At 58.0% G+C, this 56,764-nt stretch carries 58 protein-coding genes, 1 tRNA gene and 1 pseudogene (1 of these 60 cut by a window edge); 52 read left to right on the top strand and 8 right to left on the bottom strand.

Going from position 1 to position 56,764, the window contains the following annotated elements; genetic code table 11:
- The 7 genes from pepP to WCL58_RS23270 form a co-directional block, all read left to right on the top strand.
- Positions 1–337, top strand: partial view of a Xaa-Pro aminopeptidase gene (pepP, locus tag WCL58_RS23300; RefSeq protein WP_070913826.1) — the 3' portion only. It extends 977 nt beyond the left edge of the window; 337 of the gene's 1,314 nt are visible here — the last part of the coding sequence; the start codon falls outside the window, past its left edge; its stop codon occupies positions 335–337.
- A gap of 4 nt (positions 338–341) precedes the next feature.
- Positions 342–1,520 (top strand): 2-octaprenyl-6-methoxyphenyl hydroxylase, encoded by a 1,179-nt coding sequence (gene ubiH, locus WCL58_RS23295; RefSeq protein WP_336851657.1) that lies wholly within the window; start codon positions 342–344, stop codon positions 1,518–1,520.
- Between the two features lie 80 nt (positions 1,521–1,600).
- Complete coding sequence (ubiI, locus tag WCL58_RS23290) at positions 1,601–2,803, top strand: FAD-dependent 2-octaprenylphenol hydroxylase (RefSeq protein ID WP_060441304.1); 1,203 nt, start codon at positions 1,601–1,603, stop codon at positions 2,801–2,803.
- 506 nt (positions 2,804–3,309) lie between these two features.
- Positions 3,310–4,407, top strand: a complete 1,098-nt coding sequence (gene gcvT / locus WCL58_RS23285) for a glycine cleavage system aminomethyltransferase GcvT (RefSeq protein ID WP_004931631.1) — start codon at positions 3,310–3,312, stop codon at positions 4,405–4,407.
- A gap of 46 nt (positions 4,408–4,453) precedes the next feature.
- Complete coding sequence (gcvH, locus tag WCL58_RS23280; RefSeq protein ID WP_336851656.1) at positions 4,454–4,840, top strand: glycine cleavage system protein GcvH; 387 nt, start codon at positions 4,454–4,456, stop codon at positions 4,838–4,840.
- Between the two features lie 92 nt (positions 4,841–4,932).
- The gene (gene gcvP, locus WCL58_RS23275) at positions 4,933–7,812 is read left to right on the top strand and encodes an aminomethyl-transferring glycine dehydrogenase (RefSeq protein WP_336851655.1); all 2,880 of its coding nucleotides are present in this window, start codon (positions 4,933–4,935) and stop codon (positions 7,810–7,812) included.
- Positions 7,813–7,920: 108 nt separating this feature from the next.
- Positions 7,921–8,886, top strand: coding sequence for a quinone oxidoreductase family protein (locus WCL58_RS23270; RefSeq protein ID WP_049199252.1), 966 nt, complete (start codon positions 7,921–7,923; stop codon positions 8,884–8,886).
- Between the two features lie 10 nt (positions 8,887–8,896).
- On the opposite strand, the gene WCL58_RS23265 is transcribed toward WCL58_RS23270, so the two are convergent.
- The 3 genes from WCL58_RS23265 to WCL58_RS23255 are packed head-to-tail and all read right to left on the bottom strand — an operon-like array spanning position 8,897 to position 11,506.
- Positions 8,897–9,427: a GNAT family N-acetyltransferase gene (locus WCL58_RS23265; protein WP_060422828.1), complete on the bottom strand. Its 531-nt coding sequence runs from the start codon at positions 9,425–9,427 to the stop codon at positions 8,897–8,899.
- A gap of 5 nt (positions 9,428–9,432) precedes the next feature.
- Entirely contained in the window at positions 9,433–10,842 is a 1,410-nt protein-coding gene (locus tag WCL58_RS23260; RefSeq protein ID WP_049199249.1) for an ATP-binding protein, read from the bottom strand.
- A 4-nt stretch (positions 10,843–10,846) separates the two neighbouring features.
- Positions 10,847–11,506 carry a response regulator gene (locus WCL58_RS23255; RefSeq protein ID WP_019455640.1) on the bottom strand — a complete coding sequence of 220 codons (660 nt, stop codon included), beginning with the start codon at positions 11,504–11,506 and terminating at the stop codon, positions 10,847–10,849.
- A gap of 189 nt (positions 11,507–11,695) precedes the next feature.
- On the opposite strand from WCL58_RS23255, the gene WCL58_RS23250 reads away from it, so the two are divergent.
- Both WCL58_RS23250 and WCL58_RS23245 read left to right on the top strand, forming a co-directional pair.
- Positions 11,696–11,929 carry a hypothetical protein gene (locus tag WCL58_RS23250; protein WP_060422831.1) on the top strand — a complete coding sequence of 78 codons (234 nt, stop codon included), beginning with the start codon at positions 11,696–11,698 and terminating at the stop codon, positions 11,927–11,929.
- A 95-nt stretch (positions 11,930–12,024) separates the two neighbouring features.
- A complete protein-coding gene (locus WCL58_RS23245) occupies positions 12,025–12,771 on the top strand; it encodes an SDR family oxidoreductase (protein ID WP_336851654.1) in 747 nt (248 codons plus the stop codon).
- A gap of 7 nt (positions 12,772–12,778) precedes the next feature.
- Here the strand turns inward: WCL58_RS23245 and WCL58_RS23240 are convergent, their stop codons facing one another.
- Positions 12,779–13,423, bottom strand: coding sequence for a GntR family transcriptional regulator (locus tag WCL58_RS23240; protein WP_336851668.1), 645 nt, complete (start codon positions 13,421–13,423; stop codon positions 12,779–12,781).
- Between the two features lie 162 nt (positions 13,424–13,585).
- On the opposite strand from WCL58_RS23240, the gene WCL58_RS23235 reads away from it, so the two are divergent.
- From WCL58_RS23235 to rbsK, 12 genes are all read left to right on the top strand, one after another.
- Positions 13,586–14,299: a DUF2848 domain-containing protein gene (locus WCL58_RS23235; protein WP_336851653.1), complete on the top strand. Its 714-nt coding sequence runs from the start codon at positions 13,586–13,588 to the stop codon at positions 14,297–14,299.
- Positions 14,299–15,645 (top strand): amidase, encoded by a 1,347-nt coding sequence (locus WCL58_RS23230; RefSeq protein ID WP_336851652.1) that lies wholly within the window; start codon positions 14,299–14,301, stop codon positions 15,643–15,645. Before WCL58_RS23235 ends, WCL58_RS23230 begins: the two co-directional genes overlap by 1 nt.
- A gap of 49 nt (positions 15,646–15,694) precedes the next feature.
- A complete protein-coding gene (locus WCL58_RS23225; protein WP_336851651.1) occupies positions 15,695–16,348 on the top strand; it encodes a hypothetical protein in 654 nt (217 codons plus the stop codon).
- The gene (locus WCL58_RS23220) at positions 16,345–17,670 is read left to right on the top strand and encodes an MFS transporter (RefSeq protein ID WP_336851650.1); all 1,326 of its coding nucleotides are present in this window, start codon (positions 16,345–16,347) and stop codon (positions 17,668–17,670) included. Before WCL58_RS23225 ends, WCL58_RS23220 begins: the two co-directional genes overlap by 4 nt.
- A 311-nt stretch (positions 17,671–17,981) precedes the next feature.
- Entirely contained in the window at positions 17,982–18,800 is an 819-nt protein-coding gene (locus WCL58_RS23215; RefSeq protein WP_336851649.1) for a DeoR/GlpR family DNA-binding transcription regulator, read from the top strand.
- 48 nt (positions 18,801–18,848) lie between these two features.
- Positions 18,849–19,832 (top strand): substrate-binding domain-containing protein, encoded by a 984-nt coding sequence (locus tag WCL58_RS23210; protein WP_060422843.1) that lies wholly within the window; start codon positions 18,849–18,851, stop codon positions 19,830–19,832.
- A 2-nt stretch (positions 19,833–19,834) separates the two neighbouring features.
- Entirely contained in the window at positions 19,835–21,352 is a 1,518-nt protein-coding gene (locus WCL58_RS23205) for a sugar ABC transporter ATP-binding protein (RefSeq protein WP_060441311.1), read from the top strand.
- Complete coding sequence (locus tag WCL58_RS23200; RefSeq protein WP_141960184.1) at positions 21,345–22,331, top strand: ABC transporter permease; 987 nt, start codon at positions 21,345–21,347, stop codon at positions 22,329–22,331. Before WCL58_RS23205 ends, WCL58_RS23200 begins: the two co-directional genes overlap by 8 nt.
- Positions 22,332–22,341: 10 nt before the next feature.
- On the top strand, positions 22,342–23,376 hold the full coding sequence (locus WCL58_RS23195) for an ABC transporter permease (protein ID WP_038871213.1): 1,035 nt from the start codon (positions 22,342–22,344) through the stop codon (positions 23,374–23,376).
- A gap of 30 nt (positions 23,377–23,406) precedes the next feature.
- Positions 23,407–24,078, top strand: coding sequence for a D-allulose 6-phosphate 3-epimerase (gene alsE, locus WCL58_RS23190; RefSeq protein ID WP_336851648.1), 672 nt, complete (start codon positions 23,407–23,409; stop codon positions 24,076–24,078).
- 10 nt (positions 24,079–24,088) lie between these two features.
- The gene (alsK, locus tag WCL58_RS23185) at positions 24,089–24,997 is read left to right on the top strand and encodes an allose kinase (protein ID WP_336851647.1); all 909 of its coding nucleotides are present in this window, start codon (positions 24,089–24,091) and stop codon (positions 24,995–24,997) included.
- Entirely contained in the window at positions 24,994–25,920 is a 927-nt protein-coding gene (rbsK, locus tag WCL58_RS23180) for a ribokinase (RefSeq protein WP_038871218.1), read from the top strand. The genes alsK and rbsK overlap by 4 nt, the downstream gene beginning before the upstream one ends.
- A 40-nt stretch (positions 25,921–25,960) precedes the next feature.
- Here the strand turns inward: rbsK and WCL58_RS23175 are convergent, their stop codons facing one another.
- Complete coding sequence (locus WCL58_RS23175) at positions 25,961–26,569, bottom strand: HD domain-containing protein (protein ID WP_336851646.1); 609 nt, start codon at positions 26,567–26,569, stop codon at positions 25,961–25,963.
- Between the two features lie 183 nt (positions 26,570–26,752).
- Between WCL58_RS23175 and trhA the strand changes: the two genes are divergently transcribed.
- Positions 26,753–27,427: a PAQR family membrane homeostasis protein TrhA gene (gene trhA, locus WCL58_RS23170; protein WP_038871224.1), complete on the top strand. Its 675-nt coding sequence runs from the start codon at positions 26,753–26,755 to the stop codon at positions 27,425–27,427.
- Positions 27,428–27,577: 150 nt separating this feature from the next.
- Positions 27,578–28,075, top strand: a complete 498-nt coding sequence (locus tag WCL58_RS23165; protein ID WP_336851645.1) for a DUF2165 family protein — start codon at positions 27,578–27,580, stop codon at positions 28,073–28,075.
- A 38-nt stretch (positions 28,076–28,113) separates the two neighbouring features.
- On the opposite strand, the gene ygfZ is transcribed toward WCL58_RS23165, so the two are convergent.
- Positions 28,114–29,106 (bottom strand): tRNA-modifying protein YgfZ, encoded by a 993-nt coding sequence (gene ygfZ, locus WCL58_RS23160; protein ID WP_049199219.1) that lies wholly within the window; start codon positions 29,104–29,106, stop codon positions 28,114–28,116.
- 320 nt (positions 29,107–29,426) lie between these two features.
- On the opposite strand from ygfZ, the gene sdhE reads away from it, so the two are divergent.
- From sdhE to creD, 5 genes are all read left to right on the top strand, one after another.
- Positions 29,427–29,693, top strand: coding sequence for an FAD assembly factor SdhE (sdhE, locus tag WCL58_RS23155; protein ID WP_019455657.1), 267 nt, complete (start codon positions 29,427–29,429; stop codon positions 29,691–29,693).
- The gene (locus WCL58_RS23150) at positions 29,674–30,096 is read left to right on the top strand and encodes a protein YgfX (RefSeq protein WP_060422869.1); all 423 of its coding nucleotides are present in this window, start codon (positions 29,674–29,676) and stop codon (positions 30,094–30,096) included. The genes sdhE and WCL58_RS23150 overlap by 20 nt, the downstream gene beginning before the upstream one ends.
- The gene (gene creB / locus WCL58_RS23145) at positions 30,096–30,791 is read left to right on the top strand and encodes a two-component system response regulator CreB (RefSeq protein WP_197813889.1); all 696 of its coding nucleotides are present in this window, start codon (positions 30,096–30,098) and stop codon (positions 30,789–30,791) included. The genes WCL58_RS23150 and creB overlap by 1 nt, the downstream gene beginning before the upstream one ends.
- A complete protein-coding gene (gene creC / locus WCL58_RS23140) occupies positions 30,788–32,206 on the top strand; it encodes a two-component system sensor histidine kinase CreC (RefSeq protein ID WP_336851644.1) in 1,419 nt (472 codons plus the stop codon). Before creB ends, creC begins: the two co-directional genes overlap by 4 nt.
- An 80-nt stretch (positions 32,207–32,286) precedes the next feature.
- A complete protein-coding gene (gene creD / locus WCL58_RS23135) occupies positions 32,287–33,651 on the top strand; it encodes a cell envelope integrity protein CreD (RefSeq protein WP_070913821.1) in 1,365 nt (454 codons plus the stop codon).
- 36 nt (positions 33,652–33,687) lie between these two features.
- On the opposite strand, the gene fldB is transcribed toward creD, so the two are convergent.
- Positions 33,688–34,206: a flavodoxin FldB gene (gene fldB, locus WCL58_RS23130; protein WP_048324740.1), complete on the bottom strand. Its 519-nt coding sequence runs from the start codon at positions 34,204–34,206 to the stop codon at positions 33,688–33,690.
- Between the two features lie 106 nt (positions 34,207–34,312).
- On the opposite strand from fldB, the gene xerD reads away from it, so the two are divergent.
- The 22 genes from xerD (at position 34,313) to WCL58_RS23025 (ending at position 52,427) form a co-directional block, all read left to right on the top strand.
- Positions 34,313–35,212 carry a site-specific tyrosine recombinase XerD gene (gene xerD / locus WCL58_RS23125; RefSeq protein ID WP_060441367.1) on the top strand — a complete coding sequence of 300 codons (900 nt, stop codon included), beginning with the start codon at positions 34,313–34,315 and terminating at the stop codon, positions 35,210–35,212.
- Positions 35,213–35,238: 26 nt separating this feature from the next.
- Positions 35,239–35,955 (top strand): bifunctional protein-disulfide isomerase/oxidoreductase DsbC, encoded by a 717-nt coding sequence (dsbC, locus tag WCL58_RS23120; protein ID WP_038871236.1) that lies wholly within the window; start codon positions 35,239–35,241, stop codon positions 35,953–35,955.
- Positions 35,956–35,961: 6 nt separating this feature from the next.
- Positions 35,962–37,695 (top strand): single-stranded-DNA-specific exonuclease RecJ, encoded by a 1,734-nt coding sequence (gene recJ, locus WCL58_RS23115; RefSeq protein ID WP_336851643.1) that lies wholly within the window; start codon positions 35,962–35,964, stop codon positions 37,693–37,695.
- 166 nt (positions 37,696–37,861) lie between these two features.
- Positions 37,862–38,960 (top strand): peptide chain release factor 2 gene (prfB, locus tag WCL58_RS23110; RefSeq protein WP_096242572.1). Its coding sequence is split into 2 segments (ribosomal slippage): positions 37,862–37,936 and positions 37,938–38,960, totalling 1,098 coding nucleotides; the frame shifts between segments, so codons are not numbered across the junction.
- Between the two features lie 9 nt (positions 38,961–38,969).
- Entirely contained in the window at positions 38,970–40,487 is a 1,518-nt protein-coding gene (lysS, locus tag WCL58_RS23105; RefSeq protein ID WP_033649459.1) for a lysine--tRNA ligase, read from the top strand.
- A gap of 147 nt (positions 40,488–40,634) precedes the next feature.
- Positions 40,635–40,708, top strand: a tRNA-Gly gene (locus WCL58_RS23100).
- 164 nt (positions 40,709–40,872) lie between these two features.
- Complete coding sequence (locus tag WCL58_RS23095; RefSeq protein WP_130015853.1) at positions 40,873–42,087, top strand: tyrosine-type recombinase/integrase; 1,215 nt, start codon at positions 40,873–40,875, stop codon at positions 42,085–42,087.
- 146 nt (positions 42,088–42,233) lie between these two features.
- The gene (locus tag WCL58_RS23090) at positions 42,234–43,178 is read left to right on the top strand and encodes a hypothetical protein (RefSeq protein WP_336851642.1); all 945 of its coding nucleotides are present in this window, start codon (positions 42,234–42,236) and stop codon (positions 43,176–43,178) included.
- A gap of 125 nt (positions 43,179–43,303) precedes the next feature.
- Positions 43,304–43,501, top strand: a complete 198-nt coding sequence (locus tag WCL58_RS23085) for a helix-turn-helix transcriptional regulator (protein ID WP_130016928.1) — start codon at positions 43,304–43,306, stop codon at positions 43,499–43,501.
- A 93-nt stretch (positions 43,502–43,594) separates the two neighbouring features.
- Positions 43,595–44,404, top strand: a complete 810-nt coding sequence (locus WCL58_RS23080; RefSeq protein WP_130016929.1) for an antA/AntB antirepressor family protein — start codon at positions 43,595–43,597, stop codon at positions 44,402–44,404.
- Entirely contained in the window at positions 44,397–45,131 is a 735-nt protein-coding gene (locus WCL58_RS23075; protein ID WP_336851641.1) for a host cell division inhibitor Icd-like protein, read from the top strand. The genes WCL58_RS23080 and WCL58_RS23075 overlap by 8 nt, the downstream gene beginning before the upstream one ends.
- Positions 45,124–45,303 carry a DUF4222 domain-containing protein gene (locus tag WCL58_RS23070; RefSeq protein WP_130016931.1) on the top strand — a complete coding sequence of 60 codons (180 nt, stop codon included), beginning with the start codon at positions 45,124–45,126 and terminating at the stop codon, positions 45,301–45,303. The genes WCL58_RS23075 and WCL58_RS23070 overlap by 8 nt, the downstream gene beginning before the upstream one ends.
- Positions 45,296–45,520, top strand: a complete 225-nt coding sequence (locus tag WCL58_RS23065; RefSeq protein WP_130016932.1) for a hypothetical protein — start codon at positions 45,296–45,298, stop codon at positions 45,518–45,520. The genes WCL58_RS23070 and WCL58_RS23065 overlap by 8 nt, the downstream gene beginning before the upstream one ends.
- A complete protein-coding gene (locus tag WCL58_RS23060) occupies positions 45,517–46,113 on the top strand; it encodes a hypothetical protein (RefSeq protein ID WP_336851640.1) in 597 nt (198 codons plus the stop codon). Before WCL58_RS23065 ends, WCL58_RS23060 begins: the two co-directional genes overlap by 4 nt.
- Positions 46,097–46,453, top strand: a complete 357-nt coding sequence (locus tag WCL58_RS23055; protein ID WP_130016934.1) for a hypothetical protein — start codon at positions 46,097–46,099, stop codon at positions 46,451–46,453. The genes WCL58_RS23060 and WCL58_RS23055 overlap by 17 nt, the downstream gene beginning before the upstream one ends.
- Positions 46,446–49,232 carry a TOPRIM and DUF927 domain-containing protein gene (locus WCL58_RS23050; RefSeq protein WP_130016983.1) on the top strand — a complete coding sequence of 929 codons (2,787 nt, stop codon included), beginning with the start codon at positions 46,446–46,448 and terminating at the stop codon, positions 49,230–49,232. The genes WCL58_RS23055 and WCL58_RS23050 overlap by 8 nt, the downstream gene beginning before the upstream one ends.
- A 238-nt stretch (positions 49,233–49,470) precedes the next feature.
- Positions 49,471–49,716 (top strand): excisionase Xis, encoded by a 246-nt coding sequence (gene xis, locus WCL58_RS25375; protein WP_130016935.1) that lies wholly within the window; start codon positions 49,471–49,473, stop codon positions 49,714–49,716.
- A 300-nt stretch (positions 49,717–50,016) separates the two neighbouring features.
- Entirely contained in the window at positions 50,017–50,181 is a 165-nt protein-coding gene (locus WCL58_RS23045) for a hypothetical protein (RefSeq protein WP_242506316.1), read from the top strand.
- 87 nt (positions 50,182–50,268) lie between these two features.
- Entirely contained in the window at positions 50,269–50,610 is a 342-nt protein-coding gene (locus WCL58_RS23040; RefSeq protein ID WP_012146583.1) for a DUF3024 domain-containing protein, read from the top strand.
- Between the two features lie 133 nt (positions 50,611–50,743).
- Complete coding sequence (locus WCL58_RS23035) at positions 50,744–51,151, top strand: hypothetical protein (RefSeq protein ID WP_130016936.1); 408 nt, start codon at positions 50,744–50,746, stop codon at positions 51,149–51,151.
- Between the two features lie 181 nt (positions 51,152–51,332).
- Positions 51,333–51,428 carry a YoaK family small membrane protein gene (locus tag WCL58_RS23030; RefSeq protein WP_156779302.1) on the top strand — a complete coding sequence of 32 codons (96 nt, stop codon included), beginning with the start codon at positions 51,333–51,335 and terminating at the stop codon, positions 51,426–51,428.
- A 90-nt stretch (positions 51,429–51,518) separates the two neighbouring features.
- Complete coding sequence (locus WCL58_RS23025) at positions 51,519–52,427, top strand: hypothetical protein (RefSeq protein ID WP_012146581.1); 909 nt, start codon at positions 51,519–51,521, stop codon at positions 52,425–52,427.
- A 343-nt stretch (positions 52,428–52,770) separates the two neighbouring features.
- Here WCL58_RS23025 and WCL58_RS23020 read toward each other — a convergent pair whose 3' ends face one another.
- Positions 52,771–53,103: a hypothetical protein gene (locus tag WCL58_RS23020; RefSeq protein WP_165366302.1), complete on the bottom strand. Its 333-nt coding sequence runs from the start codon at positions 53,101–53,103 to the stop codon at positions 52,771–52,773.
- Between WCL58_RS23020 and WCL58_RS23015 the strand changes: the two genes are divergently transcribed.
- Positions 53,102–55,798, top strand: a complete 2,697-nt coding sequence (locus WCL58_RS23015) for a transglycosylase SLT domain-containing protein (RefSeq protein ID WP_336851639.1) — start codon at positions 53,102–53,104, stop codon at positions 55,796–55,798. The genes WCL58_RS23020 and WCL58_RS23015 overlap by 2 nt on opposite strands.
- Positions 55,795–56,764: pseudogene (locus WCL58_RS23010) on the top strand (hypothetical protein); the annotation flags it as partial. The gene WCL58_RS23015 and the pseudogene WCL58_RS23010, both read left to right, overlap by 4 nt.

Below are 56,764 nucleotides of genomic sequence, written 5' to 3'. Positions count from 1 at the left end.
GGGCGTCTTGAAAGGTGAAGTCGACCAGCTGCTCGCCGAGCAGGCGCACCGGCAGTTCTTCATGCACGGGCTGAGCCACTGGCTGGGCCTCGACGTGCACGACGTCGGCCACTACGGCACGCCGAGCCGCGATCGGCTGCTGGAGCCGGGCATGGTGCTGACCGTGGAACCGGGGCTGTACATTGCGCCGGATGCGGACGTGCCGGCGGAATACCGCGGCATCGGCATCCGCATCGAGGACGACATCGTGATCACCGCCGACGGCAACGAAAACCTGACCGCCACCGTGGTGAAAGACGCCGATGCCATCGAGGCTTTGATGGCGGCGGCAAGGTAACGGAATGAGCGTAATTATCGTTGGTGGCGGTATGGCGGGCGCGACGCTGGCGCTGGCTATCTCGTCGCTTACTCAGGGAAGAATGGTCGTGGATCTGGTCGAGGCGACTCGGCCGGATGACCGCAGCCATCCGGGCTTTGACGCCCGCGCCATCGCATTGGCGCAGGGCACCTGCCAACAGCTGGCGCGCATCGGTGTTTGGCCGGCGCTGCGCGACTGCGCCACGCCGATCACTCAGGTGCACGTCAGCGATCGCGGCCATGCCGGTTTCGTGAATCTGCGGGCGCAGGATTATCAGGTCGATGCGCTTGGCCAGGTGATCGAACTGCACGACGCCGGGCAGCGGCTGTTCGCGCTGCTGGCGAAGGCGCCGGGTGTTACGCTGCATTGCCCCGCGCGGGTGGTGGACGTGATTCGCACCGCAGAGCGGGCGGAAGTGCAACTGGATACCGGTCTGCGGCTGTGCGGGCAGCTGCTGGTGGCGGCCGACGGTTCGCGTTCGGCGCTGGCGCAGGCCTGCAACGTGCAGTGGCGGCAGGAGGAGTATCCGCAGTTCGCCACCATCGCCAACGTCACCACGGCGGAAGATCCGCAGGGGCGCGCCTTCGAGCGTTTTACCCGCTACGGGCCGCTGGCGCTGCTGCCGATGTCGCAGGGGCGCAGTTCGCTGGTGTGGTGCCACGCGCGCGAAGATCGCGCCCGGGTGGATGCCTGGGACGACGAGCGTTTTATCGCCGAGCTGCAACGGGCCTTCGGCTGGCGGCTGGGGCGTATCCTCAAGGCCGGTAAACGGCACAGTTATCCGCTCAGCCTGCTGACCGCCGATCGTCATGTCAGCCATCGTCTGGCGCTGGTGGGCAACGCGGCGCAGACGCTGCATCCGATCGCCGGGCAGGGGTTTAACCTCGGCCTGCGCGACGTGATGTCGCTGGCGGAAACGCTGGCGGAAGCGGTAGACAGCGGCGAAGACGCCGGCGGTTATGCGCTGCTGAGCCGCTATCAGCAGCGGCGGCAAAACGATCAGCAGGCGACGATCGGCGTGACCGACGGATTGATCCGCCTGTTCGCCAACCGTTATGCCCCGCTGGTGGTCGGCCGTAATCTGGGGCTGATGGCGATGGAGCGTTTGCCGGCGGTGCGCGACGCCTTCGCCAAGCGCACGCTGGGCTGGGTGGAACGTTAGACACAGAATCGGGCGCCCTGTGGCGCGCCCAAAACGCGGCGCGGCAAGGCGTCGCGCGTTATTTAAGGAAATCGAGCAGCATGCAATCATTTGACGTGATTATCGCCGGTGGCGGTATGGTGGGGCTGGCGTTGGCTTGCGGCCTGCAGGGCAGCGGGCTGCGCGTGGCGGTGCTGGAACAGCGCCAGCCGGACATGGCGCCGCCGTCGGAGCAGCCTACGCTGCGCGTCTCCGCCATCAATGCCGCCAGCGAGCGTTTGCTGCAGCACATCGGCGTGTGGGACGACATTCTCCAGCAGCGCGCCAGCGCTTACAACGCGATGGAAGTGTGGGAGCGCGACAGCTTCGGCAAAATCGCCTTCCGCGGCGACGAGTGCGGCTTCAGCCATCTCGGCCACATTATCGAAAACTCGGTGATCCAGCAGGCGCTGTGGAAACGCGCCGAAAGCCTGTCGGACATCACGCTGATTACCCCGGCCGCGCTCAAGCAGGTGGCGTGGGGCGAGAACGATGCCTTCGTTACGCTGGAGGACGGGCGCATGCTGACCGCCCGTCTGGTGATCGGCGCCGACGGCGCCCAGTCGTGGCTGCGCCAGCACGCCGACATCCCGCTCACCTTCTGGGATTACCGCCACCATGCGCTGGTGGCCACCATTCGCACCGAAGAGCCGCATCAGGCGACGGCGCGGCAAATTTTCCACGGCGACGGCATTCTGGCGTTCCTGCCGTTCAGCGATCCGCATTTGAGTTCCATCGTCTGGTCGGTGACGCCGGAAGACGCCGAGCGGCTTAAACAGCTTGAGCCGGAGCAGTTCAACCGCGAACTGGCGATGGCCTTCGATATGCGCTTGGGCGCCTGCAGCCTGGAAAGCGAACGGTTGGCGTTCCCGCTGACCGGCCGCTATGCGCGCAGCTTCGCCGCGCACCGCCTGGCGCTGGTGGGCGATGCGGCGCATACCGTGCATCCGCTGGCCGGACAGGGCGTGAACCTGGGCTTTATGGACGCCGCCGAGCTGATTGCCGAACTGCGCCGCCTGCAGCGGCAGGGCAAGGATATCGGCCAGCACCTCTATCTGCGCCGCTATGAGCGCCGCCGCAAACATGGCGCGGCGGTGATGCTGGCCAGCATGCAGGGTTTCCGCGAACTGTTCGACGGCAACCACCCGGCCAAAAAGCTGCTGCGCGACGTGGGACTGCGGCTGGCGGACAGCCTGCCGGGCGTCAAGCCAAAGCTGGTGCGTCAGGCGATGGGCCTGAACGATCTGCCCGAGTGGCTTGCCTGATACCTGCCTTCTGCGAGCCCCCAGCGGGCTCGCGCTTCTCGCCTTATGCCATCGTCTTTCCTTATATAACCCTTCATTTGAAATAATCTAATTTCAGCCTCTTTTTATCATTACTTTTTCTAATTCCATGTTCGGTTATCAAAAGTCGGAATCTCATGCGCGCCCGTCGGTTTGTTATATAACTTCGGAGTTTTGCCGCTTTAATTGTTAATTTTGTGCCTTAAAGCGCATTTTTCCAGTGAAAAACTCTGCACACTAGCCCGGCATTTTACCGCCCTGGAACGGCGATGAGCCTATTTTAACTTATGGTTAATGTGGTCGTTCGGTGATAAGTTCGAGGGAAAGGTATCGTTTGCGTCACGGCGGTTGCACGCAGTTTCCGCCCGTCCCGGCGCAGCATTTGTGTTGAGCAGTCAGTGCGCCATGGCGATCGGGCCGCGAGCCAGGCTCCGCCGCATTGCGTGGCAGCACCCTAACTTCTAGCGACGAGTGGAAAGAGGGAAAAGATGGCAAAGCAAACCCCACTGTACGACCAGCACGTGGCGTGCGGTGCGCGCATGGTAGACTTTCACGGCTGGATGATGCCGCTGCACTACGGCTCGCAGCTCGATGAGCACCACGCGGTGCGTCAGGATGCCGGCATGTTCGACGTGTCTCACATGACCATCGTGGATCTGCACGGCGCCCGCACCCGAGAGTTCCTGCGCTACCTGCTGGCGAACGACGTCGCCAAACTGACCCAACCCGGCAAGGCGCTGTACACCGGCATGCTGAATGCCTCCGGCGGCGTGATCGACGACCTGATCGTTTATTTCCTCACTGAAGACTATTTCCGCCTGGTGGTGAACTCCGCCACGCGCGACAAAGACCTGGCCTGGATTGAAGAGCACGCCGCGCCGTATGGCGTTGCGCTGACGGTGCGCGACGATCTGGCGCTGATCGCGGTACAGGGCCCGCAGGCCAAAGAGCGTGCCGGCACGCTGTTCACCCCGGAACAAAAAAGTGCGGTCGAAGGCATGAAGCCGTTCTTCGGCGTGCAGGCCGGCGAGCTGTTCATCGCCACCACCGGTTACACCGGCGAGGCCGGCTATGAGATCGCGCTGCCGAAAGAGCAGGCGGCGGATTTCTGGCAAAAATTGCTGGCCGCGGGCGTCAAGCCGGCCGGTCTGGGCGCGCGCGACACGCTGCGTCTGGAAGCGGGCATGAACCTCTACGGGCAAGAGATGGACGAAGGCGTTTCACCGCTGGCCGCCAACATGGGCTGGACCATCGCCTGGCAGCCGGAAGATCGTCGTTTCATCGGCCGCGAAGCGCTGGAACAACAGCGCGAGCAGGGCACCGAGCAACTGGTCGGCTTGATCATGACGGAAAAAGGCGTATTACGTAATGAGCTGCCGGTGCGTTTCACCGACGCGGCGGGGCAAACCCACGAAGGCGTAATCACCAGCGGTTCGTTCTCTCCGACGCTGGGCTTCAGCATCGCGCTGGCGCGCGTGCCGGCAGGTATCGGCGAGCAGGCCATCGTGCAGATCCGCAACCGTGAAATGCCGGTCAAAGTGACCAAGCCCGGTTTCGTTCGCGCCGGCAAGCCGCTGACAAATTGATTTTTTATTGATTGATTCTTTTATTTCTTCGAAGGAGTAACCGGCGATGAGCAATGTGCCAACAGAATTGAAATACGCATCCTCCCACGAGTGGGTTCGTTCAGAAGGTAACGGCGTTTACACCGTAGGCATCACCGAACACGCGCAGGAACTGCTGGGCGATATGGTGTTTGTCGATCTGCCGGAAGTGGGCCGCAAAGTCGACGCCGGTGAAGATTGCGCCGTGGCGGAGTCCGTCAAGGCGGCGTCGGACATTTACGCGCCGATCAGCGGCGAAATCGTGGCGGTGAACGGCGAGCTGGAAAGCTCCCCGGAGCTGGTGAACAGCGAGCCTTACGGTGACGGCTTCCTGTTCCAGATTAAAGCCGCCGACGAAGGCGAGCTGGCGAACCTGCTGGACGCCGCGGCTTATCAGGCCTCGATCGACGAGTAATCGTGACCACGCCCCAGGCCTTTTGGCCGGGGCGTTTTAGTTACCGCTCAAGCTATATCCCGTATCACGCAAGCATTCAGGAATTTGTAGCAATGACTCAGACACTCAGCCAACTCGAACACAGCGAAGCGTTCATTGAACGCCACATCGGCTCTTCTGCGGAACAACGCCAGGAGTTGCTGGCAGCGGTGGGCGCTCGCTCGCTCAGCGCGCTGATCCAACAGATCGTGCCGGCGGACATTCAGCTGCCGGGGCCGCCGCCGGTCGGCGACGCGGCGACCGAACACCAGGCGCTGGCTGAGCTGAAGGCGATCGCCTCGCAAAATCAGCGCTACAAATCCTATATCGGCATGGGCTACAGCGCCGTGCTGACGCCGCCGGTGATCCTGCGCAACATGCTGGAAAATCCGGGTTGGTACACCGCTTATACCCCTTATCAGCCGGAAGTGTCGCAGGGCCGCCTGGAAGCGCTACTGAACTTCCAGACCGTGACCCTCGATCTGACCGGCCTGGATCTGGCTTCCGCTTCGCTGCTGGATGAAGCCACCGCCGCCGCCGAAGCGATGGCCTTGGCCAAACGCGCCAGCAAGCTGAAAGACGCCAACCGCTTCTTCGTGGCTGACGACGTGCATCCACAGACGCTGGACGTGGTGCGCACCCGCGCCGAAACCTTCGGCTTCGACGTCATCGTCGATAAAGCGGAAAAAGTGCTGGAGCTGGACGGCGTGTTCGGCGTGCTGCTGCAACAGGTGGGCACCACCGGCGAGCTGCACGACTACAGCGCGCTGCTGGCTGAATTGAAATCGCGCAAAATCATCACCAGCGTGGCCGCCGACATCATGGCCCTGGTGCTGCTGACCGCGCCGGGCAAGCAGGGCGCCGACGTGGTGTTCGGCTCCGCGCAGCGCTTCGGCGTGCCGATGGGCTACGGCGGCCCGCACGCCGCCTTCTTCGCCTGCCGCGACGAGTTCAAGCGCTCGATGCCGGGCCGCATCATCGGCGTTTCCCGTGATGCCGCCGGCAACACCGCGCTGCGCATGGCGATGCAGACCCGCGAGCAGCATATCCGCCGCGAGAAGGCCAACTCGAATATCTGTACCTCGCAGGTGCTGCTGGCCAATATCGCCAGCCTGTACGCGGTGTACCACGGCCCACAGGGGCTGCAGCGCATCGCCGGGCGTATCCATCGCCTGACCGACATTCTGGCCGCCGGGCTGCAGAAGGCCGGCCTGACGCTGCGTCACAACACCTGGTTCGACACCCTGACCGTTGAAGTGAAAGACAAAGCGGCGGTGCTGGAACGCGCGCTGAGCTTCGGCATCAACCTGCGTACCGATATCCACGGCGCCGTAGGCATCACGCTGGACGAAGCCACCTCGCGTGAAGACGTGCAGACGCTGTTCGCACTGCTGGCCGGCGACAACCACGGCCTGGACATCGACGCGCTGGACGCGGCGGTGAGCAAGAGCAGCCAATCGATCCCGGCCGCCATGCTGCGTCAGGATCCGATCCTGACCCATCCGGTATTCAATCGCTATCACAGCGAAACCGAGATGATGCGTTACATGCACCGTTTGGAACGTAAGGATCTGGCGCTGAACCAGGCGATGATCCCGCTGGGTTCTTGCACCATGAAATTGAACGCCGCGGCGGAGATGATCCCGATCACCTGGCCTGAATTCTCCGAGCTGCATCCGTTCTGCCCGCCGGAGCAGGCTGCCGGCTACCAGCAGATGATCGGCCAACTGTCTCAGTGGCTGGTACAGCTGACCGGTTATGACGCGGTGTGCATGCAGCCGAACTCCGGCGCGCAGGGCGAATACGCCGGCCTGCTGGCGATCCGTCGCTACCACGAAAGCCGTAACGAAGGGGGCCGCCACGTCTGCCTGATCCCGAGCTCGGCACACGGCACCAACCCGGCCTCTGCCCAAATGGCGGGCATGAGCGTGGTGGTGGTCGCCTGCGACAAGAACGGCAACATCGATCTGCACGATCTGCGCGTCAAGGCAGAGCAGGCGGGCGAAGAACTCTCTTGCATCATGGTGACCTACCCGTCGACCCACGGCGTGTATGAAGAAACCATCCGCGAAGTGTGCCAGATCGTGCATCAGTTCGGCGGTCAGGTGTATCTGGACGGCGCTAACATGAACGCCCAGGTGGGCATCACCACGCCAGGCTACATCGGCGCGGACGTTTCGCACCTCAACCTGCATAAAACCTTCTGCATCCCGCACGGCGGCGGCGGCCCGGGCATGGGCCCGATCGGCGTGAAAGCGCACCTGGCGCCGTTCGTGCCGGGCCACAGCGTCGTGCAGATCGACGGCGTAACCACCCAGCAGGGCGCAGTTTCCGCAGCGCCGTTCGGCAGCGCCTCCATCCTGCCTATCAGCTGGATGTACATCCGCATGATGGGCGCGGAAGGCCTGAAGCAGGCCAGCCAGATGGCGATCCTGAACGCCAACTACATCGCTACCCGCCTGAAAGGCGCATACCCGATTCTGTATACCGGCCGCGATCACCGCGTGGCGCACGAATGTATCCTCGATATTCGTCCGCTGAAGGAAGAGACCGGCATCAGCGAAATGGACATCGCCAAGCGCCTGATCGACTTCGGCTTCCACGCTCCGACCATGTCGTTCCCGGTCGCGGGCACGCTGATGGTTGAGCCGACCGAGTCGGAAAGCAAGGTGGAACTGGATCGCTTTATCGATGCGATGCTGGCGATCCGCAGCGAGATCGATCGCGTCGCCAAAGGCGAATGGCCGCTGGAAGATAACCCGCTGGTGAATGCGCCGCACGTGCAGGCGGAGCTGGTCAGCGACTGGCAGCACCCGTACAGCCGCGAGCTGGCGGTGTTCCCGGTGGCCGGCGTGCGCGAGAACAAGTACTGGCCGAGCGTTAAGCGCCTGGACGACGTGTACGGCGACCGTAACCTGTTCTGTTCTTGCGTGCCGATGAGCGATTACGAATAACACGTTCGGCAAAGTTTGTGTTCGGGGGACACCGCATCATGCGGTGTCCCTTTTTATTTTATTGCGGCCTATTCTTTCCTGTACGTTCCCACGATTTGAGGAGTCACCATGCAAGCGGCAATCGTAACAGCGCTGGGGCAAGCCCCGGTTTTCGGCACCTTTGAGGAGCCCCTGGCGCAGGCGAATGAAGTGCCGATCGAGGTTCTGGCGGCCGGCATCAAACAGCTGGATCGCGCTACCGTCGCCGGCACCCATTACTCCAGCCCCAAGCAGTTGCCGATCGTGCCCGGCACCGACGGCGTGGGCCGGACGGCCGACGGGCAACGGGTCTATTTCGCCTCCTTCCGCCGCCCTTACGGCGCGATGGCTGAGCGCAGCGTCGCGTCATGGACGGTGCCGGTGCCGGAGGCGGTAGACGACGCCACGGCGGCGGCGCTGATCAATCCGGCCTTCGCCGCCTGGCTACCGCTGCGCTGGCGAGCGGATCTGCAGCCCGGTGAAACGGTGCTGATCATCGGCGCTACCGGCACCTCGGGCAAACTGGCGGTTGCGGCGGCGCGTCAGGCGGGAGCCGGGCGCATCGTTGCCGCCGGCCGTCGGCTGAGCGTGTTGGAGGCGTTGGGCGTGGATGCCACGGTGGATCTGAGCCTGCAGGGCGAGGCGCTGACGCAGGCCTTCGCGGCGGCGGCGGGGCCGGGCGGTTATCAGGTGATCGTCGATTATATCTGGGGCCCGGCGACCGAAGCGCTGCTCGCGACGCTCAATAATCACGATCTCTCGTCTTACGCCGGCGGGCGCGGCATTCGCCTGGTCAACGTCGGCTCGATGGCCGCGCCGGACATCCGGCTGCCGGCGGCGGTATTGCGCAGCAATCAGCTGCAGATCCTTGGCAGCGGCACCGGCAACTTCCCGCCGATCCCGGAGATGCAGCGCTACGCGACCGAAATTCTGGCGCTGGCGGCGACGGGCGCGCTCACTATCGAGACGCAGGAGCACGCGTTGGCGGAGATCGCCGAGGTGTGGGATCTGAACAAGAAAAGCGACGTGCGTTCGGTGATACGCATCGCCCGTTAGGCCCTTGCCGTTAACGGCAAGGGCAGACCAGGTGAATATCCTCCGGCTCGCGGGCGAACAGCTCGGCATCCGGGCGCTCGATGAGCCGGCAGCCTTGCGCCAGATAGAAGTCTACGGTGCTTTTGTTAGGGATGGAGGAGACGTATAGCCCGGCGGCGCCTTCCTGCGCCGCCTGACGCAGGCAGAGTTGAAACAGCTGCTTGCCCAGCCCCAGGCCGCGTTGGTGCGCGCTGACGTAAAAGAACAGCAGCTGGCGCAGATCCCGCTGCGGGCCGCGCGGCTCGGTGTCCAGCGCCGCCGCCGCGACGATCTCCTCGCCTTCGAACCGCGCGAAGAACGCGCCGCCGCGATCGAAGCAGGCTTCGTGGATTGGCGTATAGGTTTCCTGGTCGTGCGGATCCCAACCGCGCACGTCGTAGTAGTCCGGGTAGGCTTGCAGCTTGCCGTCCTGCAGGCGATACAGGGTGTCGATGACTTCACTGCGGTCGATATCCCATAGGCGGTCGAGTTGCTGCCGTTGCAGCAGAACAGGGGCGCTCATGATCGTTATTCACTCTCAGTCTGTGGCCGGTAACTTTCCGGCAAATCGATAATAAAACCGATGCCGCGATCGTCGAGGCCTTCGGTGACGCGCAGCTGCGCGCCGATTTTGTCGGCCAGGTTCCGGGCGATGGCCAATCCCAGCCCGCTGCCGGTTTGCTGCGTGCCGGGCACGCGGTAAAAGCGTTCAAACAGGCGCGGAAGGTGCTCTTCGCTCACTCCGGGGCCGTTGTCGCGCAACGTAATATAGCAGCCGAGCGGTGCCAGCGAACGGATATTGGCTTCGATGCGGCTACCGGGCGGCGCGTACTTGAGCGCGTTGTCCAGCAGATTGGTGAAGATGGCGATCAGCGCATGGCGATCGGTGTTTATCACCACGTCCTCGCTGCCGTCGAGTGAAAGTTCCACATCCTTTTCCAGCGCATAGGGGACGTGCTGCGCGATGCATTTGCCAATGTCGGCGTAGATGTCCACCGCCTCGATTTTCAGCGGAAAATCCTCCGCCTCCAGCTTGGCCAGGTTGATCAGCTGGCGCGACAGCGACGCCGCGCGATCCAGCCCCTGCTGCATGTCGCCGATGATCTCCCGGCGCTCCTGTTGCTCCGAGACCTGGGTCAGCAGATGCAGCTGCGCCAGCACGGCGGCGATCGGCGTGCGCAGTTCGTGCGCCGCATCGGCCATAAAGCGTTTTTCGCGCTGGTTGGCGGCGTCGATGCGCGCCATCAGCTTGTTGACCTCCACCACCACCGGCCGGATTTCCTGATACTGCTCGCTGACGTTGATCGGCGACAGGTTACCCGGCTGGCGATCGGAGATGGTGCGGGCGATCTGGCGCAGCGGTCGCAGGCTGAAGTAGGCGGTAAACAGCAGGGTGATGATGATCGCCGCCAGAATGCCCAGCAGCGGCATGGCGGTGCTTTCCGCCGGGTTACCGAACAGCGTGGTGCGATCGTTGAACGACTCGCCGACGATCACCCGATATTGGCGCTTTTCGCTCCAGCTGCCGGCAAGATGCCAGTTGGCGCCGGCGTACTTAACGGAGCCGGACAGCACCGAAGGCGGCAGGCGCAGCGGTTCTCCCTGCGTTTGCGAACTGTAAAGCACCCGGTTGTCCCGATCGTAAACCACGAACAGCGGGTGATAATCGATTTGATCCTGCATGCCGTTATTGATGGAATCAATGTACATGCCTTCAATGGTCTTGATGATGCCGCGGTAATCGATATTGTCGGTGCCGGTTTCATCGAGAATATTGGCGATACCCACGGCGACAATGCGTTGCTGGTTATCGAAATATTTTTCCATGTCGGGGTAATACCAATATTTCACCCAGGCGACGAGGATCCCCCACAATAATAAAATGGCCAGGACCTGGAAAATAATGGTGCGCATAAAGAAGGATTTGAAACCGATCATCCTGCTACTCTTTCTTCAGCAAATAACCAATGCCGCGTACGGTAATAATTCTTTCTTTACCGATCTTGCGCCGTAAATTATGCATGTGCACTTCCAGCGAGTTGCTTTCCACGCTGTCGCCGTGGCCGAACAGCCGCTGTTCCAACACCGCTTTGCGCACCACGGTGCCGGCACAGCGCATCAGCTCGTGCAGCAGGTGATACTCTTTTTTCGACAGCATCAGCAGTTCGTTATCCAGCGTCACCTGATGGTTTACCGGGTCGAGATACAGCGTGCCGAGGCTCCAGGTTTGCGAAGCGAAGCCCGCCATGCGTCGGTTGACCGCCTTGACGCGTGAGATGAGCTCGGGCAGCGCAAAGGGTTTGGCCAGAAAGTCGTCCGCGCCGGAATCCAGGCTGTTCACCAGGCTTTCGATGCGGTCGCGGGCGGTCAGGATGATGATGGGGATATTTTGCCCGGCGGCGCGCCAGGCGATTAGCTTTTGCAAACCGTCGCCGTCCGGCAGCGTAAGATCCAACAGCATCAGATCGAACCCGCCGGGTGAAAGTTTATTTTCCGCGTCCGCGAGCAGGCGCACCCAGCACAAATTAAAGCCGGTGAGCTCCAATGCGCGGCACAGCGCCTTGCCTAATTGCAGGTCGTCTTCCACCAACAGTATGTTCACGTTTGTTCCGCTGAGATCTTCAAGTCGCGATTATCTAACTATAACCCTGCCGGGAAGACAACGGGGAAACTCGCTTTGCCTGCGCGTTCTTAAGCAAACCTTAATCTGGCTTTAATCTCGCGTTAAGGGAACGCGGTGGAATTTCAGTTATTTTGCTGCCATTCGATACCACAACAGAAGGAGCGAAACATGCAGACTGACGGTTCCCCGCTCGCGGGCACCTCGCGGCGGCTGATATATGCAGGCGTGGCGGCCGTGCTCGTTCTGTTGATGCTGTCTTTTCGCGGCGACGCCCAGAGCCATGGCCATAGCGGCCTGCATGCTGCCGGCTTACAACGGGGGCATCAGGTGACGACGCCGGACGCCTACGGCTGCGTCAAAGCGCGCATTAAAAAGCAGCTGCGCCGCCTGGCTCAGCTTTAAAGCGTTTTTTAGCGCGCGGCTCTATACTCTGACGGGCAAACGGGGCGCCTGCGCGCAGGCCGCTGTGTTGATATCGCCAAGCAGAGAAAAACAATATGACGAAAGTGGCATTGGTCACAGGCGCGAGCCGGGGAATTGGTCGTGCGACCGCTTTGCTGCTGGCCCGGCAGGGCTATGCGGTGGGGGTGAATTACCTGCGCGACGAAAGCGCGGCGCGGCAGGTGGTGGCGGAGATTGAGGCGCAGGGCGGCAAGGCGCTGGCGCTGCAGGCCGACGTGGCCGATGAAGCACAGGTGATGGCGATGTTCGCTGCGCTGGACGCCGGGCTGGGCACGCTCAGCGCGCTGGTCAACAATGCCGGGATTCTGTTCCAGCAGGCGAACATTGAACAATTAACCGCCGAGCGCATCAATCAGGTGCTCGGCACCAACGTGACCGGTTACTTCCTGTGTTGCCGCGAGGCGGTGAAGCGCATGGCGCTGCGCCATGGCGGGCAGGGAGGCGCTATCGTCAACGTTTCCTCCGCGGCGTCCCGGTTGGGGGCTGCCGGAGAATACGTCGATTACGCCGCCTCGAAAGGCGCCGTCGATACCCTGACCATCGGGTTATCACGCGAGGTGGCGGCGCAGGGCATCCGCGTCAACGGCGTGCGGCCCGGATTCATCTATACCGAGATGCACGCCAGCGGCGGCGAGCCCGGCCGGGTGGATCGCGTGAAGGACAGTTTACCGATGCAGCGCGGCGGGCAGCCGCAGGAAGTGGCGGAGGCGATCGCCTGGCTGCTGTCTGACGTTGCGTCTTACGTGACCGGCACTTTTATCGAGGCCGCCGGCGGGCGCTGAACGAAGCCTAACCCTCGTGCAGCAGCGCGCTGCGGAACGACAGGATATGCGCCTGCGCGGCCTCGGCGGCGGCGGCGCTGTCCTGAGCGGCCAGCGCGGCGATAATTGCCCGGTGTTCGTCGATCACTTCGCGCATATGCCCTTCCCGCGACAGGGTGCTGGCCCAAAAACGCTGCGCCCTGGCGTGCAGCACGCTCAGGATATCCGCCAACATGTTATTGCCGGCGATCTGCGCCAGTTCCTGGTGAAATTCATGATCGAGTGTCATCATGCGCACCCTATCTCGCACCTGGCTCGCGGCTTCGATTTGCCGATTGAGTTCGGTCAGCGTCGCTATCTGCCTCTCGGTAATCTTCTGGCTTGCCAGCCGCATACACAGCATCTCGTTAGCGAGCCTCACTTCGATCAATTCCAAGGCATCGTCCATCGACAACGGTGAAACCATCACGCCCTTGCGCGGGATGACCTGCAATAACCCCTCGTTGGCCAAGCGGTGGATTGCCTGATTGATCGGCGTTCTGCCCATATCCAGGTCGTTCATCACCTGCGCGGTATTGAGATATTCGCCCGGCTTGTAGCTGAGCGTGACCAGCGCCTGTTTGAAACGCCGGTAGGCCAGCTCGTTCAGCGACACGCCGGCTTCTTCCGTCATCGGGCGCTGCGGGCTTTCTGCGTCAACAGTCTTCACGTTTTGCTCCTGCAAGAAGAAAGTTTTTAGACATAGTACACAAAAACATGGCATGGAAATCGCTTATTTGGTAACTAAAGATATAGTGAAATTTCACAGTGTTTTAACAAAAGGGACGAAACTGCCATGAGACTGACCTTCACTTTACCTGAATCCTGCGGCGCGGCGACGTTGAATGTTGAGATTGATCATCTGGTGATCGCCGGCTGGACCGGGCGCGATCGCGAAGCGATCCTGCACCATATTCGTGAATTGGCCGAGCTGGGCGTGCCCCAGCCCAGTGCAATCCCCCTGTTTTACCGCGTTGCGGTCAATCAGCTGAGCCAGCAAGAGGTCATTGAAGTGATCGGCAGCGCGACCTCCGGCGAAGCGGAACCGCTGATTTTTGCCCACCGCGGCGAACTGTTCGTGTCATTGGCGTCCGATCACACCGATCGTCAACTCGAAGCGCACAGCGTGGCGCTGTCGAAACAGATCTGCGTTAAACCGGTGGCGCGAGCCGCCTGGCCGCTGCAGGAGGTGTTGGAACATTGGGACAGTCTGATCTTGCGTTCGTGGATCAGGGAAGAGGGCCAATGGCGATTGTATCAACAGGGCTGTCTTGCCGCGTTGCGTACGCCTGGTGATTTGCTGGAACGTTACTTCACCGGTATGCAGCCGCCGGGGTGCGGGCTGGCGCAGCCGCAAACGCCCGACGGCTTTGCGATGACTTGCGGCACGGTGGCGGCGATCGGCGGCATTCGACCGGCCGGCGAGTTTCGCATGGAACTGGTGGACGAGGTACTTGGGCGAACCATCAGTCATCGTTACCGCAGCATCGAACTGCCGGTGGTGGCGTAATGAAAAAGCTGACTTTGATGCAGGCCTCCGTCGGGCTGGCTAGCGGTGAGTTCACCGCGGTGCAACTCACCGCCGCCGCTTTGGCGCAGATCGTCGATGAGCGCGGGGAGGGCGCGCGCGCGTTTACGCGAACATACACCGAGTGGGCGCAACGGCAAGCGCAGGCCTCCGATCGGCGACGCGCCGCCGGCTCGCCTCTGTCGGCGCTGGATGGCGTGCCGATCTCGGTCAAGGATCTGTTTGACGTGGCCGGTGAGGTGACCACGGCCGGTTCGCGCGTATTAGCGGACGCGCCAGCCGCTGAAAAACACGCTGCGGTAGTGGAACGGCTGTTGCAAGCCGGCGCGGTGGTGATTGGCAAAACGACGATGACGGAGTTCGCCTATTCCGGTTTGGGCATCAATCCGCATTACGGGACGCCGGCCAATCCCTGGGAGCGCCAGGCGGCGCGCATTCCCGGTGGCTCTTCTTCCGGTGCGGCAGTGGCGGTGGCCGACGGCATGTGCCTGGGCGCGATTGGCAGCGATACCGGTGGCTCGGTACGCATTCCCGCCACGCTGTGCGGGTTGACCGGTTATAAACCCACTGCACGGCGCATCAATGACGCTGGCTTACTGCCGCTGTCGCCTTCGCTGGATTCGATCGGCGTGATTGCCCATGACGTCGCCAGCTGTATTGCGCTGGATGCGCTGATTGCCGACTGTCCGCTGCGGGTGCCGCAAAAAACGTTGGCGCAGGCGCATTTTGCCGTGCCGCAAGCGGTGGTGCTGGATGAACTGCAGCCGGAAGTCGCCGGGGCGTTCCAGCGCAGCCTGCAATGCCTGAGTCAGGCAGGCGCACGTATTGAATTGATCCCCGCCACGGCGTTCGCCGAGCTGGCGGCGATCAATGCCGACGGCGGTTTCACCGCGCTGGAGTCCTGGCGCTGGCATCAAGCGTTGATCGCTGAACGGGGCGATGGCTATGACCCAAGGGTGCTGTCGCGCATTCGCCGCGGTGCATCCTTGGGCGACGCCGAGCTGCAGCTGTTGCAGCGACAACGCGCCGACTGGCAGCGGCGAGTTACGGCGGAGCTGCAGAGGTTTGACGCTTTGCTGATGCCGACCGTGCCGATGGTTGCGCCAACTATCGGCGAGCTGGCGGCGGATGATGCCTACTTCCGTTGCAACGGACTGATGCTGCGCAATCCCGCAGTCATCAATTTCCTCGACGGTTGCGCGTTGTCCTTGCCTTGCCAACAGCCAGGAGAGGCGCCGGTCGGCCTGATGCTGGCTGGGTTACCGATGCGTGATGAGGCGTTGTTGGGGTGGGCGCTGGCGATCGAGCGCTGCCTCGCCAACGCGTGATTTTCCGGTGGGCGCAGGCCTGCCTTTTGAGATGACCAGGAGAATATCCATGAACGATTCCCAGAACGGAATGCTGTTTGTCGCGACGGATGTCGCCACGCAGGATGATGCGGATTTCAATCGCTGGTATGACCGCGAACATGTGGAGGAGCGAGTGCGGGTGCCCGGCTTTTTATCCGGCACACGCTATCGGGCATTGCAGGGCGGGCGTCAATATTTGGGGTTGTACAAAACCGAATCGTTGGCCAGTTTTACTTCCGAAGCCTATCGCGCCGCGTTTCAACACCAAACGCCATGGTCGGTGGCCAGCCTGGAAAAAATGCGTGATCCAATGCGCCGAGTGTGTGCGGTGGAGGCGGTCACTGGCCAAGGGTGCGGCAGTCATCTCTGTATCTTCGTGCTGCCGTCGGCGGCATCGGAAGCGCTGCATGCCCGCATCTTGCAACTGGGCGCGCAGCTGGCTGAACAGCCCGGATTCGTGCGCAGCAGCCTGTTGACGCCGGATGCCGAACTCAGTTCCCCGCTGCCGAAAGAATCGCGAGAAAACCGCCGAATGCTGCCGATGCTATTGATCGAAAGCAGCGACGCCGAAGCCAGCCTGCGTTTAAGCGAGCAGGCCGCTGAAGCACTGAACATGCCCGCCGCCGATGCCTGGCATTATGCCCTTGGCTGGCAACTGACTGCACAGGAGCTGACATCATGAATGCATACACCACTGAAACGGCACAGGTTGCCGCACCGGCCGCAGAAAGTGCCGCCGCACCGCCCAATACCGGCAAACTGGCGGCGGCCAGCTCGATCGGCACGGCGTTGGAATGGTACGATTTCACCGTCTACAACATCATGGCCGCGTTGATTTTCAACCATGTATTCTTCCCATCGTTTGATCCGCTGGTGGGCACGATTCTGGCTTTCTCCACTTACGCGGTGGGTTATGTTTCCCGGCCGATCGGTGGCATCGTATTCGGCCACCTTGGCGATGTGTTGGGACGGCGCTTTGTACTGGTCACCACGCTGGTGATCATGGGCGTGACCACGGCGCTGATGGGATTGCTGCCCGGCTACGCCAGCTGGGGGATTTGGAGCCCACTGCTGCTGGTGACGCTGCGCTTTATTCAGGGCATTGCGCTGGGCGGAGAATGGGCGGGGGCGGTACTGCTGTCGATGGAGCACGGTAAGCCGCATCAGCGCGGGCGCAACGCGTCCTTTGCTCAGGTAGGGCCGTCCTGCGGTTCGTTGATCGGCACAGGCCTCATTACGCTGGTGACGTTGGCGATGTCGGCGGACGATTTCCAGCAATGGGGCTGGCGGATTCCGTTCCTGCTGAGTCTGGTGCTGGTCATCTTCGGTTTGTGGCTGCGCCGGGGTGTGGGTGAGACGCCGGCATTTTTGCAACTGGAGGCGTCGAAAGATGTTACGCAGTCGCCGATCCGCGAAGTCTTCACGCAGCACATGCGTCCACTGCTGATCGCCGGCGGATCGCGTATCGGCTCTGACGTGCTCTATGCGTTGGTGGTCGTGTTCACGTTGACCTACGTGACCACCGTGCTGAATCTGCCGCGCCCGCTGGCGCTGGGCGCCACCATGCTGGGGGCGATAGGCAACGCCGTCGCAGTACCGCTGTTTGGCGCGTTGTCGGATCGCTTCGGCCGTCGTCCGGTGTATATCGGCGGTGCATTGGCGGCGATAGTGTGGGCGTTTGCGTTCTTCGTCCTGCTCGACAGCAGTCAACCGGTTTTGATCTGTATGGCTGTGGTGATTGGGCTGTTGATCCATGCGGCGATGTATGGGCCACAGGCGGCATTCATCACGGAACAGTTCCCGACACGGGTGCGTTATGCCGGATCTTCGTTAGCCTATACCTTGGCGGGGATTATCGGTGGCGGCTTTGCCCCGCTGATCATCACTTCTTTGTTTAAATCTTACGACAGCACGCTGGCGATTTCCGCCTATGTCGCGTTGGCTCTGCTTATCACGCTTTGGGCGGTATGGGCGGCGCGGGAAACGGCGCATAAGCCGCTGTAAATAGAACGCCGGGCTACTTTGGGGCCGGCGTTCGGTCAAAACCACAAAAACGGTCATTAACGGTCATGTTGCGGAACGTGGAATTGTGACCGTTTACCGTTTCTTTTCTGCCTGTCTCAGACGCACACACATCATAACTGCCTGTTACTCCACACTTTCGTAATTATTCATTTCATTTCCTTCCCGATTTTTTTGACAACTATCACACCGCCATCGTTGACCGATCGCGGGGCGATGCGCTTTGCGTCTGCGCGCAAAACGCGGCGCGGCAAATCGATATCGTAATCATCGTCGTGGAGGAGAAAAGAAACATGCTGCCTGTAGAACGTCATCGCTTTATCACCGAAGTCTTGAGCCAGCGCGGCCGCGTGATGGTGCAGGAGGTGGCGCAGCTGTGCCATATCTCTATCGAGACGGCGCGGCGTGATTTGGCCTTGCTGGAACGGCGCGGCCTGCTGCTGCGCAGCCACGGCGGCGCGGTGTTCGTCGAGCCGCCGGCGGTGGAGAAAACCTATGTGCCCGCCGAAATAGACCAGGGGGAATCTTTCCGCCAGCGCAGCAACGAGGCGCCGGAGCAGAAAACGCGCATCGCCAAACGCGCGCTGGAATTTATCGCGCCAGGGGATTGTCTGCTGCTGGACAGCAGCTCCACCAGCTGGTTTTTGGCGCGCCAACTGCCGGATATCTCGCTGGTGGTATTGACCAACTCGCTGCACATCATCCAGACGCTGGCCTGCAAGGCCAACGTGCGCACCATCGGACTGGGGGGCGAGTATTCCGCCAAGTACGAGGATTTTATCGGCGTGCTGGCGGAACAGATGTTGAAGGAGTTTGTGATCAACAAGCTGTTCTTCTCCTGTCACGGCATCTGTCAGGACGGCGGCATCCGCGAGAGCAACGAGCACCATGCGCGGTTGAAGCAGCAGATGCTGCTGGTGTCGGAGCGCAAGTTCCTGCTGGTGGACAGCAACAAGTTCGGCCGCCGCTCGTTCGCGCGCATCTGCCACTACCGGGAGATAGATACCTTAATCACCGATCGGCTCAGCGACGACGAATTTCGTCAGGAACTGGCCTGGAACAACGTCGACGTGATTGAAGTTTCACCCGCCGCGAAAAGGGCGGCGCGATAACAACAACGAAAACCCTTTATTACAGCCAACACTTGTGGAGAGAGAACAATGAAAAAATCCGTACTGGTCGGTCTGTTTGCCTCGCTGCTGCTTTCGGTCTCCGCGCAGGCGGCGGACAAACTGAAAATGGGCGTGGTGGTGAAGATAGGCGGCATTCCCTGGTTCAACGCCATGGAGGCCGGCATCAAAAGCGAGGGCGCCAAACGCGGCATCGACGCCTGGATGGTCGGGCCGACGGCGGCGGACCCGGCGTTGCAGGTGCGCGCCATCGAAGATCTGATCGCGCAGAAGGTGGACATCATCGGCGTGGTGCCGAACGACGCCCGGGTGCTGGAGCCGGTGCTCAAGCGCGCGCAGGAAGCGGGCATCAAGGTGATCGTGCACGAATCCCCCGGCCAAAAATACGCCGACTGGGACTTTGAGCTGGTGGACGCCTCGCAGCACGGCGTCAACCACATGAAAGCGCTGGCCGCCTGCATGAAAGAGCAGGGCAAGTACGCGGTGTATGTCGGCAGCCTGACGGTGCCGCTGCACATCACCTGGTCAGACTCGGCGATCAACTACCAGAAGCAGCACTACCCGAACATGCAGCTGGTGGGCGACAAGTTCGGCGTGGGCGAATCGCTGGATGACAGCGTGCGCACCACCAACGATCTGATGGCCAAATATCCCGATCTGAAAGGCGTGCTGGCCTTTGGTTCACAGGGGCCGATCGGCGCCGGGCGCGCGGTGCTCAACCGCGGCAAAAGCAACGATATCTGCGTCATCGGGCCGTTCAGCCCGGGCCAGGGCGCTTCGCTGGTCAACCGTGGCGCCATCAAGGGTGGCTATATCTGGAATCCGCTGGTGGCGGGCGAAGTGTTCGTGCGCATCGCCGACATGATGCATAAGGGAGAAAAAATCACCGACGGCATGACCATCGAAGGCATGGGCAAGGTGCAGGTGGATGCGCAGCAGCACACCATTCTCGGCAACGCCACCGAAAGCCTGGATAAGCAAAACCTGCCGAAGCTGGTGAAGATGGGGCTGTAATCATGGCGATTTCCGGTAATACGGCAACGCAGGGCGCGCCGCTGATCGCGCTGCAGCAGCTGTCGATGACCTTTGGCGGCCAGCGTGCGCTGAACGCTATCTCGCTGGCGCTGATGCCGGGGGAAGTGCACTGCCTGGCGGGTACCAACGGCTGCGGCAAGAGTACGTTGATCAAGGCGATCGCCGGCGTGTATCAACCGGACGACGGCAGCCGCATCACCATCGACGGGCAAACCTTCGGTCGGCTGTCGCCGGATCAGGCGCGCGCCTTCGGCATTCAGGTGATCTACCAGGATCTGTCGCTGTTTCCCAACCTGACGGTGGCGGAAAACATCGCTTTCGAGCACAACCTGCATGGGCTGCTGGGATGGTACCGCCCGGCACGGCTGCGGCGCACCGCCGAGCGGCTGCTGCAGGAGCTGAGTTTCCATCTGGATCTCGACAAACGGGTGGCGGAGCTGCCGATCGCCCAGCGCCAGCAGGTGGCGATCTGCCGCGCGCTGGTGGCGGAGGCGCGGCTGGTGATCATGGATGAACCGACCGCCTCGCTGACCCGCACCGAGGTCAATCAGCTGCTGCGTACGGTGGATTACCTGAAAGCGAAAGGCATCTGCGTGGTGTTCGTCAGCCACCGGCTGGACGAGGTGCTGGAAATTTCGGATCGCGTCACGGTGATCCGCGACGGCAACAAGATCGGCACCTGGCCGGCGGCGGAGATCACCGGCGATCGTCTGACCGAGTTGATGACCGGTCTGAAGCTGGACTATCGCCTGAAGTCACCGAGCATGAATAAGGATCGGGTGATGTTGGAGGCGGATCGCCTCAGCCGCACCGGGCAGTATCAGGACGTGAGCTTCCGGCTGCATCAGGGCGAGGTGCTCGGTCTATGCGGCCTGCTCGGCTCCGGGCGCACCGAGCTGGCGCTGAGCCTGTTCGGCATGACCCGGCCGGACAGCGGCAAGCTCTACCTCGACAGCAAACCGGTGCGCTTTCGCGGCCATGAGGACGCGATCAAAGCCGGCATCGGCTACGTCTCGGAGGATCGCCTGACGCTCGGCCTGGTGCAGCAACAGTCGGTGGCGGACAACGCGGTGCTGACCATTCTCGATAAGCTGCGCGGGCGTTTTCGCCTGATTGACGACTACCGCAAGAATCGCATCGTCGCGGAGTGGATCGCCAAACTTGGCGTGCGGGTGGCGGATCCGGAGCAGGCGGTTTCGACGCTGTCCGGCGGCAATCAGCAAAAGATCGTGTTGGCCAAGTGGGTGCTGACCCAGCCGCGGATCCTGATCCTCGACTCGCCGACCGTCGGCGTCGACGTTGGCGCCAAGGCCAGCATCTATCAACTGATCCATCTGCTGGCGCAGGAGGGGATCGCCATTTTACTGATCTCCGACGAGGTGCCGGAGGTGTATTACAACTGCGATCGGGTGCTGCACTTCAGCGGCGGCAGCGTGATCGGCGAATACCTGCCGGGGCAGGTGAGCCAGCAACAGCTGGCGGAGGCGGTCAATGCGTAGATTCAGCCTGAAACCGCGCGGCAACGAAGGCTACCTGGCCTGGGTACTGCTGCTGACGGTCATCGTTTTTTCGCTGCTCAGCGATCGGTTTTTGACGATGCAAAACCTGCTCGATCTCAGCGAAAGCTATGCGGTGAGCGGCATTTTCGCCCTCGGCCTGTTCGTGGTGCTGGTGACCGGCGGTATCGATATCTCCTTCGCGGCGGTGGCCTCGGTGGTGCAGTACCTGATCGCCACGCTGGCGACCCACTACGGGCTGGCCAGCCCGGCGGGCAGCATTTTGCTGGCGTTGGCGATCGGCGCCGCGCTGGGCATGGTCAACGCGCTGTTGATCTACTGCCTGCGCATCGTCTCGATCATCGTCACCATCAGTATGCAGGCGTTGTTGTTCGGCATGCTGATGTGGCTGACCAACGGCCGCAGTCTGTACGCGCTGCCGGACTGGTGGACGCTGCCGCGCAGCGTGCTGCCGTTTCAGCTGGGTGAACAGAGCTATCAGCTCGGTTTGCCGACGCTGGTGATGCTGGCGGTGGCGCTGCTGACCTGGCTGCTGCTGAACAAGACGCACCTCGGGCGCCAGCTGTTTGCCGTCGGCGGCGATGCGGAGTCGGCGCGGCGCATCGGCATCCGCGTCGGCCTGCTGCACCTGTTCGCCTATGGCTATCTGGGCGTGATGGCGGCGATCGGCGGCCTGGTGCAGGTGTACCGCATGGGGGAGGTGGTGCCCAATGCGCTGGTGGGCGGTGAGCTCGATGTACTGGCGGCGGCGGTGCTGGGCGGCGCCAGCCTGAACGGCGGCAAGGGCAGCGTGATCGGCACGCTGATGGGCGTATTCCTGATCGGCGTACTGAAAAACGGTCTCAACCTGATCGGCGTGTCCAGCTACTTCATGAACGTGGTGATCGGCCTGGTGATCGTCGCGGCGATTACCGTCACCCACTACAAGAAACGCAAAGAAACCGACGTCGGTTTCGCCTGAGGAGCGCCTGATGGGCAACTACCTGAAATTTCGTCCGGACGGCACTGCCGTCGGCCTGTTGGCGCTGCTGGTGGCGGTGGTGCTGGCCTTCAGCCTGCTGATGCCGGGGCGCTTCTTCAGCGGCGCCACCTTCACCAGCGTGGCGTTCCAGCTGCCGGAGCTGGGCCTGCTGACCCTGGCGATGTTCATCCCGATCCTCAGCGGCGGCCTGAACCTGTGCATTATCGCCAGCGCCAACCTGACCAGCCTGCTGATGGCCTGGCTGTTCATCAGCTATCTGCCGCCGGACGCCGGGCTGGGGCTGCAGGCGCTGTGGCTGGTGTTGGCGCTGGCGGCGGCGATGCTGCTGGCCGTGATGATCGGCGCGGCGACCGGCGCGTTGGTGGCCTACGTCGGCGCGCATCCGATTCTGGTGACGCTGGCCACCATGACCACGGTTAACGGCATCGGTATCTATCTGACGCGCGGTGCGGCCCTGAGCGGCATGCCGGAGATCGTGCGGTTTATCGGCGCTGAGCGCGTGCTGGGCGTACCGGTACCGCTGTGGATCTTCCTGGCGGTTGCCGTGCTGCTGGCGCTGTTCTTGCAGAAAACCCGGCTCGGTAAATGCATCTACATGAGTGGCAGCAACATCAACGCCACCCACTTCAGCGGCGTGAATACCCATCGGGTGCTGATCGCCATTTACACCCTCTCCAGCCTGCTGTGCGTGATCGCCGGGCTGGTGATGATGGCGCGCTTCAACTCGGCGCGCATGGGCTACGGCGACTCTTATCTGCTGCTGACGGTGCTGGCGATCATTTTGGGCGGCACCGATCCGTTCGGCGGTTTTGGCCGGGTCAGCGGCGTGGTCCTGGCGCTGGTGGTGCTGCAAGTGATCGCCACCGGTTTGAACCTGATGAACGTCAGCCCGCATTTCAGCCTGGCGATGTGGGGCGCGGTGCTGATCGCAGTGCTGGCGCTGAAGTTTTTCCGCCATCGCTATCGGCAGCGGCGGGCGATGCGCCGCAGCGCGGCCCAGGCCAGAGCCGCAGCGGGCCACTGATCCTTTTCCCTTTTGCGCAGGATAACGCTAATGAAATACCAGATTTCACCTTCACTGATGTGCATGAGCCTGATGGATATCCGCCAGCAATTGGCGGTGCTGAACCGCCGCGCCGATATGCTGCATATCGACATCATGGACGGGCACTACGTGAAAAACATCACGCTGTCGCCGTTCTTTATCGAACAGATCCGCCCGCACACCTCGTTGCTGCTGGACGTGCATCTGATGGTGGAGAACCCGACCGATTTTATCGACCCGATCGCCCGTGCCGGCGCAGACTTTATCTGCCCGCACGCCGAAACCATCAACCGCGATGCGTTCCGGGTGATCAACCAGATCCGCGCGCTGAGTAAAAAAGTGGGAGTGGTGCTGAATCCGGCTACGCCGGTGGAGTTTATCCGCCACTACCTTCATCTGCTGGACAAGATCACCGTGATGACCGTCGATCCGGGCTATGCCGGGCAGCCGTTCATTCCCGAAATGCTGGAAAAGATCCGCCAGTTGCGCGATCTGAAACGCCAACAAAACCTGAGCTATCTGATCGAGATCGACGGATCCTGCAATCAGCGCACCTACCGCGATCTGATGGGCGCCGGCGCGGAAGTGTTGATCGTCGGCAGCTCCGGGCTGTTCAACCTCGATCCGGATCTGGAGACGGCATGGGAAAAAATGCTGGATCAGATGCGGCAGGCGGCCTGAGGCGGGGGAGATGATGCGGCATTTTCTTGGCGTAGACGTCGGCGGCACCAATACCCGCCTGCTGTTGATGGATGATGACGGCGAGTTCAGCGGGTACCGCAAGATAGCGACCGCCGATTGGGCACGGCAGGCCGATCCGTTGGTGGCGTTGGGCCGCCTGATCGCCGGGCATTGCAAGGATCGTCAGGTGGCGCAGGTGATGCTCGGGCTGCCGGGGATCCTCAGCCGCGATCGCTCGCGGGTGCTGTCGCTGCCGTTCATTCCGGCGCTGGACGCCCAGCCGGTGGCGGCGCTGTTGGCCGATGCGCTGGCGCTGCCGGTGCGGATGGATAAAGACGTCAATCACCTGCTGTGGTGGGACTTGCAGCAGCTGCCGGCGCTGCCGCAGGTGGCGGTGGGGCTGTATCTGGGCACCGGCATGGGCAACAGCCTGTGGCTGAACGGCGACTTTTATCACGGAGCGCACGGCGCCGCCGGCGAGCTGGGGCACATTCCCTGGCCGGGCCATCAGGGCGAGTGCCCGTGCGGTAAACGGGGCTGCGTCGAGAGCCTGACCTCCGGTCACTGGCTGACCGGCTGGGCGCGCGCCAACGCGGCGCAAACGCCGTTCGACCGGCTGTTCGAACGCCACGGCGATCATCCGGATCTGCAGCGCTTCGTCGAACGATTGGCGCAGACCATCGCCATCGAAATGAACGTGCTCGATCCCCAGCGGCTGATCCTGGGCGGCGGCGTGATCGCCATGAGCGGTTTCCCGTTGGCGCGCCTTGAGCAAGAGATCCGCCGCCATTTGCGCGGGCCGCAGCCGGCGCAGGGGTTGGCGATCTCCATCAGCCGCCTGACCGATGAAACCGGCAGCAAAGGCGCCTGCCTGGCCGCCCGGCGCCACCTCCAATTGAGCAGGGAGTACCCGCAATGAAAGGCAAAGTCTGCGTGTTCGGTTCGTTCAACCTGGATATCGTCGCCGGCATGGCGCGCTTTCCGCAGCCCGGCGAATCGCTGATCGCCCGCAACAGCATGATGGGCGCGGGCGGTAAGGGGGCCAACCAGGCCACCGCTGCGCTGCGCGCCGGGGCAAGGGTGCATTATATCGGCAAGGTGGGGCGCGATGACTTCGGCACCTTCGCCCGGCGCCACCTCGCCGCCGCCGGTTTCGATGCGGTGACGCTGTTCTCGACCGGCGATTGCCCGACCGGCAATGCGCTTATCTACGTTGCCGGTGAGGAGGCGGAGAACATGATCGCCGTCGATCCCGGCGCCAACCTGACGGTCAGCGAAGACGAGGTGCGCCAGTGCCGGCCGGCGATCGCCGCAGCGGACATTCTGTTGACCCAGCTGGAGAACAATCTGCCGGCGATTGAGCAGGTGATCGCCATCGCCCGCGAGGCGCAGACGTTCATCATTCTCAACCCGGCGCCGTTTCAGCCGGTGCCGGACAGCCTGCTGGCGCAGGTCGATATGCTGACGCCCAACGCCACCGAGTGCACGTTGCTGACCGGCGTGCCGGTGCGGGATGTGGCTTCGGCGCGCCAGGCGGCGCAGGTGCTGCATGCCAAAGGCATTCGCTTACTGATCGTGACCTTGGGCACGCAGGGAGCGTTGTTCTCGGACGGGGAAAACAGTGAGCTGATCCCGGCGTTTCCGGCACAGCCGAAAGACACCACCGGCGCGGGCGATGCGTTTAACGGCGCCCTGGCGGCGCAGTTGGCGAATCAGGTGCCGTTAGCCGATGCGGTGCGCTTCGCCGCCGCCTACGCGGCGGTCTGCGTGGAGCGCGCCGGGGCGGCGGGGTCGATGCCGAGCTATGAGGAGGCGTTGGAACGCCAGCGGGCGTTCGCGTGACGATAACGGGCTGCGGCGAAGAGGCGGCAGCCCGGTTCCCTTACTTCAACCAGCCTTTGCGCTGCGCATCCCGCAGGTGCTGTTCCATGTGGTGCCACAGCTCGGGGTGCACGTCGGCGATCGATGCATTGCGCGCCAGCACCTGCTCCAGGCTGATGCCGTTCTCTACCCAGCTCTGGCCTTCATTGTGCAGGTTCATCAGCATCGGCATGGTGCGATCCAGCAGCAAAGCGAAGCGTGCATCGGCGCTTTCGCCATCTTCATATTCCTGCCATAAAGCGGTGAAATACTCGCGCTGAGCCTCCGGCAACATGCCGAACAGACGGCGCGCCGCCGCCACTTCCTGATCGTGGATCGCCGCGCGGGCCGCCAGATCGTAGACCAGCACGTCGCCGGCGTCGATTTCCACGATGTCATGCAGCAGCGCCATCTGGATCACGCGCTGAATGTCTACGTCATCACCGGCGTAGGGCGCCAGGCTCATGGCGGCGATGGCGAAATGCCAACTGTGTTCGGCGGAGTTTTCCTGGCGCTGGGCACCCAGCACTTTGGTGCGGCGTTGCACGCCTTTCAACTTATCGATTTCCATCAGGAACTGGATGACCTGGGTCATTGAGCCGAAATCTAACGCGGGTACAGCGGATGACATGGTGTAAACCTCAAGGTGGGTGGGTTGAAGCCTGACGATTGTAGACCACCGGACGGGCGATTTCGATGGTTACACGCGTTCACATTTTTATTTTAGCGTACACGTGTACACTGGAATTGTTCTCAGTTAAGCTACTTTGCGTTAATTTCGCACAAAGCAGGGCATTTTGAGGGGTTGCGCGTTATGGGGAAAACGGACGTAGTGAAAGCCGGGAACAATAAGATTGTCGCCGCGGCTTATCCGTGGGCGGAAGAGATCGCCAACAGCATCAGCCACGGCATCGGGCTGGTGTTCGGTATCGTCGGCCTGGTGTTGCTACTGGTGCAGGCGGTGAATACCGGCGCCGATGCGACGGCCATCACCAGTTACAGCCTGTACGGCGGCAGCATGATCCTGCTGTTTCTTGCTTCCACGTTGTACCATGCGATCCCGCATCAGAAGGCCAAGCACTGGCTGAAAAAATTTGACCACTGCGCCATTTATCTCCTGATTGCCGGGACTTACACCCCGTTTTTGCTGGTGGGGCTGGACTCGCCGCTGGCGAAGGGCCTGATGGCGGTAATCTGGGGGTTGGCGCTGCTGGGCGTGCTGTTCAAGCTGGCCTTCGCCCACCGTTTTGAAGCCCTGTCGCTGGTGACCTACCTGACGATGGGCTGGCTGTCGCTGATCGTGATTTATCAGCTGGTTACGCGGCTGGAGGCCGGCGGCGTCACGCTGCTGGCGATAGGCGGGGTGGTCTATACCCTCGGCGTGATTTTCTACGCCTCCAAGCGCATCCGCTTTGGCCACGCCATCTGGCACGCCTTCGTGCTCGGCGGCAGCGCCTGCCATTTCATGGCGATCTACCTGTACGTCTAAACGTTATCGCTACGTCTGAATGCGTATTGAACAGGCGCCTCTTTTGTTTTAAAAAAGAGGCGCTTGCTTCTTTCGGGTATCCAGCAAGCCCGTTCTTTCATTTCTGAGCCCGCATACTCTTTCTCTTAACTTTGTTCAGGACTCATCACGATGATCGTTCGCTTATCCAAAGCGCTGCTGGTCTGCGCTATCGCTTTGTTCGCTTCGCTGGTGGCCTTCGGCAATATCACCGATTACGGCTCCAACTTCGCCTTTGTGCGCCACGTCTTTATGATGGACACCATTTTTCCCGACGCCACCATTGGCTACCGTTCGATACAGACGCCGTGGCTGCATCACGCCGGCTATATCTTCATCATCGCGCTGGAGAGCCTGACCGCGCTGCTGTGCTGGATCGGCGGCCTGCGCCTGCTGTGCGGCCTGAAACTGCCCGCTAAAACCTTCAACGGCCGGAAAAAACTGGCGGTAGTGGGGCTGACGCTGGGCTTCCTCACTTGGCAGGTCGGCTTTATGTCGATTGGGGGCGAGTGGTTCGGCATGTGGATGTCGCAGCAGTGGAACGGCGTACCGAGTGCGTTTCGCTTCTTCGTCACCATCATCCTGGTGCTGATCTATCTGGTGCAGCGCGACGGGGAGTTGGACGAGTAACGAAGACGGCCGCAGGCGGGGCGCCTGCGGCCGATGGATTATTTCTCTTCGGCCAGCGAGTACGGCAAGGGTTTGATCGCCAGCTGGCTGGCGGCATCGTCGCGCACCCGCAGCTTGCTGTCGGCGTCCAAATCGTTGTTCATCACCACCTGTACCCACAGCGTGCCGTCGGCCAGTTGGCTCGACGCCAGTACGGTGCCGGTGCGGCGCCAGTTTTCACCCAGCTGCAGCTCCAGATCTTCTGCCGCCTGCGGGGCGCGGGCCGCCTTACCTTCCAGCCAGTAGAGCGCACGCTTGTTGGCACCGCGGAATTTGGCGCGCGCCACCATCTCCTGACCGGTATAGCAGCCCTTGCTGAAGCTGATGCCTTCCAGCGCCTGCAGGTTGGTGGCCTGCGGGATCAGCTGCGCACTGTTGGCGGCGTCGATAACCGGATAACCGGCTTCGATCTCCAGCGCCAGCCACTGGCCGCTGTCATTCAGCTCCGCCTGATCATGCAGTTTGCCAATCAGCTGTTCGGCCACGGCGGGGCGGGTCACCAGCAGAAAACGTTCCGCCGGTGCACTGAAGTGCAGAATCGTGGTCTCGCCGTCCTGCACCACCGGGTGTTCGGCGTCCGGCAGCGTGGCGAACAGGCCCGCCAGCGCGGCGCGCGCCTGGAAACCGGCGACGCCCAGCAACACCGCATCGTTATCGGCGGCGATGGTGACTTTGGAAAACACCGCGTATTTTTTGATTTCAGCCAGCTGGCTGTCCAGCACGCTGCGGCGTTCCAGATAGGCGAAGCCTTCGCCACGGTGGAACAGGCGCAGGTTGCTCCACATTTTGCCTTTGGCGTCGCAGTGGGCGCACAGCACGTGCCGATCGGCCGCCAGCGCGTCGATGTCCGCCGTCACCTGGCCCTGGAGATACTTCACCGTGTCCGGCCCGTTCAGCGTCACCAGCGCCCAATCTTCCAGCGAGATCAGCGTCAGGGGCAGATGGGTGGAAGCGGAGGGCTGACGGGGTGGGAATGGAATGTTATGCGCCATAGTAAGTTCCTGCTCAACGTTTAGCTTACCTGAAGGGTATTGAACCCATGGTAAAAGAGGCGGCGGGCTTTGCAAACTGTTATTCGCGCCGTGGGGCCGGGGGGCGCTTTTTTTGGCATTTTGCGCTTTATTACGTTTTCCGCAGCAAAGCGCCTTCCCGGCGTGTATGTCAAATTGTTACTCTATAGGCTTGCGGCCTGGGCACCCTTGCAGACAGATCCCCGGCTGATGGAATTATATTGCGACGGCGTTGCCATACAGTGTGTCATTTGAACCCTGCGCTGGTGCTGCCGCGCTGAAAAGAGGTGAGTCATAACAACATGGATATTAACAACAAAGCACGTATTCACTGGGCTTGCCGCCGTGGCATGCGCGAGCTGGACATCTCCATCATGCCGTTCTTCGAATACGAATACGACAGCCTGAATGACGCGGACAAGGCGTTGTTCATCCGCCTGCTGGAGTGCGACGATCCCGATTTGTTCAACTGGCTGATGAATCATGGCGCGCCGCAGGACAGCGAGCTGCAGAGAATGGTGACCCTGATCCAAACGCGAAATAAAGACCGTGGCCCAGTGGCGATGTGATATCCGCATTTCCTGGCGCACTCAGCTGTTTTCCCTGTTGACCCACGGCGTTCTGATCCTGCTGATCCTGATTTCGCCCTGGCCGGAAGGCTTGGGCCCGCTCTGGCTGGTGTTGCTGACGCTGGTGGTGTTTCAGTGCATTCGCAGCCAAAAGCGCATCGCCGCGGTGCAGGGCGAGCTGCGGCTGCTGGCGGACCGGCGCTTCAGCTGGCACGGCCGCGAGTGGCGGCTGGCGAAAAAACCGTGGATGCCGGGTTACGGCATGCTGCTGACGCTGCAGCCGACGGAGGGCAAAAAGCGCCGCCGGTTGTGGCTGGCTTCCGACTGCATGAGCAAAGAGGAGTGGCGCCACCTGCGGCAGCTGTTGCTGTATCCGCCGGCGGGTGACGGCGAGGAGGCCTGATGAAACCCGTACTCTGGTTGGTGGAGGATGAACCCAGCATTGCCGATACGCTGGTTTACACGCTGGAGAGCGAAGGCTTCGAGGTGCGCTGGTTCGAACGCGCGGAACCGGCGTTGCAGGCGCTGGCGCAAGGCGCGCCCGCGCTCGCTATCCTCGATGTCGGTTTGCCGGATATCAACGGCTTTGAATTGTGTCGCCGCCTGCTGGCTCTGGCGGCCGATCTGCCGATTCTGTTTCTTACCGCCCGCAGTGATGAAGTAGATCGCCTGATCGGGCTGGAGATCGGCGCCGACGACTATGTCGCCAAGCCGTTCTCCCCTCGCGAGGTTAGCGCACGGGTGCGCACCATTTTGCGCCGCCTGTATAAGCAGCAGCGCTTGCAACAGAGCGCCCGCTACCATTTCGGCGCTTTCACGCTCGACGAAGACGCGGCCACCATCTCCTACCATCAGCGGCCGCTGCCGCTGACCCGTTACGAATACCTGCTGCTGAAGACTCTGCTGTTGGCGCCCGGACGGGTGTTCTCGCGGCAGCAACTGATGGAAAGCGTTTGGGCGCAGGCGGAAGAAAGCCTGGATCGCACCGTCGACACCCACATCAAAACGCTGCGCGCCAAGCTGCGTGCGGTGGAACCCGGTGAGCCGCCCATCCACACCCACCGCGGATTGGGCTACAGCGTGAGCCGCCAGCCATGAAAATTGGGCTGCGCCTGCTGCTGGGATATTTTCTGATCGTGGCGGTAGCCGGGTACTTCGTGTTGAGCATTTTCGTCCAGGAAGTGAAGCCCGGCGTGCGGCGCGCTACCGAAGGCACGCTGGTGGACACCGCTAACCTGCTGGCGCAGATCGCCCGTCAGGACATGCAGCGCGGCGATGCGGCGCATGGTCAACTGGCGCAGGCGTTTACGCAGCTGAACCAGCGCCCGATCGGCGCCAATATCTCCGGCATCCGCAAGGATCGCAGCGAATACCACGTCTATCTTACCGATGCCCAGGGGCGAGTTATCTTCGATTCTGCCGGCCGCGCGCTGGGGCAGGACTATTCGCGCTGGAATGACGTTTATCGGACGCTGCGCGGCCAGTACGGCGCCCGCAGTACCCGCAGCGACCCGCAGGATGAAAACAGTTCGGTGATGTATGTGGCCGCGCCGGTGATAGAACAAGGGCGTATTATCGGCGTACTCACCGTGGGCAAACCCAACAGCACCATGGCGCCGGTGATCAAACGCAGCGAACGGCGCATTCTGTGGGCCGGCGCATTGCTGCTGGGGATCGCGCTGCTGATCGGGGCGGTATTCGTCTGGTGGATCACCCGTTCGATAGGCCGGCTGGTGCGCTATGCCGACGGGGTGGCGCAGGGAGAAAACGCGCCGCTGCCCAAAGTGGGCGGCCGGGAACTGACGCAGCTGGCGCAGGCGCTGGAGAGCATGCGACTGAAGCTGGAAGGCAAAGCATATATCGAACAGTATGCACATACCCTGACGCATGAGCTGAAAAGCCCGCTGGCGGCGATCAGGGGCGCGGCAGAGCTGTTGCAAGAGTTGCCGCCGCCGGAGACCGCCCGGCGTTTTCTCACCAATATCGAGCAGCAAAGCGCACGCATCCAGCAGCTGGTGGACAAACTGCTGGTGCAGGCGCGGCTGGAGAGTCGGCCAGACATGGAGACCGCGCCCATCGCGATCGCGGCGCTGGTCAGCCAGACGGTGGCGGGCAAAGAGGCGCAGGCGACGCAGCGCGGCGTCAGGTTACAATTGGAGGCGCTGGCAGAGGTGACGCTGAACGGCGATGCGTTGCTGATCAGCCAGGCGCTGACCAACCTGCTGGACAACGCGATCGACTTTACCCCGCCGGGCGGTTGCGTCAACGTACGAGGCGAACGGCGGGAACAGCACTACTGCATCAGCGTTTGCGATGACGGCAGCGGCATTCCGGATTATGCGCTCGATAAGGTGTTCGAACGTTTTTATTCGCTGCCGCGCGCCGAACGGCCGAAAAGCAGCGGGCTGGGGCTGAACTTCGTGCAGGAGGTCGCCCGCCTGCATCATGGCGGCATTCACCTACGCAACCGCCGGCCGCACGGGGTGGAAGCGACTTTCAGGTTATCGCTGTGACTTCACCTTCCCTTCACATAACCACATTCTGATTTCACCTGCGGGTTTTATCGTGGCCTCATTACCTATGAGGAGCGAGCATGATGAAATCGGTACTTTTCTGGAAAATAACCACGCTGCTGGGATTGATGGTGGTGATGTTGATCCCCATCGCCCAACTGATGAGCGTGATCGACGAACGCAGCGGCTATCGGCAAAGCGTGGTCGGGCAGGTAAGCGAAAGCACCAGCGGGGCACAGCGCGTGCTCGGCCCGTTGATTGTCATTCCCTACGTCGAACGAGAAGAGAAGAAAGACGAGAAAGGACAAACGGTAGTGCAGCGGGTGCAGCATTACCGCTATTTGCTGCCGGAGTCGCTTCAGGTGCTGGGGGCGCCGAAAGTAGAGGTGCGTAAACTGGGCATTTATCAGACGCAGGTTTACCAGGGGCCGCTGAACTTCAAGGTGCGTTTCGGCCAGCCGGAACTGGCGGATTTGCAACGTGCCAACGTGACCCTCGGCCAGCCGTTCCTGCTGGTGGCGCTGAGCGACTCTCGCGGCATCAAGAGCATTTCTCCTCTGGAAATACCGCAGCCGGTGGCGTTTGAACCGGGCACCGGCGTGGGATCGTTGCGCCAGGGGATCCACGCACCGCTGACGCTGGCGGCGCTGCAACAAAAAGAGGGGCTGAACGCCGACTTCACCCTGACGCTGGCGGGCACCAGCAGCCTGTCGCTGGTGCCGCTGGGGCGCAGCAGCGAATTGCAGCTGCAAAGCAACTGGCCGCACCCGAATTTCCTCGGCAACTTCCTGCCGGATGAACGCAAGGTGACGGAGCAAGGGTTTAGCGCTCGCTGGCGCAGCACCTGGTTTGCCAACAATATCAACAGTGCGTTCCATTACGACGATAGCATTATCGATGAGGACAAGCTGCCGGCCTTCAGCGCCAGCCTGGTCGAACCGGTCGATCACTATCAGCTGGCCGAGCGCGCGGTCAAATACGCGCTGCTGTTTATCGGGCTGACGTTTATGGCGTTTTTCCTGTTCGAAACCCTGACCGGGCTGCGGGTGCACCCGATTCAGTACCTGCTGGTCGGCGCGGCGCTGGTGTTGTTCTACCTGATTCTGCTGGCCTTCTCCGAACACCTGGGATTCGCTCTTGCTTACCTGGCGGCCAGCATCGCCTGCAGCGGTCTGATCGGCTTCTATCTGAGCGCCGTACTGCGCGGCAAGCTGCGCGGTGCGCTGTTCGCCGCGAGCCTATTGCTGTTGTACGGCGTGCTCTATTTGCTGTTGCAGTCGGAGGACAATGCGTTGGTGCTGGGGGCAGGGCTGCTGTTCGCCATTCTGGCGGGCATTATGCTGTTGACGCGCAAACTGGACTGGTATCAGGTAGCCGATCCGGCGCGGTTGACCAAGGAAACGCCGGCCGGGGAAGAGGAGCCACGCTTCCGTCTGTGGAAATAAGCGGGGAAATCGGGCGCGTTCAGCGCCCGACAGCGGCTACAGCAGCGGTTCCATCTCCAACAGGATCTGCTCGCACCATTGCTGCAGGCGCTCTTCGCTCAGATCGTATTGGTTGACCTCATCGAGCGCCAGGCCAACGAAGTGTTTGCCGTCGGCGCTCAGCGGTTTGGGGCTGGTGAACTCGAAGCCGTCGGTCGGCCAGAAGCCGATGAACTGTACGCCCAGCGGCGCGATCTGATCGTGCAGCATGCCCAGCGCGTCGAGGAACCACTCACCGTAACCGAGCTGATCGCCCATGCCGTACATGGCGACGATCTTGCCTTTCAGGTCCAGCGCCGGCAGCTGCGGCCAGATCGCTTCCCAGTCTTCCTGCAGTTCGCCGAAATCCCAGGTCGGGATACCGAGGATCAGAATGGAATAGTCCTCCATCAGCTTGGGAGAGACGTCTTTCAGGTTGTGCAGGTCGACCAGGTCTTCACCCAGAATCTCACGGATTTTTTCTGCCGCCATCTCGGTGTAGCAGGTGCTGGAGCCGTAAAACAGACCAATCTTCATGTGTAAACCGTTACGTTGCTGTTTAGAGAATTGCAGCGAGTATACCTGATTTGCGTCGGCTTAAGGCATAATGGCGCGGGTGGAAATGCAACAAAGAGAGGACCGCGTGCAACAGCAAGACAATGCGCTGATTGAACAATTCCTGGATGCGCTGTGGCTTGAGCGCAATCTGGCGGAAAATACGCTGGCCTCCTACCGGCTGGATTTGCAGGCCCTGGGCACCTGGCTTGGCCATCAAAACACCGCCTTGCTGCAGGCGCAGGCGTTGGATCTGCAGGCCTTTCTCGCCGAGCGGGTGGACGGCGGCTACAAGGCCACCAGCTCCGCGCGTTTGCTGAGCGCCATGCGCCGCCTGTTTCAGTACCTGTATCGCGAAAAACTGCGCGCCGACGATCCCACCGCGCAGCTGGCGTCTCCCAAACTGCCGCAGCGTTTGCCGAAGGATCTGAGCGAGGCGCAGGTCGATGCGCTGCTGCAGGCGCCCTGCGTCGATCAACCGCTGGAACTGCGCGACAAGGCGATGCTCGAAGTGTTGTACGCCACCGGGCTGCGGGTTTCCGAACTGGTGGGGCTGAGCATCAGCGACGTCAGCCTGCGCCAGGGCGTAGTGCGGGTGATCGGCAAGGGCAACAAGGAGCGGCTGGTGCCGCTGGGCGAAGAGGCGGTCTACTGGATCGAAAATTATCTGGAACACGGCCGTCCGTGGCTGGTCAACGGCCAGACGCTGGATGTGTTGTTCCCCAGTACCCGTTGCCAGCAAATGACCCGACAGACGTTCTGGCATCGCATCAAACACTATGCCATCCTTGCGGGCATCGACAGCGAACGTCTGTCGCCGCACGTGTTGCGGCACGCGTTCGCCACCCATTTGCTGAACCATGGGGCCGATCTCCGTGTCGTACAGATGTTGTTAGGGCACAGCGATCTCTCGACCACGCAAATTTATACTCATGTAGCGACCGAACGACTGAAACAGCTACATCAACAGCATCACCCGCGCGCCTGAGCGGCGGGTTCGAAAGGATTGGAACAATGAAAAAAGGTTTAATGCTGCTCTCTCTGCTGGTGGCTTCGGTGACCGGTGCCGCCCATGCCGATGATGCGGCGATCAAAAAAGCGCTCGCCAGCTTGGGCATCCAGCAGGCGGACGTGCAGCCTTCGCCGGTTAACGGCCTGAAAACCGTGCTGACCGACAGCGGCGTGCTGTACGCCTCCGAAGACGGCAAGCACATCCTGCAGGGCCCGCTGTTCGACGTCAGCGGCAAAGAGCCGGTCAACGTGACCAACCAACTGCTGAGCAGCAAGATGGACGCGCTGAAAGATCAAATGATCGTCTACAAAGCGCCGAAAGAGAAACACGTGATCACCGTGTTCACCGATATCACCTGCGGTTACTGCCATAAGCTGCACCAGCAGATGAAAGAGTACAACGATCTGGGCATCACCGTGCGTTATCTGGCGTTCCCGCGTCAGGGGCTGGCTTCCCAGGCTGAGAAAGACATGAAGTCTATCTGGTGTACCGCCGACAAGGCCAAGGCGTTCGACGCCGCCATGAAGGGCGACGCCATCTCTCCGGCCACCTGCAAAACTGACATCAGCAAGCATTACGAGCTGGGCGTGCAGTTCGGCATTCAGGGCACGCCGGCGATCATTCTGGAAAACGGCATGATGATCCCGGGCTATCAGGGGCCAAAAGAAATGGCCGCCATGCTGGATGCGCACCAGGCCGCCACCAAAGCCGGTGGTTAATCGCCGGTGAGTATTAAAACGCAACTACGCCGCCGTCCGGCGGCGGACGACACGCATCTGTCCGCCAGTTTGCCGCCGCTGCTGCGCCGGCTTTACGCCCTGCGCGGCGTGCAGGGTGAGCAGGAGCTGGAGCGCGGCGTCAAGGGCATGCTGCCCTGGCAACAGCTGGACGGCATCGACGACGCCGTCAGCCTGCTGCAACAGGCGCTGACCGACGGTCGCCGCATCATGGTGGTGGGCGATTTCGACGCCGACGGCGCCACCAGCACCGCGCTGACGGTGCTGGCGCTGCGCAGCATGGGCGGCGCAACCGTCGACTACCTGGTGCCGAACCGCTTTGAAGACGGCTACGGCCTGAGCCCCGAAGTCGTGGAGCAGGCGGCGGCGCGCGGCGCGGAGCTGATCGTCACCGTCGATAACGGCATCTCCTCGCACGCCGGCGTCGACGTGGCGCACGCCAAGGGCATGCAGGTGCTGGTGACCGATCACCACCTGCCGGGCGAGACCCTGCCGGCGGCTGAAGCGATCGTCAATCCCAACCTGCGCGGCTGCGCCTTCCCGTCCAAATCGCTGGCCGGAGTGGGCGTCGCGTTCTACCTGATGCTGGCGCTGCGCGCCCGACTGCGGGACAGCGGCTGGTTCGAGCAGCGCGCGCTGGCGATGCCCAATCTGGCGGAACTGCTGGATCTGGTGGCGCTCGGCACCGTGGCCGACGTGGTGCCGCTGGACGCCAACAACCGCATTCTGGTGTATCAGGGGTTAAACCGCATCCGCGCCGGCAAATGCCGTCCGGGCATCCGCGCGCTGCTTGAGGTAGCCAACCGCGATGCCCGCCAGCTGGCGGCCAACGATCTCGGTTTCGCCCTCGGCCCGCGTCTCAATGCCGCCGGCAGGCTGGACGACATGTCGATCGGCGTGGCGCTGCTGCTGAGCGACGACATCGCGCAGGCGCGTATGCTGGCCAACGATCTCGACGCGCTGAACCAGACGCGACGCGAGATTGAGCAGGGCATGCAGGTGGAAGCCCTGCAGCTGTGCGACCAGTTGGAGCGCACCAGCACCGAGCTGCCTTACGGGCTGGCGATGTATCACCCGGAATGGCACCAGGGCGTGGTGGGTATCCTCGCTTCCCGTATCAAAGAGCGTTTCCACCGTCCGGTGATCGCGTTCGCGCCAGCGGGTGACGGCATCCTGAAAGGCTCCGGCCGGTCGGTGCCCGGCCTGCACATGCGCGACGCGCTGGAGCGGCTGGATATGCTGAACCCCGGCCTGATGATGAAGTTCGGCGGCCACGCGATGGCGGCCGGGCTGTCGCTGGAAGAGGCCAGGTTCGACGAGTTCCGCCAGCGCTTCGGCGAGCTGGTGGGAGAATGGCTCGATCCGGCGATGCTGGAAGGGGTGATCTGGTCCGACGGCGAACTGGCGATGCAGGAGCTGTCGCTGACGACGGCGGAGCTGCTGCGCGAGGGCGGCCCGTGGGGCCAGGCGTTCCCGGAACCGACCTTTGACGGCAAATTCCGCATCCTGCAGCAGCGGCTGGTGGGCGAGAAACACCTGAAGCTGATGGTGGAACCGCTCGGCGGCGGCCCGCTGCTCGACGGCATCGCGTTCAACGTGGACACCACGCTGTGGCCAGACAGCAGCGTGCGCGAGGTCGAACTGGCCTACAAGCTCGACGTCAACGAGTTTCGCGGCAACCGCAACGTGCAGCTGCTGATCCAGCATCTTTGGCCGCGCTGAGGCGAAATTGAACACAATTCGGGGATTGGGCTCTCCAATCCCCTGCATCCTTCCCGATCGCCACAAAAACTGACCAACTCGCTATAAACTGCCGCCCGGATCCGTTAGAATTAGCGGTTCCAATGGCATTCCGCCATCGACGACATCAACGTAAAAGAACGAAACCATGTTTGAAATTAACCCGGTAAAAAACCGAATTCAGGACCTGTCCGAGCGGACTGCGGTTCTTAGGGGGTATCTTTGACTATGATGCCAAGAAGGAACGCCTAGAAGAGGTCAACGCCGAGCTGGAGCAGCCGGACGTTTGGAACGAGCCGGAGCGCGCACAGGCGCTCGGCAAAGAGCGCGCCGCGCTGGAAGCCATCGTTGAAACCATCGATCAGCTGGAGCAGGGCGGCGAAGACGTCGGCGGGCTGCTGGAACTGGCGGTGGAAGCCGACGATGAAGAGACCTTCAACGAAGCGGTCGCCGAGCTGGATCAACTGATGAGCAAGCTGGATCAGTTGGAATTCCGCCGCATGTTCTCCGGCGAATACGACAGCGCCGACTGCTACCTGGATATCCAGGCCGGTTCCGGCGGCACCGAAGCGCAGGACTGGGCAAGCATGCTGCTGCGCATGTACCTGCGCTGGGCTGAAGCCAAGGGCTTCAAGACCGAAGTGATCGAAGAGTCCGACGGCGACGTCGCGGGCCTGAAGTCTGCCACCATCAAGATCATCGGTGACTACGCGTTCGGCTGGTTGCGCACTGAAACCGGCGTTCACCGCCTGGTGCGCAAGAGCCCGTTCGACTCCGGCGGCCGTCGCCACACCTCGTTCAGCTCGGTGTTCATCTACCCGGAAGTCGACGACGATATCGATATCGAAATCAACCCGGCGGATCTGCGTATCGACGTGTACCGCGCCTCCGGTGCGGGCGGTCAGCACGTCAACAAAACCGAATCCGCCGTACGTATTACTCACCTGCCAACCAACATCGTGGTGCAGTGCCAGAACGATCGTTCTCAGCATAAGAACAAGGATCAAGCGTTTAAACAGCTGCGAGCCAAGCTGTACGAGTTTGAGATGCAAAAGAAAAATGCTGATAAGCAGACGATGGAAGACAACAAGTCAGACATCGGCTGGGGCAGCCAAATCCGTTCTTACGTGCTGGATGACTCCCGCATCAAGGATTTGCGCACCAACGTCGAAACGCGTAACACGCAGGCCGTACTGGATGGCGACCTGGATAAATTCATTGAGGCAAGTTTGAAAGCCGGGTTATGAGGAATAGAAATGTCTGAACAACAAGTACAGGGCGCCGATCAGGCGCTGGATCTCAATAACGAACTGCAGTCCCGCCGCGAGAAACTGGCCGGCCTGCGCGAGAACGGCATTGCGTTCCCGAACGACTTCCGTCGTGACTCCACCTCCGACAAACTGCACGCCGCGTACGGTGATAAAGACAACGAAGAGCTGGAAGCGCTGGGCGTAGAAGTGACCGTCGCCGGCCGCATGATGACCCGCCGTATTATGGGCAAGGCATCCTTCGTCACGCTGCAGGACGTGGGTGGCCGCATTCAGCTGTACGTCGCGCGCGACGATCTGGCTGAAGGCGTATACAACGACCAGTTCAAGAAGTGGGACCTGGGCGATATCCTCGGCGCACGCGGCAAGCTGTTCAAAACCAAGACCGGCGAACTGTCGATCCACTGCACCGAGCTGCGTCTGCTGACCAAAGCGCTGCGCCCGCTGCCGGACAAATTCCACGGCCTGGCGGATCAGGAAACCCGTTACCGCCAGCGTTACCTGGACCTGATCGCCAACGAAGAATCGCGCAACACCTTCAAGGTGCGTTCTCAGGTGATGTCGGCTATCCGCAACTTCATGGTGGAACGCGGCTTCATGGAAGTCGAAACCCCGATGATGCAGGTGATCCCGGGCGGCGCGTCCGCGCGTCCGTTCATCACGCACCACAATGCGCTGGATATCGACATGTACCTGCGCATCGCGCCGGAACTGTATCTGAAGCGTCTGGTGGTCGGCGGCTTTGAGCGCGTGTTTGAAATCAACCGCAACTTCCGTAACGAAGGCGTTTCTCCGCGTCACAACCCAGAGTTCACCATGATGGAACTCTACATGGCTTACGCGGATTACAAAGACCTGATCGAACTGACCGAGACGCTGTTCCGCACCCTGACCGAGAAAGTGCTGGGCACCTCTCAGGTGCAGTACGGTGACGAAGTGTTCGACTTCGGCAAGCCGTTCGAGAAGCTGACCATGACCGAGGCGATCAAGAAATACCGCCCGGAAACCGATCTGGCTGACCTGGCCGACATGGGCAAAGCGGTAGCCATCGCCGAATCCATCGGCATCAAGGTTGAGAAGAGCTGGGGTCTGGGCCGCGTCGTGACCGAGATCTTCGAAGAAGTGGCGGAAAGCCATCTGATTCAGCCGACCTTCATCACCGAGTACCCGGCTGAAGTGTCGCCGCTGGCGCGCCGCAACGACGTGAACCCGGAAATCACCGACCGCTTCGAGTTCTTCATCGGCGGCCGTGAAATCGGCAACGGCTTCTCCGAGCTTAACGACGCCGAAGACCAGGCTCAGCGCTTTGCCGATCAGGTGAACGCCAAAGACGCCGGCGACGACGAAGCGATGTTCTACGACGAAGACTACGTCACCGCGCTGGAGCACGGCCTGCCGCCGACCGCCGGTCTGGGCATCGGTATCGACCGTATGGTGATGCTGTTCACCAACAGCCATACCATCCGCGACGTGATTCTGTTCCCGGCGATGCGCCCACAGAAATAATTCCGTTTAGCGTGAAACCACCGGTGCAGGCAACTGCGCCGGTTTTTTTTCGCCCACCGGACTTAACCGCTTAAAACATCGACAGTTACGCGCCATCTCTGCTTGCCCGCCGCCGATAACCGGTTATAATGCCTGTCGCACACCGATGCGGGTGTAGTTCAATGGTAGAACGGCAGCTTCCCAAGCTGCATACGAGGGTTCGATTCCCTTCACCCGCTCCAAACATACTTCTCCCAACGTCTACCAAAGCCCACTAAACCTAGTAATCACAAGCCTCTCGGTAAAAACTCGTTATCTCAACGTCTACACACATCTACCCAAATCTATACATCCATGTGTATAGTAATGAGTATAGGACGTTTGATTTACCTCGGAGCTATACACAATGCCCCTCACAGACCTTGAGCTACGGCGCTCTAAGCCGCAAGACAAGCCCTATACACTCAGTGATGGCGGTGGGCTTTCTATACTCATTGAGCCGAATGGTTCCAAAGGCTGGCGCTTTCGCTACCGCTTCGACGGTAAACCAAAAATGCTTTCCCTCGGCACATACCCCACAGTTTCACTAACCGACGCAAGGCAAAAGCGCGATGAGGCTAAAAAGCTGGTGGCATCGGGCATTAACCCCAGCGAAGCCAGGAAGCAGCAGAAACGAGATCGGCAAGATGTGACTGGCAATACCTTCGAGGGGATAGCGAGGGAATGGTACGGCAAGCGGCGCGATCGCTGGTCAGAGTCCTACGCAGAAGAGATGATGAAAACGTTTGAGAGCGATGTTTTCCCATACATAGGCCATCGGCCAATTGCCGAAATAAAGCCAATGGAGCTTATGGGGACGCTTTCTAAACTGGATGAACGCGGCGCAACAGAGAAATTACGCAAGGTGCGCCAGCGGTGTGGGGAGGTATGGAAATATGCCATCGTCACCGGTAGGGCTGAATATAACCCAGCTCCGGATCTTGCCAGCGCGTTCTCACCGCATAAAAAAGAACACTATGCCTTCTTGTCAGTTGCCGAGCTGCCCGACTTTTTCCGCACCTTTAACACATACACCGGCAGCCTGATCGTTAAGCTGGCTATGCGCTTGCTTATTATCACAGGGACAAGGCCGGGAGAGCTGCGCAAGGCTGAATGGTCGGAGTTTGATTTTGATAACCGGCTTTGGGAAGTACCACCTGAACGCATGAAGAAACGTCGCCCTCATTGCGTGCCACTATCTGACCAGGCTATCAGCATTCTGGAACAGCTAAAACCGCTGACAGGTCATTACAGCTTTGTGTTCCCGGGTAGGATCCACCACAGCAAACCAATAAGCGAAATGGCTATGAATGTGCTGGTTCGCCGTATTGGATACGCTGGGCGTGTAACCGGCCACGGTTTCCGCCACACCATGAGTACCATCCTGCATGAACAAGGCTATAACACTGCGTGGATTGAAACCCAGTTGGCCCATGTTGATAAGAATAGTATTCGTGGAACCTATAACCATGCCCAATATCTGGATGGCCGGCGGGAGATGCTTCAGTGGTATGCCGATTACATGGAAAGTCTTGAACATGGGGGAAATGTGGTGCATGGAGCATTTGGGCAACGCGCATGACTGGATGTATAGACAGTGCAATTAGACCGCAGTAGACTTGTGTAGACGATCAAATAACATACTATGCCTAGGTTGATCCCCGAAACCCCGTAAACCTCTGCGGGATGGCATAGCTCGCAGAGCAGAGGGAGCAAGGCAGCATAGCAATGCCAGAAGAAAAATACCTCCCGTTAGATTTCGCTATCCCATTTTATCCGGTCGAGGCTTTACGTGATATGGCCAATACTGCTCGCTGGGAACTAAGGCACAGAAAAAGAACGAACTCGCAAATAGAATGCGTTCAAAATTTAATCTATGAACTGATTGAGATCTACTTCAATGAGGAACAAGAAAAGGAAATTCAACAACTTGAGATTGAGGCTAGAGTCAGGCTAAAGTATTGTGGCGATGGGGATGACTTATACCCATTTGCGGTTGAGCATAATCGCTATGGGGATAGCCTAGTTTTCGTTGGGGATAAAGATAAACTTAATGTCCCTTGCTACAAGAGTATGGATGAGAGTGACGCGCTTTATGACATTATTGAGTGGTTTAAGGACAATGAAACGGAAGAAGGTTTCGTAGACGCTGAGCCATGTGAGTACTTCTATGCGCTAAGCCTCTCCTTGATAGCTGATGCTGTTATTTTTATTCGTTCTCTGGAGAATAACCAGGATAATCTGGGAACAGTTAAGATCTCTCTTGGTGGGCTACATCCCATAACTAGAGCAGCCATGAAGGCGATGAAAGCTATTGAATACGGAAATGAGCGAAAAACAGAGGCATTCTATGAGGAGAAGTTAAGTTATTTAAATGATCAAATTGAGGTATTGACGAAACAAATAGCAACGCAGGTTAGCAATAGTTCTGTGGAAGAAAATAGAAAGAAAGCCACGATAAAAAAAGCTACGGACTCACGACATAAAAAAAATCGAGAGGCTAAAAACATTGTTTGCGAAAACTGGATAGAAAATCGCAATAATTTTAAAAGCGCAAACAGTGCTGCTGGGTATTATAAATCATGGCTTGAGGGGAAGGGGCTTTACTATGAGGTTCTGACCGTTAGGAATTGGATTCTAATGCATGCCAAAAAACACCAGATAAAGTGGTGACGCCTATTGCGTAAAGTGTATAGTCTACGGCGTAAAGTGTACACTTTTCGCAGTATGATGATGGAATGTAACGTATTTTTTGTCTGAAATAGCTCCTGTTATCTTGATGTCTACAGGAGGCAATCATGTCACAAACTCTCATTCGTTTACCCGCAGTTCAACGGCGCACAGGCTACAGCAAAGCTTGGATCTATCGCCTTATGTCTCAAGGTAAATTCCCCACATCTGTAAAAATTGGCACTAGAGCTATTGCCTTTGTTGAAAGCGAGATTGATGAGTGGGTCAATCAATGCATTGCTGACTCCCGCAAGAAAGTCGCCTGATAAAGAATAACGGCTTCATTGTTGCGTGCTGTTCTGGTGAGTTGCAGTTAGTGCTCATCGGCAGCAATCAAAAGCTTTAACGAGGGATAACCAATGGGAATCGAAAAAACGACCAACACTGGTCGGGGCCAAACACACCCTAAAGAAAGTCACAGCGATATTAACCGCAATGATTTTGCATCTTTGGTACCGGTCGTTCATGGTCGGATAGGTGGGCGTGAAAGTAATATTGTGAGCGCGAAGGCATTACATAAAACGCTGGGTGTAGGCCGCGACTTTACCAACTGGATTAAAGGCCGTATTAACCAATATGGATTTATGTCCACTGCCGATTATGTGTTTGTTGAGAATTTGAGCACGCCAAAACGGGCGAGCGCAAAAGCCAGGCAACAGCTCGAACATGACTACCTGATAACCCTGGGTATGGCTAAAGAGTTGGCAATGGTTGAACGCAATGAGCAGGGGCGCGCCGTTCGCCGTTATTTCATTCAGTGCGAAGAAGCATTACAGCGCAGTGCGCCAGAAGTGGCCGCCCGGTTCCGTCGCCAGCTTAAGGCCCGCATAGGTGCAGCCAACCTGTTTAAGCCAATGTGCGTCGCGTTGGATGCTGCCCGCGCCGAACAGGGTAAGCAGACGCTGCAGCACCACTACAACAATGAAAGCAACATGATTGCCAGGATTGTGCTGGGTGGGCTGTCGGCTAAGCAGTGGACTCAGGTTAACGGCATTGACGGCGACCCGCGTGACAGTATGAACGCGGAGCAATTGGATCACCTTGCCTATCTGGAAAGCACCAACATAACGTTGATTGAGTTAGGGCAGGACTACCACCAGCGCAAGACCGAGCTGGCGCGACTATCACAACGCTGGATGGCGAAACGCTTGGGGGCAGACCATGCATAACCACACTTCCAGCCAGAAAGATGCCTTTCCCCTGGTTGGTATCCATTGTCGTTCTGCTGGTGGATTGGTGCCAATGAAAAAGGGCAGCATGGCGAATGCAACCCTTCAGGGTCATGGCTCAAACTTGAGTCATGAACAAAATCAGCATATTGCAGCATCACAGGATAACTACGCCGAAATGAGCTGGGAGGATCAGCCCTTTGGTTCGATGCCGCGCTTATCTAGTTCCCGGCGAAGCAGTCTTTTAATCCAGCCAGCTTTATTGTCGTCACCATCCTCTTTCATTGCGACGGCTAACCGTTCCGATAGTTCTACATCAAGGCGAAGCTGTACTACGTGCCGCTCTTTTTGGTTTTCTTTGGTTGACATTGGTGTTCACCGGTATATATTGAGATTTGAGGTTATCAATGTACACCATTGCATAGCTTTTAGTAAAGCGAAGCCCGGAAGTGTCTCACCACTCACCGGGCCTCTTACCACCAACGATAAAGCACGTATCGAGGTAGCTATGTCAGATCATATCACACCCTTAACCGGGCGGAATTCACTCACCCAGAATAAGTTCATCTGGCGCTTTTTGGCGCTCTCCCGCACAGACAATAGGGCCAAGCCTTGCCGCATTTCTGTAGAGGCATATACCGAGCTGGAAGCCCGGCAAACTCTGGCCCCTCACTTTATCCTGTCCCTGGCCGCTCGCCTGCCGGTTCAGGAGGTGAGCCATGCGTAAACCTATGCCAAAAGAACGCTATCAAGATAAGCGTGGCCAGATCATTACCATCAAATCATGCATTTTCAATCGTGTGATATTTGTCCGGGCTGGCTATCAGTCCGAATGCACGTATCCGCTCAATCGCTTTGAATCTGAATTTACCTTTGCCGGAGAGAAAAAACATGACTAATACAACTCATTTTCTCACCGCAGCACTTATTCATGACACTGAATGTCTGTTAGCAATCTTACGCACGATCAACGATGTCGAAGATGCCGAACGCCAAGGCTTCTTAGTCGATGCCGCAGAAAATATTGGCAGCAATCTTCTAAGTAAATTGCAGTGCAATGAGGCTATCGAGGATGCCGCATCATCAGATGATAGCAAGGCGGGAGAGACAGAATGAGCAACGTTATCCCTTTCCAAAAAGTAAAAGAAGTGACTGAACAACCAGGGGAATACTATGCAGAGGTCATTCAGGATGGCGTGAAGATATACCAGAAATACAGCGATAACAGATACCACGAACAAGAAGTAATCCCGTTCGCTGATGTACTGATACGTGCTGATGATGGAGAGTGGGATGATAATCGTTATTTGGCGCTACGACTGCTAGCCGAGTGGGGGGGCATCCCGGAGAACCATTCCCCACATAACCTCGTAGTGCTTTATCGCTGGCTGGTGGCTGATGCTTACATCGCTGACTTGGTGGCCATAAATGGAAGAGAAGAGTTCCACGGACAGAATGGCGGTATGGTGACAAACCGGAAGATTGAGCGATTGGCTATCGCGAATAACATTGAAGGTACTGGTATCGAGCGCTACGGAATTGAAGAGGGCGCAAAGCTTATCGTTAAGTTCTATCAGCAAATGCTTGAAATTAGTAACGGCAATATTGTCGGTATATCGGCGTTCGGGCGCGACACACTGAATGAGTTACATGAGGGATTTTTGCAGGCCTACATCACGGAGGGCTTGCCTAATGAAACTCATCACTAAAAATCCCCGTCTGAATGCTCTCGCAAACCAGTATGCGGTTGCTGTGCATCGGTATGTAATTCAGCAGAACAAGGGCGGCCAGTTCGATTTTGGCATGGATGGGGAAGCCCTCTACGTTGCCATTATGGGTGGTGTACCTGGCATCCGTGACTTGGTTGATTCTTACCTTTTGGATGCATTAAAGCTGAATTGCCCGCAGTTGGATTTGTTAGTTATTCAAATGATTAGTAAATGCCTAGACGATGGCAACCTGACACCGCGAGGTTTGGTAGTCTGGCAGTGCATAAAGAAAGATATGTACGCGACTGTATTGGGCAATGGAGGACGGCATGATGCGTAACATTGACCTGATCCGCGAAGTGACCAAATCAGCAGCCAACCGCTGGCCTGATGTGTTGCCGATGGTGGGGATCGACGTTCCCGCTAGTCCACGTGCGCAAGTGGCATGTCCTGCTTGTGGCGGGCGTGATCGGTTTCGGTTCGATGATAACGGGCGCGGCTCGCATTTCTGCAACCAATGTGGAGCTGGTGACGGGTTAGATCTCATCCAGAAAGTAAACCGGTGCGACGCCACCGAAGCTGCTCGGATGGTCGCTGCCGTGCTGGGTATCGATTACCGGGCAGCAGATACCGGATCAGAAGCTACCCGCCAGAACAAGGCAGCAATGGAGGCTGAGCGGCAACAACGTGAGCAGGAGCGCCGGCAGGTAGAAGCCGTAGATCATGAGCGTAAGCGCCAGCAGTTTAACCGGCGCTGGCAATCACTGACTGTCGATGCAGTGGAAAGCGAGCCTGAATATCTTAAGACTAAGGGGCTGACCGGCTTCACCTTCCCCACACTGAAAGATGGCCGCTTGCTGGTGGCGCTGACTGATGAAACCGGTGCAGTCACGGCAGCACAGACTATCACCCCCGCTGGTGAGAAACGTCAGGTAACGGACGGCACTAAGCGCGGCGCATCCCATACCCTGGCTGGTGGACCAGAGCACCCACAGGTGGTGATTATTGGTGAAGGGCTGGCAACTACCCTAACCGCTCACCTGATACGCCCTGACGCGCTGACGGTAGCCGCGATTGATGCCGGGAACCTATTACATGTAGCGGAGGCGATGCACCGCCGGTATCCAGACGCGCAAATCATCATTGCAGGGGATAACGACCACCACGAACCGGGCGAACTGGACGAGCACGGTAGGCCGAGGAAGAACGCGGGCCGGATCGCAGCAGAGAAAGCCGCTGCTGCTGTCGCTGGGTGGGTATCAATACCACCGACAGAGTACAAGGCTGATTGGGATGATTATCGCCAACAGAACGGGATAGACGCCGCTGTACTGGCGTTTAACAATTCACTGTGTCAACCCAAGGGGGAAGGCGTGAGCGTCCAACTGAAAGCCATTGAGGGTGGTAAAAAAGACCACCAAGAGGCTGACCCGCTAAAACCTCGCATTGAGAGCCGTAAGGATGGTGTTTTCTGGATCACGCCGAAGGTAGACCAGGTGAGCGGCGAGGTTATCAACAATGAATCGTGGTTGTGTTCACCGTTGGAAGTGATCGGCACCGGCAGGGACGACAAAGACCAATACCTGATTATTCGCTGGTTACCGGTAGGCGAAACCTTGCCAACAACCGCAGCCATACCACTGGCCGACATTGGCGAGCGCGAAGGCTGGCGCACGTTGAAAGCGGGTGGGGTGAATGTGACCACGAAAACCGCACTCAGGGCAACCCTGGCCGACTGGTTCCAACGTGCTGGCTCTCATGAGATTTGGCGAGTGGCGCAAGCTACGGGTTGGCAGTGCGGGGCATACATCATGCCGGATGGTGAGGTCATTGGTTCACCTGAAAGGCCGGTACTGTTCAATGGCCGCAGTGCTGCCGCTGCCGGGTATACCGTCAAAGGAACGCCGGAAGGGTGGCGTGATTCGGTGGCACGTTTGGCGAGGGGGAATCCCTCCATGATGGCCGGTATCGGTGCGGCACTGGCTGCCCCACTAATTGGGCTGGCCGGTGCCGATGGGTTTGGTATCCACTTTTACGAGCAATCCAGTGCAGGCAAGACCACCACCGCCAATATTGCCAGCAGTCTGTACGGTGAGCCGGACGCCTTGCGCCTGACGTGGTTCGGTACAGCGTTAGGGATAGCCAACGAGGCCGCAGCACATAACGATGGCCTGATGCCGCTGGATGAAGTGGGGCAAGGCGCTGATCCGGATAGCGTGGCGAAATCGGCCTACACTCTGTTTAACGGCGTGGGTAAGCTCCAAGGGGCCAAAGAGGGCGGCAACCGCGATTTGAAGCGCTGGCGTACCGTGGCGCTCAGTACCGGGGAAATGGATATTGAAACCTTCATCGCCACTGCTGGACGAAAGGTGAAAGCTGGGCAGTTGGTACGGCTGTTGAATATCCCGTTGGAAAAAGCGCATCAGTTCCATGGTACGGCAAACGGCAAGGCTCATGCTGACGCATTGAAAGATGCCTACCAAAGCCACTACGGGGCCGCTGGACGTTACTGGATCAAGTACCTTGCCGACCACCAGCAACAGGCCATTGCCGCGGTGAGAGAGGCCGAGGGCCGCTGGCGATCACTGATACCGGCAGACTATGGGGAGCAGGTCCACCGTGTGGCGGCGCGGTTCGCTGTACTGGAAGCAGCGTTGCTGCTGGGTCGTGCGGTTACCGGCTGGGATGGGCAAGAATGCCGGGACGCGATACAGCACAACTTCAACGCCTGGATCAAAGAGTTCGGTACCGGTAACAAAGAACACCAGCAGATCATCGAGCAGACGGAAGCGTTCCTGAATGCCTACGGTTTGAGTCGGTTCGCACCACTACCTTATGATTCGCAGTGCATGCCTATTCGTGATTTGGCCGGCTACAGGGATAAGGGTAAGCATGATAGTGATGCCATGGTGTTCTACACGTTTCCTGCAGCGTTTGAGGATGAGATAGCGCGAGGGTTCAATTCGAAGCATTTTGCCAAAGCTCTGGCAGGGGCTGGAATGCTGACACTGCCAGCCAGTGGGCGGGGTTTTCAACGTAAATCGCCGCGTATCGATGGGCGACAGATTAACGTATACGTGATCCATCACCTGCCAGAAGGTGAGCAAGTAGAAGAGTAAAGTCTCTACGTGCGATAAAAACATGTTGGTTCAGTCAGTTCAGTTGGTTCAATTTGTAAAGATGATTGTTTTGTAAAGTAATTATTATTCATTTTGAACTAACACTGAACCAACAAATGCCTGTTTTGAACCAACGTTTCCATGCCCCCCCAGATTATGATTTTGACCTCTGTTTCTATCGTTTTTTTCTGGTGAGATCCCACCTGATTTGACAACTAATCACTGTTGAGAGGTGGATATGAAAGTCGAAGAAATGTTAACGAGTAAAGATGTGCGTTCGCTGCTGAAAATATCAAACTCATCCATGCACCGACTACGGCATAGGGACGTAAATCCATTCCCGGAGCCTGACTTTTACGGGCCCGGAGCGGAAAATAAGTGGTTTACATCGAAAGTCGCAGAATGGCAGCTTGCAGAGAGTCAGCGAGCCAAAATCAAGCCAGCCGAACATTTGCACGAAAGCACTAAGCGATTTTCCCGTTGATCCGCTTGAGATCAAAGGCATCTAAGAATTGCTTCATCTGCCTATAGAGTCCTATCCATGATGGTATCCAGGACCGCTACAAAGAGGTCATGGAGTTCTTTGAGCAGATAGTAGTAATATATAAATACTGAATAATGTTTACTGTAAAATATTATCTAGCTATCTGATAAGGCCTGCTTTTTAGCAGGCTTTTTACTTAGCGGCATTGATCAAACGCTGATCACTTTGGTATAGCTATGTAACCGCCTGCTGAGCATCATAGGCATAAAACAAATCTATGAGCCCATTGAGGGGCAAATCATGAAGAAATTTATCTTGGTGGCATGCTTGTCACTTTTTGCATTCACAGCAACCGCAGCAAACAAACCATGCTCGGGTAAGAAGGGCGGTATATCTCATTGCTCCGGAGAGAAGTTCGTCTGCAAAGATAGTTCGATCAGCAAGTCGAAGAAGATTTGCCGTTGATGACCTCTGATTTTTGCGGAGCCTGTCACTACTGGGATAGTTAGTCTTAGTATTCCAATGGCCTGATGAGGTGGGTAGGGAGAGATAATGGCATTTAACGATTTAGAATTTCACGCAGTCAAAAAGGAAGTCGAAGCGTTTGTGGAAAGCAGACGTCCGCCAGTACATATCAGGCCAGAGCTAGATGTAGCCTACAAAATTGATGATCAGACCATCGAAATCTTAGAGGTGCGCCCACAATGGAACGGTGAACCCGGTGAAAAGATGGAACACGCCACAGCCAAGATAACCTATGTCCGCTCCCAGAAAGCATGGAATGTTTATTGGATGCGAGCAAGTCTCAAGTGGGAACTATACGAAAGGGCTAAGACGCTAGGTGATGCGCTGGAGATTGTACGCGCTGATCAGCATGGGTGCTTCTTTGGCTAGCCAGTGGGCCGATCAGTCGAAATCCCCCCGGCGTCTCATTACGAAATAAATCATAACGAGCCAAGCCGCATTGGTTAACGAAACGGATAGTGCAATCCAGGTTAAAGGGCTGACATTTTCCACAGGACATCTCATGACGATTGACAGGATACTTTCATTGTTTGCAACAATAGTATCAGTTGTTGCAGTTCCTGCAAGTGGCTACTTAAGCTATCACTATGCAATAAAGGGCGAGAGAAGGAAGGAGTTCAACGCTGTATCAGACCCTATAAGGCAGAAGTTAAGAGAGCAGCTACGGCTAATTGAGCAGGGATATAACCCTCGCCAAAACAGTACTGTGATTGATGATCGGGAGTTTGATTTGTTTATCGATATCAGCAGCTTCAGGATTCGAGAGAAACTAAAGCAATTGGTAGTGGATTACCATGAAGCCGCGCAGAACTGCGGAAGCGCTGACGAATATGGGAAGTTCACGTTCACTGACGCAGATACGGTTAGACAGAAAATATCAAGTATCATGCAGTTCACTGGACGGAAGTAGCCAGTGGGCTGATGAGCTGGGTGGCACGCTACGGGCAATCAAAGCTTGAGGCAGCAATGGATAAATATGCTCTACATATCACGCTAGGCATCATGTTCGTAATCATGCTGGTAATGAACTCCGGGTGTAAGCCGATCTTCATGCAAGACGTGATTTCATAAGACGCAATAACGAGAACAACATGAAAATTGGACACCTGTTCCCTGTAGCTATCATCATCACAGCAGTTTTGCTACTGGCTTGGTTCATCATTGGTGGGTATGCGATGCCCGCTTAGGATGGGGGTGATGAGCTGGGTGAGAGGTCGCAGAGAGTCTAAAACCTCTGGCAGAAAAGTTTTTTATTCAAAAATACTGAAGGGATTTTTATGGCTAAGTTGCTAGAGTTAGAGTTCACTGAGGATATTTATTACTCAATTGGAAACAACCCAAGCATAAAGGAAATCATAGCCTCCTTGCAGGGCTGGGAAGCTTTAATAAAGCAATCAAGAGGGGTGTTGTCTGAGCTGACAGGAGCCCACGTATTAGATGTAGACGTTAGGGTTAGTAAATTAGAAGTTGGATCGTTAAAAGAAAAATTACTCATTAGACTTTTCTTTGCAAATGAGGAAGAATTAGACAAATTTATTGATAGCATACGAACGAAGTATATAGGGGAAGGCAAAATGAGGAATGCTCTTTTGTGGGCCGTTGTCATTGCCCTTGCCGGTACTGCTTTTCTTTCGCTCGCTAAGCTTATGGCACCGAACTCGACCTCTCACTTTGAAGCTAACAATAATACGATTATCAACATTGGCGCCGGACACACAGAGATTACGCCAGAACGCATTCAAGCAATCATCGATAGCAGCGTTACAGATAAAAAAATACTGGCAAAAAGTGCTGTTAAGATTCTTTCGCCTGCGAGAAATGACGACAACGCGGCACTAATCATCGGAAGTGGTGATGTCAAATACACGATACCAGCCGAAACCATCAAAAAAGTTCCGACTGACGTGGAATTCCCTCCAGACACATACACAAGAGACCATAGTGATGTTGATCTGGAGATTAGAGCTACAGATTTAGATAACCCAGAAAAGTGGGCGGCTGTTATTCCCGGATTAGTAGATCGAAGGGTAAAACTAGTGCTGGCTCCTGGAATTAATCCGGATGACTTGAAGCGCCTTTATACGGCCAGAGCTGATGTAACAGTGACTTACAAGCATACATCATCTAAAAGCGATCCCTATAAGCCATCAGAAATTTTCCTTAAATCCATCGTGGTAGATAACTGATATCAATCCAACCCGGGTACCGAGCCAGGTTACCTAATACCCACAATAATAATGATACCGCAAGCTATTTACCCGGCCACCGAGCCGGGTTTTTATTATGGAGAGTTTGACTGCGTGGGTTAGCAGTTTGTGACTTTTTTCTCGGTATATGGCGTGGCCTGATGTTAAAGACATTGTGACGTGTCACATGGTTAAGCGTGACGAGTCACGACAAGTCACACAGCACAACGCTCGCCGCTTGGCGGTTCTCTTCCTGAAATAATCCCCGCCATACTAACCTTCATCACACTAGTTATCATTTTTTATACGTCAAATAGTCATGTTATCCAATTCTTTCAAATAGTTAATGCCTGATTGTTTGGTGCATAAAAATTCTATTAATCTTTAAATTTGTAGAAAATTTTCCTACATAATTTTGTTTTTGTGGGAAATTAATTTTGCGTGTTTTTTGTTCTGGAGTATCATTGTATGCATAACCAGTTATGGGAATACATACATGAAAAATACCCGCTTCAACCCCAAGCCAATACTTATCGAGCACGATTGCGTTGAGGCGATGAAGCGCCTTCAAGAGCAGGAACGCAGTAAATCCCCACTTGGCGTTGCTCCATCCCTTCAAGATATTGCCCGCGGTCTCATTCGCAAGGCATTGCAACAAGTAGGAGAGTAGTTCCATGCCAATCGTCCCTCAATACCAACGCCAATCGCAATCGCAGATGGCACCCGTAAACACGCAGGATCTGCGTATCCCACAAGACAATGCATTTACTGCACTGGCTGACGTCGGAGCGACAGGGCTGGATGTGTATCAGCAGGATCGGCAAAAGGTTGATTTGGCTGATATGCAGGACAAACTCAATCAGTTTTTCCAGTATGCCGATGACTTGTACAACAACCCGCAGAATGGCCTGATCACGCTGCAGGGGAAAAACGCTATCGGCCAAGGTGAAGCACGCGCTGGTCAGATATCAAATAAAGCAGCTGAGATACGTGAATCTTTGCCCGAGTACATGCGTCCGGCGTTTGATCAACAGATCCTGCCGCTTGGTCGCAGTTATGGCAATAAATTTCGCCAGTATGATGTTGGGCAGAAGCAACAGTATGAAGCTGGCCAACAGCAAGGCGTATTGAGTAATTTCTTAACTCAGGCTAATGATCCTACACAGTTTCAGCCAGCGGTGCTTTCTGCTCGACAGGCGATAATAGATTATGGTGCTACTCATGGTCAGAGTCCGGAAGAGATAGAGGCAAATTGGCAGCAATGGTATCAAGGAGCAGCTAATTCAGCATTTAGCACTGCCTATACCAATATGTATCAGCAGACCATGGGGCCAGATGGGGCTATTCCTGTAACTGATGGTGCAAATAGCGATCAATTATTCTCTGCAATGATTCGTGCTGAAAGTGGGGGTAACCAATTTGACAGTAATGGCACACCGCTGATGTCCTCAAAAGGGGCTGCTGGGATTGCTCAGGTAACTGAATCAACGGGCCCTGAGGCTGCTCAGCTTGCTGGCTTGTCGTGGGATAGGGATAAGTGGCTGAATGACCCACGCTACAACGCGACTATTGGGCATGCCTATTTTCAGTCACAGATGAAACGTTATGACGGAGATTCAGTGCTCGCTGTTGCCGCATATAATGCAGGTCATGGTCAGGTTAACAAATGGATCGCGCAACTTGGTGATCCGCGCAAAGGTGAGATTTCATCTGCTGAATTCGCAGCCAAAATACCATTTGAAGAAACACGAAACTATGTATCAAAAGTAGTTGGTTCTGCCCCAGGAATTCCGGTCAACGCTTCTATTACTGGATTGATGAATACGCCATATTGGCAGGCTATGAGTCCTCAGAACAAATCCGCCGCAATGGCTAAAATTGCTGGGCTGTACGACCTTCAAAATTCAGCAGCACGTTTGAGTTTACAGAATAGAATGCAGGATGATGTAACGCGTGTTGAGCTTGGTCAACCGGTGTCCGCACCAATAACTGATCGAGAGTGGATTTCCTCGATGCCGATCAGCGCCACACCGCAAGAGCGAATGCAGCTACAGCAGTCATACCAGCGCTACCAGCAAACTCTTGCTATGCAGCCAGCCTATCAAACGATAGTGCAAGGTGATGTCCAGCAGGGTATGGCAGCAGTAAATGCCATGAAGCCAGATGTTAGCGATCCCGACTTTACGTTTAAGCAGCAACGATATGCGCAAGTGGCCAGTAAGTATGCGCAGGTGCAGAAGGCAAGGGAAGATGATCCAGGTACTTGGCTGCTCCAGAACTCACCAGTTATCAAGGATGCATATAGCCAATTCTCTCAGCGGCAGGTATCCGGCGAATACTTTGCCTCGCGTATTCAGGCTGAGAAAGAACGCTTGGGGATCCGCAGTAAAGACATTCTCCCTACCGAGATGGTTAATAGCATCCTGCACCAGATCGATAACAGCAATGAGCAAAGCGTGGCGGCAGTACAATCTATCGCCCAGAGCTATGGAAGCCAGGCACCGGCTGTAATCGCGCAATTGCAGGGCAAAGGTAAAAGCTACCTTAGTGTTGTTACGTCGATAGAGAACGCTAACGCTGCTACAGCCATTTTCCAAAATAGAAATGCATCTACCGATGAACTTAAGAAGGCTGCAGGAACGCAATCATCTTCAGTAGAAACTGAATGGTCAGATCAATTTGCCGACTTTGCTGTGACGCTGACACAGCAAAGGGATGGGATAAAGGCGTATACAGACTTCAATGAGCAGGGTAAGCGCCTGGCATATATCTATGCCTCGCGTGGAATGGATGGTGCTGCGGCTGCCAAGATGGCCTTCAATCAGATCGCTGGCGACCAGTACGACTTTGAAGGAACATGGCGCCTGCCAAAATCATTAAACCTGAATACCCGAGATATCACTGATGGAGCTAATAATTATCTGGAAAAAATGAAGCCAGAAGACATCAACTCGAAAATTTTTGTAGGCGATGCACGTTTGCCTCCTGATGTTGGCCGGGCTATGGCTTTATCCAGGATAAAGAACAATGCTGAGTGGGTAACTAGCGAAGACGAGAAAGGGCTTTACCTCACTGCCAACCAAACTTATATCAACGGGGCCGATGGCAATCCAATATTTGTCCCATTCAAAGAACTTTCTCAGCTTGGAATTGCAGACAGAAGTTTCATTAATGCGCGACTGAATGAATTAAAAACTCCAGCTACATTCACGCCAGCGGATGGAATGGATAATCGCGCTATCAATAATGATTTGTCTGACGTCTACCGCAGCCTGCGTGGAGAACCTGCGAGAGAATTTACTGGCTACCAAGATCAGCAACCAGCGACAAACCCACTGGGCGACGCTCTTCAGCATAGGAGTGGTCAATGACAATCTATACAACGAAACCTGATTCATCGGTTACCAGACCGCTTGCAAATTTAGAGTCAGGACTTGGTGAAAGCCTGTCTGCTGAATTTACCGAAGGCTTTAGAGAAGGCCCCCTAAATTCATGGGCACGTGCATCGCAAGCTGATGCATTAAACATGGACCCAGAATCTCCGCGCATGACGAAAGAAGATGCCGAGGCCGGCTTCAAGACCTACGGCGTAAAGTCTATTAATGTCCCACCGCAAGGGGTTAGCAAGTCATTCTATGACAACGTAATTTCTGAAACTCGTAGCCGACTTGAGCGAGAAGTAGTTATTCAGTCAGCTCCGTCAGGTATCATTTCTTCCCCGCTGAAGTTCGTTGCTAACCTCGGAGGGAACATGGTTGACCCGGGGAACCTTGCGATTGGACTTGTTCCATTCTTCGGGCAAGCCAGATCAGCAACAATGCTTGGAAGGGCTGCGGAACGTTTTGGTCAGGGCACCGTGATGGGGGGCTTGCAAACTGCGGCTACACTACCATTTACCGCCATGGGGGCTGCGGCAGAGGGTGACAATTACACCATTGGTGATGCCGGCGGAAACTTACTGATGGGGATGATCGCTGGTGGAGCACTGCATGCAGGCGGTGGTTTTATTGCGGATATGGTTCGTGGCCGCCGTCAGGCATCAGCTCCTGACGCTTTTGAAGCAGGGGATCCGGCCATTATCCCTGTTGATTCGGCTATGCCTGTGGAAACAATGCCATCCTCCCGTGCTTTGGATATCATTCCGGCTGAGACCAGTCGGTCGGAGTTGAATAACTCAATATCCAAAAGCATTGATGATTATGCGTATTCAACAGGATACAGCGATGTTGTTCCTGATTTTATCGAACAACGCCGTGCTGTAGCTGGTCAGCAGATAGATAACGTTAATGCTTTACGGTCCGAGTTGACCAGGAATAATCAGCTTACCCAATCTTTAG

This window comes from Serratia sp. TMDUHS_CL, assembly GCF_037137105.1.
GTDB lineage: Bacteria > Pseudomonadota > Gammaproteobacteria > Enterobacterales > Enterobacteriaceae > Serratia > Serratia nevei.
The sequence above is the reverse complement of the archived record's forward strand: the minus strand, read 5'-3'. Positions and strand labels throughout refer to the sequence as shown.

Coding starts and splice junctions, on each gene's coding strand:
- gcvH (WP_336851656.1), top strand. CDS start 4,454: ATGAGCAATGTGCCAACAGAATTGAAATACGCATCCTCCCACGAGTGG.
- dsbC (WP_038871236.1), top strand. CDS start 35,239: ATGAAAAAAGGTTTAATGCTGCTCTCTCTGCTGGTGGCTTCGGTGACC.
- WCL58_RS23175 (WP_336851646.1), bottom strand. CDS start 26,569: ATGTCATCCGCTGTACCCGCGTTAGATTTCGGCTCAATGACCCAGGTC.
- WCL58_RS23020 (WP_165366302.1), bottom strand. CDS start 53,103: ATGGAACTACTCTCCTACTTGTTGCAATGCCTTGCGAATGAGACCGCG.
- WCL58_RS23225 (WP_336851651.1), top strand. CDS start 15,695: ATGAACGATTCCCAGAACGGAATGCTGTTTGTCGCGACGGATGTCGCC.
- xis (WP_130016935.1), top strand. CDS start 49,471: ATGAAAGTCGAAGAAATGTTAACGAGTAAAGATGTGCGTTCGCTGCTG.
- WCL58_RS23025 (WP_012146581.1), top strand. CDS start 51,519: ATGGCTAAGTTGCTAGAGTTAGAGTTCACTGAGGATATTTATTACTCA.
- WCL58_RS23195 (WP_038871213.1), top strand. CDS start 22,342: ATGGGCAACTACCTGAAATTTCGTCCGGACGGCACTGCCGTCGGCCTG.
- creC (WP_336851644.1), top strand. CDS start 30,788: ATGAAAATTGGGCTGCGCCTGCTGCTGGGATATTTTCTGATCGTGGCG.
- WCL58_RS23030 (WP_156779302.1), top strand. CDS start 51,333: ATGAAAATTGGACACCTGTTCCCTGTAGCTATCATCATCACAGCAGTT.
- WCL58_RS23035 (WP_130016936.1), top strand. CDS start 50,744: ATGACGATTGACAGGATACTTTCATTGTTTGCAACAATAGTATCAGTT.
- rbsK (WP_038871218.1), top strand. CDS start 24,994: ATGAAAGGCAAAGTCTGCGTGTTCGGTTCGTTCAACCTGGATATCGTC.
- WCL58_RS23065 (WP_130016932.1), top strand. CDS start 45,296: ATGACTAATACAACTCATTTTCTCACCGCAGCACTTATTCATGACACT.
- WCL58_RS23270 (WP_049199252.1), top strand. CDS start 7,921: ATGCAAGCGGCAATCGTAACAGCGCTGGGGCAAGCCCCGGTTTTCGGC.
- creB (WP_197813889.1), top strand. CDS start 30,096: ATGAAACCCGTACTCTGGTTGGTGGAGGATGAACCCAGCATTGCCGAT.
- gcvT (WP_004931631.1), top strand. CDS start 3,310: ATGGCAAAGCAAACCCCACTGTACGACCAGCACGTGGCGTGCGGTGCG.
- sdhE (WP_019455657.1), top strand. CDS start 29,427: ATGGATATTAACAACAAAGCACGTATTCACTGGGCTTGCCGCCGTGGC.
- WCL58_RS23015 (WP_336851639.1), top strand. CDS start 53,102: ATGCCAATCGTCCCTCAATACCAACGCCAATCGCAATCGCAGATGGCA.
- WCL58_RS23090 (WP_336851642.1), top strand. CDS start 42,234: ATGCCAGAAGAAAAATACCTCCCGTTAGATTTCGCTATCCCATTTTAT.
- alsE (WP_336851648.1), top strand. CDS start 23,407: ATGAAATACCAGATTTCACCTTCACTGATGTGCATGAGCCTGATGGAT.
- fldB (WP_048324740.1), bottom strand. CDS start 34,206: ATGAAGATTGGTCTGTTTTACGGCTCCAGCACCTGCTACACCGAGATG.
- alsK (WP_336851647.1), top strand. CDS start 24,089: ATGATGCGGCATTTTCTTGGCGTAGACGTCGGCGGCACCAATACCCGC.
- WCL58_RS23085 (WP_130016928.1), top strand. CDS start 43,304: ATGTCACAAACTCTCATTCGTTTACCCGCAGTTCAACGGCGCACAGGC.
- creD (WP_070913821.1), top strand. CDS start 32,287: ATGATGAAATCGGTACTTTTCTGGAAAATAACCACGCTGCTGGGATTG.
- WCL58_RS23075 (WP_336851641.1), top strand. CDS start 44,397: ATGCATAACCACACTTCCAGCCAGAAAGATGCCTTTCCCCTGGTTGGT.
- WCL58_RS23055 (WP_130016934.1), top strand. CDS start 46,097: ATGAAACTCATCACTAAAAATCCCCGTCTGAATGCTCTCGCAAACCAG.
- WCL58_RS23050 (WP_130016983.1), top strand. CDS start 46,446: ATGCGTAACATTGACCTGATCCGCGAAGTGACCAAATCAGCAGCCAAC.
- WCL58_RS23245 (WP_336851654.1), top strand. CDS start 12,025: ATGACGAAAGTGGCATTGGTCACAGGCGCGAGCCGGGGAATTGGTCGT.
- WCL58_RS23200 (WP_141960184.1), top strand. CDS start 21,345: ATGCGTAGATTCAGCCTGAAACCGCGCGGCAACGAAGGCTACCTGGCC.
- WCL58_RS23070 (WP_130016931.1), top strand. CDS start 45,124: ATGCGTAAACCTATGCCAAAAGAACGCTATCAAGATAAGCGTGGCCAG.
- WCL58_RS23215 (WP_336851649.1), top strand. CDS start 17,982: ATGCTGCCTGTAGAACGTCATCGCTTTATCACCGAAGTCTTGAGCCAG.
- ygfZ (WP_049199219.1), bottom strand. CDS start 29,106: ATGGCGCATAACATTCCATTCCCACCCCGTCAGCCCTCCGCTTCCACC.
- WCL58_RS23165 (WP_336851645.1), top strand. CDS start 27,578: ATGATCGTTCGCTTATCCAAAGCGCTGCTGGTCTGCGCTATCGCTTTG.
- WCL58_RS23060 (WP_336851640.1), top strand. CDS start 45,517: ATGAGCAACGTTATCCCTTTCCAAAAAGTAAAAGAAGTGACTGAACAA.
- WCL58_RS23045 (WP_242506316.1), top strand. CDS start 50,017: ATGAAGAAATTTATCTTGGTGGCATGCTTGTCACTTTTTGCATTCACA.
- WCL58_RS23250 (WP_060422831.1), top strand. CDS start 11,696: ATGCAGACTGACGGTTCCCCGCTCGCGGGCACCTCGCGGCGGCTGATA.
- lysS (WP_033649459.1), top strand. CDS start 38,970: ATGTCTGAACAACAAGTACAGGGCGCCGATCAGGCGCTGGATCTCAAT.
- WCL58_RS23080 (WP_130016929.1), top strand. CDS start 43,595: ATGGGAATCGAAAAAACGACCAACACTGGTCGGGGCCAAACACACCCT.
- WCL58_RS23260 (WP_049199249.1), bottom strand. CDS start 10,842: ATGATCGGTTTCAAATCCTTCTTTATGCGCACCATTATTTTCCAGGTC.
- WCL58_RS23265 (WP_060422828.1), bottom strand. CDS start 9,427: ATGAGCGCCCCTGTTCTGCTGCAACGGCAGCAACTCGACCGCCTATGG.
- WCL58_RS23220 (WP_336851650.1), top strand. CDS start 16,345: ATGAATGCATACACCACTGAAACGGCACAGGTTGCCGCACCGGCCGCA.
- WCL58_RS23240 (WP_336851668.1), bottom strand. CDS start 13,423: ATGACGGAAGAAGCCGGCGTGTCGCTGAACGAGCTGGCCTACCGGCGT.
- WCL58_RS23210 (WP_060422843.1), top strand. CDS start 18,849: ATGAAAAAATCCGTACTGGTCGGTCTGTTTGCCTCGCTGCTGCTTTCG.
- trhA (WP_038871224.1), top strand. CDS start 26,753: ATGGGGAAAACGGACGTAGTGAAAGCCGGGAACAATAAGATTGTCGCC.
- ubiI (WP_060441304.1), top strand. CDS start 1,601: ATGCAATCATTTGACGTGATTATCGCCGGTGGCGGTATGGTGGGGCTG.
- WCL58_RS23205 (WP_060441311.1), top strand. CDS start 19,835: ATGGCGATTTCCGGTAATACGGCAACGCAGGGCGCGCCGCTGATCGCG.
- WCL58_RS23040 (WP_012146583.1), top strand. CDS start 50,269: ATGGCATTTAACGATTTAGAATTTCACGCAGTCAAAAAGGAAGTCGAA.
- gcvP (WP_336851655.1), top strand. CDS start 4,933: ATGACTCAGACACTCAGCCAACTCGAACACAGCGAAGCGTTCATTGAA.
- WCL58_RS23230 (WP_336851652.1), top strand. CDS start 14,299: ATGAAAAAGCTGACTTTGATGCAGGCCTCCGTCGGGCTGGCTAGCGGT.
- WCL58_RS23235 (WP_336851653.1), top strand. CDS start 13,586: ATGAGACTGACCTTCACTTTACCTGAATCCTGCGGCGCGGCGACGTTG.
- WCL58_RS23095 (WP_130015853.1), top strand. CDS start 40,873: ATGCCCCTCACAGACCTTGAGCTACGGCGCTCTAAGCCGCAAGACAAG.
- ubiH (WP_336851657.1), top strand. CDS start 342: ATGAGCGTAATTATCGTTGGTGGCGGTATGGCGGGCGCGACGCTGGCG.